Annotated in this window: 52 protein-coding genes and 1 pseudogene; 29 read left to right on the top strand and 24 right to left on the bottom strand. The window is 72.3% G+C overall.

Annotation, left to right across the window (positions count from 1 at the left end; translation table 11 throughout):
• From ACTWPW_RS43265 to ACTWPW_RS43245, 5 genes are all read right to left on the bottom strand, one after another.
• On the bottom strand, positions 1–213 hold a 213-nt coding region (locus ACTWPW_RS43265; RefSeq protein WP_443172122.1), incomplete at its 3' end, for a hypothetical protein.
• The gene (locus ACTWPW_RS43260; RefSeq protein WP_375112133.1) at positions 210–614 is read right to left on the bottom strand and encodes a YbaB/EbfC family nucleoid-associated protein; all 405 of its coding nucleotides are present in this window, start codon (positions 612–614) and stop codon (positions 210–212) included. The genes ACTWPW_RS43265 and ACTWPW_RS43260, both read right to left, overlap by 4 nt.
• An 89-nt stretch (positions 615–703) precedes the next feature.
• A complete protein-coding gene (locus tag ACTWPW_RS43255) occupies positions 704–1,111 on the bottom strand; it encodes a hypothetical protein (RefSeq protein ID WP_443172121.1) in 408 nt (135 codons plus the stop codon).
• Entirely contained in the window at positions 1,108–1,377 is a 270-nt protein-coding gene (locus tag ACTWPW_RS43250) for a hypothetical protein (RefSeq protein WP_443172120.1), read from the bottom strand. The genes ACTWPW_RS43255 and ACTWPW_RS43250 overlap by 4 nt, the downstream gene beginning before the upstream one ends.
• Positions 1,378–1,470: 93 nt before the next feature.
• Positions 1,471–1,995: an SseB family protein gene (locus ACTWPW_RS43245; RefSeq protein WP_443172119.1), complete on the bottom strand. Its 525-nt coding sequence runs from the start codon at positions 1,993–1,995 to the stop codon at positions 1,471–1,473.
• Between the two features lie 83 nt (positions 1,996–2,078).
• Between ACTWPW_RS43245 and ACTWPW_RS43240 the strand changes: the two genes are divergently transcribed.
• Together ACTWPW_RS43240 and ACTWPW_RS43235 are read left to right on the top strand one after the other, a co-directional pair.
• Positions 2,079–2,492: an STAS domain-containing protein gene (locus ACTWPW_RS43240; RefSeq protein ID WP_443172118.1), complete on the top strand. Its 414-nt coding sequence runs from the start codon at positions 2,079–2,081 to the stop codon at positions 2,490–2,492.
• Positions 2,493–2,566: 74 nt separating this feature from the next.
• Entirely contained in the window at positions 2,567–5,911 is a 3,345-nt protein-coding gene (locus ACTWPW_RS43235) for a SpoIIE family protein phosphatase (protein ID WP_443172117.1), read from the top strand.
• A 75-nt stretch (positions 5,912–5,986) separates the two neighbouring features.
• Here ACTWPW_RS43235 and ACTWPW_RS43230 read toward each other — a convergent pair whose 3' ends face one another.
• The 5 genes from ACTWPW_RS43230 to ACTWPW_RS43210 form a co-directional block, all read right to left on the bottom strand.
• Positions 5,987–6,655, bottom strand: a complete 669-nt coding sequence (locus ACTWPW_RS43230) for a PHP domain-containing protein (RefSeq protein ID WP_375112128.1) — start codon at positions 6,653–6,655, stop codon at positions 5,987–5,989.
• Complete coding sequence (locus ACTWPW_RS43225; RefSeq protein WP_375112127.1) at positions 6,652–8,130, bottom strand: MFS transporter; 1,479 nt, start codon at positions 8,128–8,130, stop codon at positions 6,652–6,654. The genes ACTWPW_RS43230 and ACTWPW_RS43225 overlap by 4 nt, the downstream gene beginning before the upstream one ends.
• Before the next feature lies 1 nt (position 8,131).
• A complete protein-coding gene (locus ACTWPW_RS43220) occupies positions 8,132–9,205 on the bottom strand; it encodes a Zn-dependent alcohol dehydrogenase (protein ID WP_443172116.1) in 1,074 nt (357 codons plus the stop codon).
• A 16-nt stretch (positions 9,206–9,221) separates the two neighbouring features.
• Positions 9,222–10,643, bottom strand: coding sequence for an aldehyde dehydrogenase family protein (locus ACTWPW_RS43215; protein WP_443172115.1), 1,422 nt, complete (start codon positions 10,641–10,643; stop codon positions 9,222–9,224).
• 90 nt (positions 10,644–10,733) lie between these two features.
• The gene (locus tag ACTWPW_RS43210) at positions 10,734–12,005 is read right to left on the bottom strand and encodes a cytochrome P450 (RefSeq protein ID WP_443172114.1); all 1,272 of its coding nucleotides are present in this window, start codon (positions 12,003–12,005) and stop codon (positions 10,734–10,736) included.
• A gap of 332 nt (positions 12,006–12,337) precedes the next feature.
• On the opposite strand from ACTWPW_RS43210, the gene ACTWPW_RS43205 reads away from it, so the two are divergent.
• Positions 12,338–13,459: a hypothetical protein gene (locus ACTWPW_RS43205; RefSeq protein ID WP_443172113.1), complete on the top strand. Its 1,122-nt coding sequence runs from the start codon at positions 12,338–12,340 to the stop codon at positions 13,457–13,459.
• 43 nt (positions 13,460–13,502) lie between these two features.
• Positions 13,503–13,745, top strand: a complete 243-nt coding sequence (locus ACTWPW_RS43200) for a hypothetical protein (protein WP_375112122.1) — start codon at positions 13,503–13,505, stop codon at positions 13,743–13,745.
• Here the strand turns inward: ACTWPW_RS43200 and ACTWPW_RS43195 are convergent.
• Positions 13,740–14,198, bottom strand: a complete 459-nt coding sequence (locus ACTWPW_RS43195; RefSeq protein ID WP_375112121.1) for a MarR family winged helix-turn-helix transcriptional regulator — start codon at positions 14,196–14,198, stop codon at positions 13,740–13,742. The genes ACTWPW_RS43200 and ACTWPW_RS43195 overlap by 6 nt on opposite strands.
• Before the next feature lie 135 nt (positions 14,199–14,333).
• Here ACTWPW_RS43195 and ACTWPW_RS43190 point away from each other — a divergent pair, with 135 nt between their 5' ends.
• The gene (locus ACTWPW_RS43190; protein ID WP_443172112.1) at positions 14,334–15,770 is read left to right on the top strand and encodes an MFS transporter; all 1,437 of its coding nucleotides are present in this window, start codon (positions 14,334–14,336) and stop codon (positions 15,768–15,770) included.
• Positions 15,771–15,802: 32 nt separating this feature from the next.
• Here ACTWPW_RS43190 and ACTWPW_RS43185 read toward each other — a convergent pair whose 3' ends face one another.
• On the bottom strand, positions 15,803–16,798 hold the full coding sequence (locus ACTWPW_RS43185) for a hydroxyacid dehydrogenase (protein WP_443172111.1): 996 nt from the start codon (positions 16,796–16,798) through the stop codon (positions 15,803–15,805).
• Positions 16,795–17,829: a LacI family DNA-binding transcriptional regulator gene (locus tag ACTWPW_RS43180; protein ID WP_443172110.1), complete on the bottom strand. Its 1,035-nt coding sequence runs from the start codon at positions 17,827–17,829 to the stop codon at positions 16,795–16,797. The genes ACTWPW_RS43185 and ACTWPW_RS43180 overlap by 4 nt, the downstream gene beginning before the upstream one ends.
• Positions 17,830–18,063: 234 nt before the next feature.
• On the opposite strand from ACTWPW_RS43180, the gene ACTWPW_RS43175 reads away from it, so the two are divergent.
• The 8 genes from ACTWPW_RS43175 (at position 18,064) to ACTWPW_RS43140 (ending at position 27,023) form a co-directional block, all read left to right on the top strand.
• Positions 18,064–19,353, top strand: coding sequence for an ABC transporter substrate-binding protein (locus ACTWPW_RS43175; RefSeq protein ID WP_443172109.1), 1,290 nt, complete (start codon positions 18,064–18,066; stop codon positions 19,351–19,353).
• Positions 19,350–20,348: a carbohydrate ABC transporter permease gene (locus tag ACTWPW_RS43170; protein ID WP_443172108.1), complete on the top strand. Its 999-nt coding sequence runs from the start codon at positions 19,350–19,352 to the stop codon at positions 20,346–20,348. The genes ACTWPW_RS43175 and ACTWPW_RS43170 overlap by 4 nt, the downstream gene beginning before the upstream one ends.
• A complete protein-coding gene (locus ACTWPW_RS43165) occupies positions 20,345–21,166 on the top strand; it encodes a carbohydrate ABC transporter permease (protein ID WP_375112116.1) in 822 nt (273 codons plus the stop codon). Before ACTWPW_RS43170 ends, ACTWPW_RS43165 begins: the two co-directional genes overlap by 4 nt.
• Before the next feature lie 27 nt (positions 21,167–21,193).
• The gene (locus tag ACTWPW_RS43160) at positions 21,194–22,618 is read left to right on the top strand and encodes an RICIN domain-containing protein (protein WP_443172107.1); all 1,425 of its coding nucleotides are present in this window, start codon (positions 21,194–21,196) and stop codon (positions 22,616–22,618) included.
• A gap of 69 nt (positions 22,619–22,687) precedes the next feature.
• Entirely contained in the window at positions 22,688–23,671 is a 984-nt protein-coding gene (locus ACTWPW_RS43155) for a hypothetical protein (protein ID WP_443172106.1), read from the top strand.
• Positions 23,672–23,742: 71 nt separating this feature from the next.
• Positions 23,743–24,669, top strand: coding sequence for a cucumopine synthase-related protein (locus ACTWPW_RS43150; RefSeq protein WP_364122420.1), 927 nt, complete (start codon positions 23,743–23,745; stop codon positions 24,667–24,669).
• Between the two features lie 8 nt (positions 24,670–24,677).
• Positions 24,678–25,796, top strand: a complete 1,119-nt coding sequence (locus tag ACTWPW_RS43145) for an NAD(P)/FAD-dependent oxidoreductase (protein WP_375112113.1) — start codon at positions 24,678–24,680, stop codon at positions 25,794–25,796.
• A 3-nt stretch (positions 25,797–25,799) separates the two neighbouring features.
• Positions 25,800–27,023 carry a cytochrome P450 family protein gene (locus ACTWPW_RS43140; RefSeq protein ID WP_443172105.1) on the top strand — a complete coding sequence of 408 codons (1,224 nt, stop codon included), beginning with the start codon at positions 25,800–25,802 and terminating at the stop codon, positions 27,021–27,023.
• A gap of 16 nt (positions 27,024–27,039) precedes the next feature.
• Here ACTWPW_RS43140 and ACTWPW_RS43135 read toward each other — a convergent pair whose 3' ends face one another.
• Both ACTWPW_RS43135 and ACTWPW_RS43130 read right to left on the bottom strand, forming a co-directional pair.
• Positions 27,040–27,939 carry an ABC transporter ATP-binding protein gene (locus ACTWPW_RS43135; protein WP_443172104.1) on the bottom strand — a complete coding sequence of 300 codons (900 nt, stop codon included), beginning with the start codon at positions 27,937–27,939 and terminating at the stop codon, positions 27,040–27,042.
• 17 nt (positions 27,940–27,956) lie between these two features.
• Positions 27,957–28,583 (bottom strand): TetR/AcrR family transcriptional regulator, encoded by a 627-nt coding sequence (locus tag ACTWPW_RS43130; RefSeq protein WP_375112110.1) that lies wholly within the window; start codon positions 28,581–28,583, stop codon positions 27,957–27,959.
• Positions 28,584–28,732: 149 nt separating this feature from the next.
• Here ACTWPW_RS43130 and manA point away from each other — a divergent pair, with 149 nt between their 5' ends.
• Positions 28,733–29,938 carry a mannose-6-phosphate isomerase, class I gene (gene manA / locus ACTWPW_RS43125; protein ID WP_443172103.1) on the top strand — a complete coding sequence of 402 codons (1,206 nt, stop codon included), beginning with the start codon at positions 28,733–28,735 and terminating at the stop codon, positions 29,936–29,938.
• Between the two features lie 14 nt (positions 29,939–29,952).
• Here manA and ACTWPW_RS43120 read toward each other — a convergent pair whose 3' ends face one another.
• On the bottom strand, positions 29,953–31,533 hold the full coding sequence (locus tag ACTWPW_RS43120; RefSeq protein ID WP_375112108.1) for an FAD-dependent oxidoreductase: 1,581 nt from the start codon (positions 31,531–31,533) through the stop codon (positions 29,953–29,955).
• Between the two features lie 95 nt (positions 31,534–31,628).
• Between ACTWPW_RS43120 and ACTWPW_RS43115 the strand changes: the two genes are divergently transcribed.
• Positions 31,629–32,207 (top strand): helix-turn-helix domain-containing protein, encoded by a 579-nt coding sequence (locus tag ACTWPW_RS43115; RefSeq protein ID WP_375112107.1) that lies wholly within the window; start codon positions 31,629–31,631, stop codon positions 32,205–32,207.
• A 9-nt stretch (positions 32,208–32,216) separates the two neighbouring features.
• Here ACTWPW_RS43115 and sigJ read toward each other — a convergent pair whose 3' ends face one another.
• From sigJ to ACTWPW_RS43100, 3 genes are all read right to left on the bottom strand, one after another.
• The gene (sigJ, locus tag ACTWPW_RS43110; RefSeq protein ID WP_443172102.1) at positions 32,217–33,104 is read right to left on the bottom strand and encodes an RNA polymerase sigma factor SigJ; all 888 of its coding nucleotides are present in this window, start codon (positions 33,102–33,104) and stop codon (positions 32,217–32,219) included.
• 96 nt (positions 33,105–33,200) lie between these two features.
• Positions 33,201–34,589 (bottom strand): amino acid permease, encoded by a 1,389-nt coding sequence (locus ACTWPW_RS43105; RefSeq protein WP_375112105.1) that lies wholly within the window; start codon positions 34,587–34,589, stop codon positions 33,201–33,203.
• Between the two features lie 57 nt (positions 34,590–34,646).
• On the bottom strand, positions 34,647–36,227 hold the full coding sequence (locus ACTWPW_RS43100; RefSeq protein ID WP_443172101.1) for an AMP-binding protein: 1,581 nt from the start codon (positions 36,225–36,227) through the stop codon (positions 34,647–34,649).
• A 97-nt stretch (positions 36,228–36,324) separates the two neighbouring features.
• On the opposite strand from ACTWPW_RS43100, the gene ACTWPW_RS43095 reads away from it, so the two are divergent.
• The 5 genes from ACTWPW_RS43095 (at position 36,325) to ACTWPW_RS43075 (ending at position 40,322) form a co-directional block, all read left to right on the top strand.
• Positions 36,325–37,059, top strand: coding sequence for an enoyl-CoA hydratase/isomerase family protein (locus tag ACTWPW_RS43095; RefSeq protein ID WP_443172100.1), 735 nt, complete (start codon positions 36,325–36,327; stop codon positions 37,057–37,059).
• A gap of 145 nt (positions 37,060–37,204) precedes the next feature.
• Entirely contained in the window at positions 37,205–37,765 is a 561-nt protein-coding gene (locus ACTWPW_RS43090; RefSeq protein ID WP_443172099.1) for a histidine phosphatase family protein, read from the top strand.
• Positions 37,766–37,803: 38 nt separating this feature from the next.
• The gene (locus ACTWPW_RS43085) at positions 37,804–38,121 is read left to right on the top strand and encodes a DUF3817 domain-containing protein (protein ID WP_375112101.1); all 318 of its coding nucleotides are present in this window, start codon (positions 37,804–37,806) and stop codon (positions 38,119–38,121) included.
• Positions 38,122–38,197: 76 nt separating this feature from the next.
• The gene (locus ACTWPW_RS43080) at positions 38,198–38,965 is read left to right on the top strand and encodes an alpha/beta hydrolase (RefSeq protein WP_443172098.1); all 768 of its coding nucleotides are present in this window, start codon (positions 38,198–38,200) and stop codon (positions 38,963–38,965) included.
• A gap of 124 nt (positions 38,966–39,089) precedes the next feature.
• On the top strand, positions 39,090–40,322 hold the full coding sequence (locus tag ACTWPW_RS43075; RefSeq protein ID WP_443172097.1) for an MFS transporter: 1,233 nt from the start codon (positions 39,090–39,092) through the stop codon (positions 40,320–40,322).
• Positions 40,323–40,347: 25 nt separating this feature from the next.
• On the opposite strand, the gene ACTWPW_RS43070 is transcribed toward ACTWPW_RS43075, so the two are convergent.
• Together ACTWPW_RS43070 and ACTWPW_RS43065 are read right to left on the bottom strand one after the other, a co-directional pair.
• The gene (locus tag ACTWPW_RS43070; RefSeq protein ID WP_443172096.1) at positions 40,348–41,280 is read right to left on the bottom strand and encodes a LysR family transcriptional regulator; all 933 of its coding nucleotides are present in this window, start codon (positions 41,278–41,280) and stop codon (positions 40,348–40,350) included.
• A 191-nt stretch (positions 41,281–41,471) separates the two neighbouring features.
• Entirely contained in the window at positions 41,472–42,632 is a 1,161-nt protein-coding gene (locus tag ACTWPW_RS43065) for a phospholipase D-like domain-containing protein (RefSeq protein WP_375112097.1), read from the bottom strand.
• Between the two features lie 254 nt (positions 42,633–42,886).
• Between ACTWPW_RS43065 and ACTWPW_RS43060 the strand changes: the two genes are divergently transcribed.
• The 5 genes from ACTWPW_RS43060 to ACTWPW_RS43040 all read left to right on the top strand — a co-directional run bounded on the left by ACTWPW_RS43060 (position 42,887) and on the right by ACTWPW_RS43040 (position 47,760).
• Positions 42,887–43,687 carry an SDR family oxidoreductase gene (locus tag ACTWPW_RS43060; RefSeq protein WP_443172095.1) on the top strand — a complete coding sequence of 267 codons (801 nt, stop codon included), beginning with the start codon at positions 42,887–42,889 and terminating at the stop codon, positions 43,685–43,687.
• A 21-nt stretch (positions 43,688–43,708) separates the two neighbouring features.
• The gene (locus ACTWPW_RS43055; RefSeq protein WP_443172094.1) at positions 43,709–44,158 is read left to right on the top strand and encodes a group II truncated hemoglobin; all 450 of its coding nucleotides are present in this window, start codon (positions 43,709–43,711) and stop codon (positions 44,156–44,158) included.
• Between the two features lie 118 nt (positions 44,159–44,276).
• On the top strand, positions 44,277–45,671 hold the full coding sequence (locus ACTWPW_RS43050; RefSeq protein WP_443172093.1) for a family 2B encapsulin nanocompartment shell protein: 1,395 nt from the start codon (positions 44,277–44,279) through the stop codon (positions 45,669–45,671).
• A gap of 27 nt (positions 45,672–45,698) precedes the next feature.
• Positions 45,699–46,865 (top strand): family 2 encapsulin nanocompartment cargo protein terpene cyclase, encoded by a 1,167-nt coding sequence (locus tag ACTWPW_RS43045; protein WP_443172092.1) that lies wholly within the window; start codon positions 45,699–45,701, stop codon positions 46,863–46,865.
• A gap of 37 nt (positions 46,866–46,902) precedes the next feature.
• Positions 46,903–47,760 (top strand): geranyl diphosphate 2-C-methyltransferase, encoded by an 858-nt coding sequence (locus tag ACTWPW_RS43040; protein ID WP_364132963.1) that lies wholly within the window; start codon positions 46,903–46,905, stop codon positions 47,758–47,760.
• A 129-nt stretch (positions 47,761–47,889) separates the two neighbouring features.
• Here the strand turns inward: ACTWPW_RS43040 and ACTWPW_RS43035 are convergent, their stop codons facing one another.
• A complete protein-coding gene (locus tag ACTWPW_RS43035) occupies positions 47,890–48,753 on the bottom strand; it encodes an MBL fold metallo-hydrolase (protein ID WP_443172091.1) in 864 nt (287 codons plus the stop codon).
• A gap of 358 nt (positions 48,754–49,111) precedes the next feature.
• Here ACTWPW_RS43035 and ACTWPW_RS43030 point away from each other — a divergent pair.
• Together ACTWPW_RS43030 and ACTWPW_RS43025 are read left to right on the top strand one after the other, a co-directional pair.
• Positions 49,112–49,662, top strand: a pseudogene (locus ACTWPW_RS43030) (GNAT family N-acetyltransferase).
• Positions 49,663–49,874: 212 nt separating this feature from the next.
• On the top strand, positions 49,875–50,648 hold the full coding sequence (locus ACTWPW_RS43025) for an SDR family oxidoreductase (RefSeq protein ID WP_443172090.1): 774 nt from the start codon (positions 49,875–49,877) through the stop codon (positions 50,646–50,648).
• 619 nt (positions 50,649–51,267) lie between these two features.
• Here ACTWPW_RS43025 and ACTWPW_RS43020 read toward each other — a convergent pair.
• Both ACTWPW_RS43020 and ACTWPW_RS43015 read right to left on the bottom strand, forming a co-directional pair.
• Complete coding sequence (locus ACTWPW_RS43020; RefSeq protein ID WP_443172089.1) at positions 51,268–51,852, bottom strand: GNAT family N-acetyltransferase; 585 nt, start codon at positions 51,850–51,852, stop codon at positions 51,268–51,270.
• Between the two features lie 2 nt (positions 51,853–51,854).
• Positions 51,855–52,643, bottom strand: a complete 789-nt coding sequence (locus tag ACTWPW_RS43015; RefSeq protein ID WP_443172088.1) for a GntR family transcriptional regulator — start codon at positions 52,641–52,643, stop codon at positions 51,855–51,857.
• Between the two features lie 191 nt (positions 52,644–52,834).
• Here ACTWPW_RS43015 and ACTWPW_RS43010 point away from each other — a divergent pair, with 191 nt between their 5' ends.
• Both ACTWPW_RS43010 and ACTWPW_RS43005 read left to right on the top strand, forming a co-directional pair.
• Entirely contained in the window at positions 52,835–52,990 is a 156-nt protein-coding gene (locus tag ACTWPW_RS43010; RefSeq protein WP_443172087.1) for a hypothetical protein, read from the top strand.
• A gap of 1,014 nt (positions 52,991–54,004) precedes the next feature.
• Positions 54,005–54,501, top strand: a 497-nt coding sequence (locus ACTWPW_RS43005) for a class I SAM-dependent methyltransferase (protein WP_443172086.1), incomplete at its 3' end; no start/stop codon positions are given.

Genomic DNA, 54,501 nt, shown 5'->3' with positions numbered 1-54,501 from the left:
GAGCATCTCCATGGGGCCGTTGTCGCGGAAGTGCGCCTGGCAGAAGGCGTCGCCCTCCGCTCCCGGGCCCCACGGAGCGGTCGCCAGGCACGCCTCGACCTCGGCGGTCAGCTGCGGCAGCGCCTTCTCCAGCTCCTCGGCCATCGTGGACCACTGGGAGATGCCCCGGTCGACCACGGGCCGGGCGATGTACGTGCCGTCCCACTCGTTCACCTGCCGCCTCCCATCTGGTCCGCCAGCCGGGCCAGGACCGTCTCGACGTCACCGTCGAGGTGCGCCTTGAACTGGTCGGGAGGGATCACCGGCTCGAAGATCTTCATGACGCGCTCCTGCGCCGTGGCGGCCGCGCGCCGCGCGGTCTCCGCGATCGTGTCGGCCAGGCCGCGGGCGTCGGGACGCCGGTAGATGCGCGGGTCGAGGTCGATCCGGACGAGCTCGCCGCGCGCGCCCACGGTCACCGAGACCAGGCCGTCGCGCGAGGTCTCGGTCGCCTGGACCGCCTTCGCCCTGGCGTGCAGTTCGAGGCCCTCGTCCTGCAACCGGGTGAACATCTCGCGCAGCTCGTCGGCGTACGCCCGCATCCCCGCCACGTCGGGCCGCTCCGGTGATCCCATAACCCCCTCGCGACGTTCGCGCCTGTTACGACACATCTGCCTAAAGAGTTAGTTTCTGTCACATGAACACCAGGAAACAAGGTCTTAACCTAAATGTGTTCTTCGCGGGAGGTGAGGAGCACGGCCTCCTCGCGCAGTTCGCCCGCCTCAGACCGGGGCACCCAGCGGCGGTAGACCCCCCGTTCGACCCGCTCCAGCCCCAGCTCGCGAGCGGTGACCGCGGACCCCCCGAGGTATTCCAGCAGCAGCCGCCCCTCCCGCTCGTCGTGCACCTGGAACGGCTCCCCGCGCCAGCGGCACACGACGGTCACGAAGTGCAGCGACTCGCACTCCGGCGCGGGGACGGTACGCACGTGGCAGCCGGGCTCGACCTCCTCGAAGCCCTCCACCGGCTCGGCGCTGCGCAGGCGTACCCACAGCTCCAGGGCGTGCGGCTCGGGGCTGGCCGGGTAGTCGACGCCGCGCCAGCGGGCCCGGTAGCCGTGCCAGGCCGTCATGACCGCGTCCCGATCAGCAGCCAGCGCCGCAGGTCGCCGTGGTAGATGGCCTTGCGGTGCTCGGTCCCCTCGACGGTGAGCTCCCAGATCTCGGAGCCGTGGGGCAGGCCCACGCCGTACACCTTGTACTCGCGGATGACGTTGTCGACGCTGGGCACCAGACCCATGCCCACGAACGGCGGCTCCTCGACCACCCAGCCCGCCACCGCCGCCCGGCCCTCCTCGTCCGTCCCGCCGTACGGGGTGCGGTAGAGGTCGAGGCCCACGGGACGCCAGCGCAGGATGTTCAGCGAGCCGCTGCCGGCCAGCAGGTCCGGCCGGCCGAGCGCGGCGGCGAGGACGGCCGGCGTGGCAATGTGCTAGACGTCCAGCGCGTGGTGGCAGTAGCCCGACACCCTCGGCTCGGCCGCGGCCAGCAGCTCCGGGATGTCGCCGGGCGCCAGCAGCTTCTGCACCACCGGCACGCCCGACCCGGGTTCGAGCAGCAGGTCCTGGGCCATCGTGGGCACCGCCAGCCGGGCCAGCGTCCCCGGCTCCAGCATGAAGGCCACCGGCAGCCCGGGATTGACCGCCAGCCCCCACCGGGGGTCCGGCCACCCGGCGGCCAGCTCGGCCATCGACCCGATCCGGCAGTGCGTGGCGGCGCCGCCGGTGGACAGCCGCATCGCCTCGACCGAGGTGTAGGCCAGCACCCAGGTGCGCCCGGCGTCGGCGGCGGTCGCCCAGGCGGGCGCCTCGCGCCCCTCGGCCGCGGCGGCGGTGATCGGCAGCGCGAGGTCGGCCTCGCGCAGCAGGCTCAGGCACAGCGCCCGCTGCCCGTCCCGGTACGCGGCCCACAGTCGCTCCTCGAAGGGACCGGCCGGTGGATGATCATCGGCAGTCATCCGCCCATTCTGTCCCCCCTTCCCGCCGGTACGGTCCAGCGAGGGGTTGCCCCTCACCCCCTTCCGGCCAACGATGGAGGTTGATGACCGGAGAAGGCGATTCCTCAGAGCGCTTCACCGTCTCGATCGGCCTGCACGAGAGCTTCATCGTGGCCCACGCGACTGGCGAGCTCGACCACCAGTGCGCGAACCTGCTGCACCGGCAGGTGAAGGACGCCTGGCAGGTGGCCCCCTACGCCGGACTGGTCCTGGACCTGAGCGGCCTGACCTTCTGCGACTCCATGGGGGCGGGGGTGCTGGTGCTGCTGCTGAACCAGAGCCGCGAGCAGGGCTCCCCGCTGGTCCTGTCGAGCGTTCCTGGGCGGCTGGACCGGATCCTGGCCGTCACCGGCCTGCGCGAGTTCTTCCTGATCGAGCCCTCGGTCGAAGCGGCCATCCAGGCGGCCGCCGCGGCCGTGACGGACGCGGCGGGAGAGGGCGACGCCCCGCGAACCTGAGTGCTACCGGATCTATCGACCGGAGCGTGCGCCGGTCACAATGGTCGTTCGATCCCTCGTCACCGGGAGGTGTGATGACCGCTGCCCCGCCTCCTGGCATGGACGCCCTCCTGGGCGAAGGCGGATCGATGGGGGCGCTCATGCGCCACCGGTGCTGGCAGGGCACGCCACTGGGGCCGATGGCCGACTGGCCGCAGAGCCTGCGGAGCTCGGTCGGCATCTGCCTGAGCTCGCGGTTTCCCATGATCATCTTCTGGGGGCCGGAGCTGGCCCAGCTCTACAACGACGCCTACGTCCCGATCCTCGGCAGCAAGCACCCGGCCGCGCTCGGCCAGCCGGCGGAGAAGTGCTGGCGCGAGATCTGGGACGTGATCGGGCCGATGTTGCGCCAGGTGCTCGACCGGGGGCAGGCCACGTACTCCGACGACCTGCTGCTCATCACCCAGCGGTTCGGCTTCCGCGAGGAGTGCTACTTCACCTTCTCCTACAGCCCCGTCCGGGACGAGTCGGGCGGCGTCGGCGGCGTCTTCTGCGCGGTCACCGAGACCACGGAGCGGGTGGTCGGCGAGCGGCGGCTGGCCATCCTGCGCGAGCTCGGCCAGCAGACGCTCGCGGCCACCTCCGCCGCCGAGGCGTGCGCGGACGCCGCCGCCGTCTTCGCGCGCAGCCTCGCCGAGGTGCCCTTCGCGCTGCTGTACCTGCTGGACGCCGGCGGCCGCACGGCCACCCTGGCCGGGGCCGCGGGCCTGCCGCCGGGCCACCCGCTGAGCCCGATCACGGTGGATCTCGACGGCCCCGCCTGCTGGCCGCTGGCGGCGGCGCTCGGCGGCCCGCAGGAGGTGCCGTGCCCGGCCGGCTTCGAGCCGGCCCGCCTGACCAGGGCGGGGTTCGACCCGCCCCACACGGCCATGATCTCACCGCTGCTGCAGGCGGGGGCCGAGCGCCCGGCGGGCTTCCTGGTGGCGGGGGTCAGCAGCGCGCGGCCGCTGGACGACGACTGCCGCACGTTCCTCGGCCTGGCCGCCAGCCACATCTCGGCGGCCCTGGCCAACGCCACCGCGTTCGAGGCCGAGCGGCGCCGCGCCGAGCAGCTGGCCGAGCTCGACCGGGCCAAGACGATGTTCTTCTCCAACGTGAGCCACGAGTTCCGCACGCCGCTCACGCTGATGCTCGGCCCCGCCGAGGACCTGCTCGCGGCACCGCTGCCGGACGCCGACCGCGAGCGGGTGCGGACCATCCACAACAACGCCCTGCGGTTGCTCAAGCTGGTCAACACCTTGCTGGCGTTCTCCCGCAGCGAGGCCGGGGCCATGCCGGCCGACCTGCGGCCCGCCGACCTGGCCGGGCTCACCGGCGAGCTGGCCAGCCTCTTCCAGGTGGCGGTCGAGCGCGGCGGGCTGGCGCTGGTCGTCGAGTGCGCGGCGCTGTCGCGGCCGGTGCTCCTCGACCGCGACATGTGGGAGAAGGTCATCCTCAACCTGCTGTCCAACGCGTTCAAGTTCACCCTGGAGGGCGAGATCAGGGTGCGGGTGGAGGAGGCGGGTGACCGGGCGCGGGTCACGGTCACCGACACCGGGGTCGGGATCGCGGCCGAGGAGCTGCCGCGGCTGTTCGACCGCTTCCACCGCGTGTCGGGCACGCGGGCCAGGAGCGGGGAGGGCAGCGGCATCGGGCTGGCGCTGACCCGCGAGCTCATCCACCGCCACGGCGGGACCATCGAGGTGGAGAGCACGCAGGGGAAGGGCTCCACCTTCACGGTGCTGCTCCCGTTCGCGCCCGACCCGGTGTGGGAGTCGACGGCGGCCGGTCCCGATCACGGGGTCCAGGCGACGGCCTACGTGCAGGAGGCGCTCGGCTGGACGCCGTCGTACCCGTCCTCGCCGGGCGAGCCCGCCCCCGAGGTGCTGATCGTCGATGACAACGCCGACATGCGCGCCCACCTCGTCCGGCTGCTGTCGCCGCACTGGCGGGTCTCGGCCGTCGCCGACGGGCGGGCCGCGCTGCGGGCCGTCGAGCTCGCGCCGCCCGAGCTGGTGCTCACCGACGTGATGATGCCGGGGCTCGACGGGTTCGAGCTGCTGCGCGCCCTGCGCGCGGACGAGCGTACGCAGACCGTCCCCGTCATCATGGTCTCGGCGCGGGCCGGGCAGGAGGCCACGATCGAGGGGCTGTCGGCGGGCGCGGACGACTACCTGATCAAGCCGTTCACCGCTGTCGAGCTCGTCGCCCGGGTCGGCGCGCACCTGCGGCTGTCCCGGCAGCGCAACCAGGTGGCGCGGCGTCTCCGGGAGCTGACCGAGATCACGGAACGGCTGCACGCCAGCCTCGATCCCGCCGAGATCGCCGGCACGGTGTGCGAGTGGCTCGTGCCCGACTACGCGGCCGGCTGCGCGATCTGGCTCCTCGACGAGGGCGGCGAGGGCGGCGCCGGGCCCTCCTCCGGCCGCGGCGTTCCCGTACCCCTGGCCCGGCGCGGCAGCGTGTCCGGCTCCGGCCTGGACGGGCCACCGGCCGGCCTCGGCGAGCACCGCTCTCCCCACCGGATCGCCGTGCCCCTGCGCGGCCCCGGCGACACGGCCGGCGTGATCGTCCTCGACTCGCCCACGCCCGTGGCCGACGACGCCTTCGAGCAGGGCTTCCTCACCGCGCTGGCCGACCGCGCCGCGCTGGCCCTGGAGAACGCCGCCGCCTACCGCAACGAGCGCCGGATCGCCCTGCACCTGCAGCGGTCGCTGCTCCCCCAGAAGCTGCCCGACGTCGACGGCGTCGAGCTGGCCGCCCGCTACGTGGCCGGCGCGGCCGGGCAGCTCGTCGGCGGGGACTGGTACGACGCGATCGCCCTGCCGGAGGGCCGGCTCGCCCTCGTGATCGGCGACGTCATGGGCAAGGGCGTGGAGGCCGCCGCCCTGATGGGCCGGTTACGCACCGCCATCCACGCCTACACCCTCGAGGGCCTGCTGCCCGCGCCGCTGCTGGAGCGGCTCAACGTCTTCCTGGACCGCGACGGGACCCGCCAGTTCACCACGCTGTGCTACGCCCTGCTCGACCCCGCCAGGCGGCATCTGGAGATCGCCAACGCCGGGCACCTGCCGCCGCTGGTGGTGCCCGCCTCCGGCCGCGCCCGGCTGCTGGAGGTCTTCCACGGGCTCGCGCTCGGCGTCGATCCCCGCTACACCTACCGCAGCCAGTCCTTCAGCGTCCCGCCGAACGGCACGCTGCTCTTCTACACCGACGGGCTCGTCGAGAACCCGGAGCAGCTGCTCGGGGAGCGGCTGCTGGAGCTGCGCCTGGCGGTCACCGGCAAGGACAACGGCGCGGAGAGCGTGTGCGCCCGCGTCATGCGCGCCATGGCGCCGGACGGGAGTGACGACGACATCGCCGTGCTCGCGGTACATGTGCCCGCCCGGCGGTCGCTGTAGCCCTGCACCCGGAGCGCTTCTTCGAGACCCTCGGCATCCCCACCGACGAGCTCACCCTGCCCGGCGACACCTGACTCACGAGCCCGGGGCGTAGCGGCGGGCGTGCGGGCGGTACTCGCCGTAGTGGTCCGCCCGGCGCAGCGCGTCCAGGAAGGAGCCGGGGCCGTCGAAGTCGGGCATCTCCAGGTAGGCGGCCCCGATCCCGGCCGGGTCGTGCGCGTCCGAGCCGACCGTGCCGGGCAGGTCGTGTGCCCGTGCCGTGCGCAGCGCCGCCCGGTTGTGCTCCGGATCGGCCGTCTTGGCGTTGAACACCTCGACCGCGTCGATCAGCCCGGCGGCGCACATCGCGTCGAGCTCGGCGCCGACGCCCGAGCGGAGCGGGTCGTACGGGTGCGGCGCGCACACGAGGCCGCCCTGCGCGCGGATCCGGCGGACGACCTCGCGGGCGGGCAGCACGTACGGCACCCGTTCGGTGAGGAACAGGCCGATCAGCTCGCCCGAGCCGGTGCGGATCTCCTCGCCGGGCACCACCCGGGCGCCGACCGCCCGCGACAGCCGCTCCGCCGTACCGGCCAGGTGGTGGTGGTCGGTGAGGCAGACGACGTCGATCCGGTGCGCCGCGACCCGCTCGGCCAGCTGGTCAAGGGTGGTGACGGCGTCACCCGAGGCGACGGTGTGCACGTGGCAGTCCACCCGGACCCACCCGCCCGGCACGGCCCGGCGCGGGTCCGGGGCGGCCGTCATCGGGTGCGCTCCTCGACCGGGTGCCCGTCCAGGGCCGGGGCCGGGCGGCGGGCGGCCCCGCGGCGGCCGCCGAACGAGGCGAGCACCGAGAGCACCGAGACGGCCGCCAGCACCCCCAGCGTGAGCCGGTAGCCGGCGATCAGCTCGCCGACGTTCCCGGGGGCGACGCGCGACAACGTCCCGGCGAACACCTCGGGCCGCAGCGCCGCCGGCAGCGGCCCCGTGATCAGCGACAGGGCCAGCGCGTTGCTCACCACGACGCCGGTGTTCTGCACCATGAGCCGCATGGCGTTGACGATGCCCACCCGGTGCGCGGGCAGGTCGTCCAGCAGGGACGTGGCGGTGGCGGGCATGAACATCCCGGCGCCCGCGCCGACCAGCACCATGCCCACGCAGACCGGCGCGTAGGTGACGTCGGCCGAGATCGTCACCAGCAGCACGACCAGCCCCGCGGTGCCGGCGACGTTGCCGAGCAGGGCCACGACGCGGGCGCCGAGCCAGGAGTGCAGCGCCCCCGCCGACATCGAGGCGACCATCATGGCGACCGACAGCGGCAGCACCTTCAGCCCGGCCGACACCGGATCCTCGCCGCGCACCGCCTGGTAGTAGAGCGCGACCAGCAGCACCACCGCCATCCTGCCGACCGTGCTGAGGAACGAGGCCAGCAGGTCCAGCCCGAACACCCGGTCGGCGAACAGCCGCACGTCCACCACCGGGTGCCGGCTGCGCCGCTCGACGACGACGAACACCGGGACGAGGGCGGCGAACACCGCCACCCCGCCCAGCACCACCGGGTCCGTCCAGCCGAGGTCGGCGGCCTGCGACAGCCCGAACAGCAGCCCGCCCAGCGACACCAGCACCAGGAGGTTGCCGGGCAGGTCAATGCCCCGCTCCCCCGCCGACGCGGCGGTGCGGCGCAGCGTGATCGCGCCCCAGACCAGGCAGACCACGCCGAGCGGCACGTTGTACCAGAAGACCCACTGCCAGCCGAAGCGGTGGGTGAGGAAGCCGCCCAGGGTGGGGCCGAAGAGCTGGGCGACCGAGAAGGAGGCCATGTAGATGCCCAGGCCGCGGCCGAGGTGCCGGCGCGGGAAGGCGTCGGTGAGCAGCGCGGCGCTGTTGGTCAGCAGCATCGCGCCGCCGGCCGCCTGGACCACGCGCAGGCCGACGACGTACCAGTCGCCCGGGGCGAAGCCCAGCAGCAGGCTGGCGCCGGTGTAGGTGGCCAGGCCCCACAGGTACATGGCGCGCCGGCCGTACATGTCGGCCAGCCGGCCGAACACCACCATCAGCACGGTGTTGGCCAGCATGAACGACAGCAGCATCCAGCTCGCGGCGGCGGCGCCGGAGCGGAAGTGCCGGACGACCTCGGGCAGCGCGACGTTGAGCGAACTGCTGCCGAGGGCGATCAGGATGCTGGCCAGGCTGACGACCGACAGCACCCGCCACGCGTAGCGCAGCCCGGGGTCGCCCATCTCAGAAGGTGACCAGGGACCGGATCACGTCGCCCGACCCCATCGCGGTGAACGCGTCGCCGACGTCGTCTAGGGTGATCCGCCTGGTGATGAGGCCGTCCAGGTCCAGCCGGCCGGCCCGCCACAGGCGCAGCAGGCGGGTGAAGTCGGTGCGTACGTCGCCGGAGCCGTACAGGCAGCCGAGCAGCCGCCGCTCGGTGGCGAACAGCTCGGCGGCGCTGAAGGAGACCAGGTCGTCGGCGCTGCCGGCGCCCACCACGACGGTGGTGCCGCCGCGGCGGGTCGCCTGCCAGGCCTGCCGGATGGTCGCCGAGCGGCCCACGACCTCGAAGGCGTGGTCGAACCCGCGCCCCTCGGTCAGCTCCTTGACGGCGTCGGCCAGCCCGTCCGGGGTGGTCGTGTGGGTGGCGCCGAAGCGCCGGGCCGTCTCCAGCTTGCCGGGGAAGGGGTCCACGGCCAGCACGGGGGCGGCCGCGGCCAGCCGGGCGCCCTGGATCACGTTGATCCCGACGCCGCCGCACCCGATCACCAGGACCGACTCGCCCGGCCGGACGCGGGCGGTGTTGACCACGGCGCCGACGCCGGTCAGCACCGCGCAGCCGACCACCGCGGCCACGTCGAACGGCACGTCGTCCGGGATCGGGATCGCCGCCCGCGCGTCGACCACCGTCTCCTCGGCGAAGCAGCCCACGCCGAGCGCGGCGTGCGCGGGCTCGCCGCCGAGGCCCAGCGTGGGCGCGCCGGACGTGGCCCGGGCGCTGACGCACAGGTTGGGCCGGCCGCCCAGGCAGAAGTAGCAGTCACCGCAGGGCGGGATCCAGGACAGGATGACGTGCGTGCCGACCGGCGGGCCGGTCGCGCCGGGGCCCAGCTCGACCACCTCGCCCGCGCCCTCGTGCCCCGGCACCAGGGGCAGGCGGGCGGGCAGCCTGCCCTCGCACATGGACAGGTCGGAGTGGCAGACGCCGGCCGCGCGCAGGCGCACGCGTACCTCTCCGGGGCCCGGCCGCCGCAGCGTCAGCTCCTCACTGACCTCGACGGGCTTGCCGATCTCGCGCAGGATGACGCCTCGCATGTGCTTCTTCCCCGGGTCAGAGCTGCACGGACGTGGTGGTGAGGAACTCCTCCAGGCCGAACCGGCCGTACTCGCGGCCGTACCCGGACTGTTTGTAGCCGCCGAAGGGGGCCAGGCCGTTGTGCGCGCCGTCGTTGATCCTGACCTGCCCGGCGCGCAGGCGCCGGGCGACGCGGAGGGCGCGTTCGGGGTCGGCGGCGCGGACGCCGGCGGCCAGCCCGTACGGGGTGCCGTTGGCGATCCGGACCGCCTCGTCCTCCCCGTCGTAGGGCAGGATGACCAGGACGGGGCCGAAGATCTCCTCCTGCGCGATCCGCGACTCCGGCGTGACGCCGGTCAGCACGGTGGGCCGCACGTAGAAGCCGCGCTCCAGGCCGTCGGGCGCGTCCGGGCCGCCGGTGAGGGTGGTGGCGCCGTCCTCGGCCGCCGCGCGCAGGAGCTCGCGCACCCGCTCCCGCTGCACGGCCGAGACCAGCGGGCCGAGCCGGGTGCCCGCCGCGCGCGGATCGCCCGGGGTGTATGTGCCCGCCTCCTCCGCAGCGATCCGCTCGGCCTCCGGTAGCCGCTCGCGCGGGACTAGCATCCTGGTAAGCGCCGAACACGTCTGGCCGGAGTTCAGGAAGCAGGCGCCCACGCCCTTGCGTACGGCGTCCTCGAAGGCGGCGTCGTCCAGGTCGTCGAGCAGCACGTTCGCCGACTTGCCGCCCAGCTCCAGCGCGGTGCGCTTGACCCCGGCGGCGGCCAGCTCGGCCACCCGCCGCCCGGCCCGGGTGGATCCGGTGAAGGAGACCATGTCCACCAGCGGGTGCCCGGCCAGCGCCTCTCCCGCCTCCGGCCCGGTGCCCGAGACCAGGTTGAACACGCCCGGCGGGAACCCGGCCTCGTGCATCACGTCGGCCAGCACGAACGCGTTCAGCGGCGTCACCTCGCTCGGCTTGAGCACCACCGTGCACCCCGCGGTCAGCGCCGGGGCGACCTTGGCGGCGATCTGGTGCAGCGGGTAGTTCCACGGGGTGATCGCGCCGACCACCCCGATCGGGTCCCGGTGGATCACCGAGCCGCCGAGGCGCTCCTCGAACCCGATCCCCGCCGCCACCTCGGGCATCGAGGCGAACGTCCGGATCGGCGCACCCACCTGGATGAGCTTGGTGAGGGGCAGCGGCATGCCGAGCTCGTCGACGATCATGCCGGTCAGCTCCTCGGCGCGTTCCCGCAGCCCGTCCGCCACGGTCGCGCACATCGCGGCGCGCTCGGCGGCGGGCCGGGCCGACCAGGCGGGCAGCGCGGCGGCGGCCGCCTCCACGGCCCGCGCCACGTCCTTGGCGCCGCTCCGGGGCACCTCGTCGAAGGCCTCTTCGGTGGCGGGGTTCACCACCGGTATCGCCGTACCGCCGCCGGCCGGCGCCCACTCACCATCGACATAGATCCGATGCGGCATGACCCACCTCAAGTAGGGGAGTTGAATTCTAGATTTGGATTCTAGAAGCCTCTCACCCAGCCGTCCAGGGCGGGCACATGCCCCTCGGGGTCAGCCGATGCGGAGGGGGAGCGTGCGGGGACCGCGTACCTGGCTGGCCGCCCACGTCACCGCCGCCGGGTCGGCCAGGCCGAACACCGGGACCCGCTCCAGCCACACCTCCAGCGCGATCCGCAGCTCCATCCGCGCCAGGTGGGAGCCCACGCAGCGGTGGATGCCCATCCCGAACGCCGCGTGCCGGTTCACCTCGCGATCGATCACCACCTCACCGGCCCGCTCGAACTGCTCCGGGTCCCGGTTCGCCGCCGGGAACGACAGCAGCACCCAGTCCTCGGCCTTCATGTCCACGCCGTTCCAGCGCATGTCCCGCTTCACCAGCCGCGCCATCGTGACCGGCGCGTACGCCCGCAGGAACTCCTCCATCGCCGTCGGCAGCAGCTCCGGCTCGGCCACCAGCCGCTCCCGGTCGGCCGGCGTCCTGGCCAGGTGCCAGAGCGAGGCGCCGATCGCGCTCCACGTCGTGTCGATGCCCGCGATGAGCAGCAGCGAGATCGTCCCCACCACGTGGGTCGGCTCGAGCTTGCGGCCGCCCAGCTCGGCGTTGATGAGGTAGGTCGTCAGGTCGTCGCGCGGGTTGGCGACGTGGTCGTGGATCTGCGCCAGCAGGTAGTTCGAGAGCCTGGTGAACCGTTCGATCCGCTCGTGCGGCTGCTCGTTGACGCTCTCCAGGGAGCTCTCGACGAACTCCCGGAACTGCTCCCCGTCCTCCGGCGGGAAGCCGAGCATGTCGGCGATCACCCGCGTGGGGATGTGCTGGGCGTACTCGCGGGCGGCGTCCACGACCTCCCGCCCCTCCAGCGCGTCGATCAGCTCGTGACAGAACGCCCTGGTGGCCGCCTCCTGCCTGGCCACCGCCGTCTTGGTGAAGGCCGGCAGCAGCAGCTTGCGCGCGTCGTGGTGGAACGGCGGGTCGGACGAGATCGGCGGCACCACGCCCACCGGGGCCAGCTCCTTCGGCGACCGGACGTTGCTCACGATGATCGAACGCGAGGAGAAGCGCTCGGTGTCGTACGCGATCGCCGCCACGTCCTCGTAGCGGGTCGGCAGCCACGCACCGCCGAACCGCTCGGTGCGCGCGACCGGGCACCGCTGCCGCAGCTCGTCCTGGATCGGATAGGGATCGGCCGCCCACGCAGGGTCGACATGGGAGAAGTCGGTCGCCCAGTCGGAGACCGGATCGGTGACGATCTCGCTGAGCGTCCCGGCCGGGCGGTTCCTGCGCGCCTCCTCGAGGCGCTCGCCGAAGCGGTCGTCCACCGTCATCGCACTGCTCCGCCCCGGACCTCGATCGCGATCTGTGCTCTCATCGCCCTCGTTCCCATCTGTGCTTGGGGCCGCGTATGACCGAATTAAAAATTCGTTCATTTACCTCGTCAAGGGCTCCCGAGGCCAGGCGCCCGAACCGCGCCTCGCCGGGTCGCGTGGGTTATTCTGGCGACGGCGTCCGTCCGCGCCCAACCTCCGGCGGCCCGCCCCAGCCGGGTCACCCACGGAGGCAAAGGGAGGCCCACCTCCCGGCCGGGGTCTCGTCGTCGTTTCGCGCGTCCGCCGCACCGGTCGCTGGGGGATCCGCGGGTGGGCCGCGGGAGATGACCATGACCAAGCAGGCCGACTTCAAACGGCGCGTGCGCGAGCGCATGGCCAAGACCGGCGAGTCGTACGCGACCGCTCGCAGCCACCTCCTCGCCGGACAGCGGCAACCGGCCCCCTCCGGGCCCGCCGGCGACTGGATGGCCGAGGCGCTGCACGTCAGCAATGGCGACGCCACCGATCTGCCCGGCACCGGGATCGCCCGGCGGGTGGTGTTCTGGCGCGACGTCCTGCACGAAGGCCCGGTGCCGGCGGTGGGGCCCGAGGAACTGCGCCGGATCCGGGCCGCCTTCATCATCGGGGCCGGCGCGGACGACCGGGGCGAGGCCACGGCGATGTTCGCCGAGCGTGACCGCACCCTGGAGGAGAACCGGGACGGCGAGTACGTGCTGTGGTTCGAGGCGGACCTGTACGACCAGCTGCAGATCATCCAGATCCTCGCCCGCCTCGCCGAGCTGCGCGTGCCCGCCGAGCGGATCACCCTGATCTGCATCGGCGAGCACCCCGGCATCGCCCGGTTCGGCGGTCTCGGTCAGCTGACCGCCGAGCAGCTGCGCGAGCTGCCCGCGACGAAAGCGTGTGCCCGCCTGACCCCCGCCGCGCTGGAGCTCGCCACCCGCGCCTGGGCCGCCTTCCGGGCGCCGACCCCCGCCGGTCTCGGCGCCATCGCCGCGGTCCGCTCACCCGAGCTGCGCTTCCTCGGCGAGGCGTTCGACCGGCTCAGCCGGGAGTACCCGGCCACCCGCGACGGGCTGTCGCTGACCGAACGGCGCGTGCTCGCCGCCGTCGCCGACGGCGCGCCCGACGCCGGGACCGCGTTCGTCCGCGCGGCGGCCCGGGAGACGCGCCCGTACCTCGGGGACGACTGGTGCTTCGCGATGATGGACCGGATGGCCCGCGCGCCCGTCCCGCTGCTGGACGCCGACCCGGCGGGCGAGCCGGTCGACCGCGCCACCCGCCTGCGCCTGACCGGCACCGGGGCCCGGGTGCTCGCCGGCCGGGCGGACCACGTCACGCTCAACGGCCTCGACCGGTGGATCGGCGGCGTCCACCTGCGGGGACGGCACGTGCGCTGGCGCTGGGACGACGGCACCGAAACCGTCGTCGGACCGGCCGACGGGGACTGACTGTTACCGTGGATCTTCATCAGCTGGCCGAAAGGTGCGCCCCATGGTGTTTCGTCCGCGGCAGTGGAGCCGTGCAGGACGCGTGGCCCTCCTGGCCTGGTCCTGCTGCGTGGCGTTCTTCTTCCTGCTCAGGCTGGCCGTTGACTACGTCACCGAGGGAACGGAGAAGGTCAACGCGGTCTATCTGACGATGCGTCCCTTGGCGAACATCGCGATCTGGTTCGTCGGGGCACTGGTCATCCGATTGCTGACGCGTCCGGGCAGGTCGGGCTCCGGGCGGTCATAGCCGCCCCGCGCCGCTCCCCTGCTGGGGTTTGCGCTCGGGGCGGGGCCAGGCGTGGCCGCGGAGGCGTTCGATGTCGGTGTTGAAGCGCCTGAGGTAGGCGGCGAAGGCCGCGACGTCCTCGGCCGTCCAGCCGGCCAGCACCTTCTCCAGGCCGTTGATGTTGCGCGCCCGCTCGTCGTCGAGGTGCTGCTCGCCCGCCTCAGTGAGCCGGAACTTGCGCGCGATCCCGCCCTCCGGGTCGGGGATGCGCTCGGCCAGCCCCGCGCGGAGAAGGGCGGAGGTGTGCCGGTTGAGGGTCGAGACGTCGAGGCCGAACGCCTCGCTGAGCTGCCCGATGGACATCATGCCCTCCATCCGGATGCGGCTCAGCAGGATGTACGCGCTGCGGTCGAGATGGCGATGCTGCCCGAGCAGCATGGTCTCGTACTCGATCAGGTGCGTGGGCTTGTCCATGCCGATCCTTCTCCCCCTTCGGGTGGGCGTCAGCCTATCCTCCGCCGCAATGTGCAACCCTCACAAAGCGTGCATGTAACACTCTATGTGTAGAGTGCACACCGCTTCCGGCGTCGAGAAAGAAGGGGGATCCGCGTGGAGGAGCCCATGTCCGGCACCCGCCCCAACGGGATCGTCACCGTGATGGCGGCGGCCGGCATCACGGCCGCGCTCACCCAGACCCTGGTCGTGCCCCTGATCGGCGAGCTGCCGACGCTGCTGCGCACCACCGCCTCCAACGCCTCCTGGGTGATCACGGCCACGCTGCTGGCCGGAGCCGTCACGACCCCGGTCATGGGCCGGTTAGGCGACCTGTACGGCAAGCGCCGCATGATGCTCGTCTGCGCGATCCCCCTCATCGTCGGCTGCGTCGTCTGCGCGCTGTCCGGATCCCTGGCCCCCATGCTCGTCGGACGGGGCCTGCAGGGCATGGGCATGGGCATGATCCCGCTGGGCATCAGCGCCCTGCGCGACGTGCTCCCGCCCGACCGGCTAGGCCCCTCGATCGCGCTCATGAGCTCGTCCATGGGCATCGGCGGCGCGCTCGGCCTGCCGCTCTCGGCCGCCGTCGCCGAGTACGCGAGCTGGCGGGCGCTGTTCTGGGGCACGGCCGCGCTGAGCCTGGTGGTGGCCGTGCTCATCTGGCTGCTGGTGCCGGTCACGCCCGCCGCCGCCAGGGGACGCGTCGATCTCCTCGGCGCGCTCGGCCTCGGCGCGGGCCTGGTGTGCCTGCTGCTGGGCGTGTCCAAGGGCGCCGACTGGGGCTGGTCGAGCGGCATCACGCTCGGGCTGCTGGCCGCCGCCGTGATCATCCTCCTGCTGTGGGGGTGGTGGGAGCTGCGGGTCCGTGATCCGCTGGTCGACCTGCGCGTCACCGCCCGGCCGCAGGTGCTGCTGACGAACGTGGCCTCGATCGTGGTCGGCTTCTCGATGTACGCCCAATCGCTGATCGTCATGCAGATCCTGCAGTTGCCCGCGGCCACCGGCTACGGCCTGGGCCAGTCGATGCTGGCCGCCGGGCTGTGGATGGCCCCCGCGGGCCTGATGATGATGCTCATCTCCCCGTTCGGCGCGCGGCTGTCGGCCGCCCGCGGCGCCAAGGTCACGCTGATCGTCGGCAGCCTCGTCATGGCCCTCGGGTACGGCTCCTCCATGGTCCTGCTCGGCTCCACCTGGGGGCTGCTCGTCGTGGGCTGCGTCTGCAGCGTCGGCGTCGCCTTCGCCTACGGCTCGATGCCCGCCCTCATCATGGGCGCGGTGCCCCGCTCCGAGACCGGCGCCGCCAACAGCTTCAACACGCTGATGCGCTCCATCGGCACCACCGTGTCGGCCGCGGTGGTCGGGCTGGTCCTGTCGCAGCTGACCATCGACTTCGGCGGCCATCCGCTGCCGTCCGAGGCGGGCTTCCGTACCGGCATGCTGATCGGCTGCGGCGCCGCGCTGCTGGCCGCGGCGATCACCCTGGCCCTCCCGTCCCGCCGCGCGGCCGAGCCCGCACCTGCGGGGGCACCCGCGCACGCCGTCAAACCCTGAACACCACCATGGGCGCGGGCCGGGGCGGCGCGTCAGGCGATCCGGTGCAGGTCCGCCACGCGTACCGTGCCCCGGAGCGGGCGCCCGCGGGCCAGCCGTTCCACCTCCCCCACCGCGAACTCCCCCAGCCGCCGCAGCTCCCTGCCCCGCGCCCCGCTGATGTGCGGGGTCACCAGGACGTTGGGCAGGGCGAGCAGCGGGTGACCGGGCGGGAGCGGCTCGGGGTCGGTCACGTCGAGGACGGCGCCGATCCGGCCGCCGGAGCAGTGCCGTACCAGGGCGCCGGTGTCGATCAGGGACCCGCGCGCGGTGTTGACGACGACGGCCCCGTCGCGCAGCAGCGACAGGTGGCGCTCGCCGAGCAGGCCGCGGGTCTCCGGCAGCTCCGGCGCGTGCACCGTGACCAGCTCGGCGGCCCGGCACAGCTCGTCCAGCGGCACCGCCCGCGCGCCCAGCCCGGCCGCCTCCTCCACGGTCGTGTACGGGTCGCTGAGCAGGATCCGCGCCCCGTGCCCGCGCAGGGCCCGCATCACCAGCCGGCCCACCCGCGAGGCCCCGATGACCCCGACCGTCGCCCCGGACAGGCCGCCCCGGTCGCCCGGGGTCGCCACGCCGGGCGGCGCGTCGCCCGACCACGCGCCCGCCGCGTACGCGCGGGCCCGGGGGATGGCCTGCTTGGCCGCCAGCACCAGCATGGCGAGCGTGAACTCGGCCACCGGCACCGCGTTGGCCTGCGCCGCCGAGGACACCGCGATGCCCCGGTCGAACACCGCCTCCGTCAGGTGCCCCTTGACGCTGCCCGCCGCGTGCACGACCGCCCGCAGCCGGGGCGCCGCGGCCAGGACGTCGGCGTCGATGCGCGGGCAGCCCCAGCCGGTGATCAGGATCTCCGCGTCGAGCGGCCCGTCGAAGGCGTCGATCACCCGCTCGTGCACCCGCGTCACCAGCGACAGCCTGCGGCGCAGGTCCAGCGGGAACAGCTCGGGCAGCAGCGGCGGCCGCATGGCGAAGGCCACGAGTGGAGTCATCGGGGTCCGAGGGGCCGGACCGAGTCGCGCACCACGATGTGGGTGCCCAGCGTCATGGGGCTGGTGGTGAGCCGGCCGAGCGCGAGGCGGACCGCGGCCCGGCCGAGCTCGTCGTGCGGCAGGTGCACGGTGGTCAGGCGCAGGTCCTCGGCCGGCGGCACGTCGTCGTAGCCGACGATCGACATGTCCTGGGGCACGCGCAGGCCGTGCTCGCGCAGGGATTGGATCGCTCCCGCGGCGAGCAGGTCGTTGCCGGCGAAGATGGCGGTGAAGTCGGGCGGCCCGGCGGCCAGGCGGCGGTTCATCGCGGCGTGGCCGGCGTCCATGGAGAACTCCGCCTGGACCTCCAGCGACGGGTCCGCGGGCACGCCGTGCTCGGCCAGCGCGCTGCGGTAACCCGCCACCCGGAAGTCGGAGGTGGTGTGGCCGGGCCGCAGGCCCAGGTACAGGATCCGGCGATGGCCCGCCGACAGCAGGTGGGCGGTCACGGCGTGCGCGCCGCCGGTGTTGTCGAAGCCGACGACCAGGGCCGGCACCCCCTCCCCCAGCGGCGGGCGGCCGCACAGGACCAGGCGGGAGCCGGCGGCGGCCAGGGCGTGCGCGTATTCGGTCATCCGCTTGCGGTATTCCTCGTCCACGATCACGCTGCCGACCAGGATGACGGCCTCGGCCCGCTGCTCGCGCAGGAGCTGCACGATCGACAGCTCGCGGCCGGGGTCGCCGCCGGTGGTGCAGATCAGCGACAGCCTGCCCTCCTGCGCGGCCTGCTCCTCCACGCCCTGGGCGATGTAGGCGTAGTACGGCACCGCGACGGTGTTGACGACGATCGCGATGGCGCCGGGCCGGGCCGCGGACAGGGCCCGGGCGTGGGCGTTGGGCACGTAGTCGAGCTCGCGTACGGCCCGCACGACCTTGTTGCGGGTGGCGGGCAGGACCGGGTAGTCGCCGGCCAGCACCCGGGAGACGGTGGCGACCGAGACGCCGGCCTGCCGGGCCACGTCCCTGATGGTGACGCGGGTGGGTCTCGTCATGCGGCCTCCCTCACCAGATCCTGCTCAGGAGGTAACCGGTTACCCGAGCAATGACCTGGACGCTAAAAGATCCCTCTTCTCCCGTCAACCCCGACCCCAGCACGATTGTAACGAAAAGTTAACAGCACATTGACGCCACGGGACAGTCGCGTCTAGCGTCCGGCTCACGACGTCTGAAGTAACCGGTTACCTGGCATCGGCACCGACTCACTCCCCCCACGAGAGGTGGCCCCGATGAACAGACCACTCACCCGGCGCGGACTGCTGAAGGGATCCGTGCTCTTCGTCGCAGGAGCCGCCGTCTCCGCGTGCTCCACCGGAGACCCGCTGGCCAAGGGCGGCGCCCCCGCCTCCGCCTCCGGAGCGGCGAAGATCACGCTGACGCACTGGTACCACGAGTACGGCGAGGAGGGCACGCAGCAGGCGGCCATGAAGTACGCCGCCGACTTCACCAAGGCCAACCCCGACATCGCGGTCAAGGTCTCCTGGATCCCCGGCGACTACGCCACCAAGTGGACCGCCGCCGTGCTGACCCCCGACGGCCCGGACGTCTACGAGGTCAACGACGTCAGCCCGAACATGGTCAAGGCCGGCCAGGTCACCCCGCTGGACGACGTGCTGGGCGCGGAGAAGGCCGACTACAACGCCAAGGTGCTGGAGCCGTACACGTGGGGCGGCCGGGTGTACGCGGTGCCCATGATCGTGGACCCGATGCTGGTGTTCTACCGCAAGTCCCTGTTCGCCAAGGCCGGCGTGAGCGTGCCGACCAGCTTCGCGGAGTTCTCGGCGGCGGCCAGGAAGCTCACGCAGGGCAAGCAGAAGGGCCTGTTCGTGGGCAACGACGGCGTCGGCCCGCTGGGCCAGATGGTGCCGTGGTCGAACGGCAACCTGCTGATCGACGACCGCAGGATCACCTACGACGACCCGAAGGTGGTCGAGGCGCTGACGGCGGTCAAGGACCTGTACGACGCCAAGGCCACGCTGCAGGGCTACTCCACCGACTGGTGGGACCCGGGCGCGCTGATCAACGGCGCGGCGGCCATGCAATGGGTCGGCATGTGGGCCGTGCCGGGCATGACCGAGGCGCTGGGCGACGACTTCGACGCCTTCGCGCTGCCGCCGTTCGGGCCGGGCGGCCAGGCCGTGGTCAACATGGGTGGCTGGGTGCAGGTGGTCAACGGCAAGAGCCGCAACCTGGAGGCGGCCAAGAAGTACGTGCGCTGGCTGTGGGTGGAGAACACCGCCGCGCAGACCGACTGGAGCCTGGCCTACGGCTTCCACATCCCGCCCCGCAACAGCGCCGCCGCCCAGGCCGACAAGCTGGGCACCGGCCCGGCCAAGACCGTCATGGACGCCGTGGCCGCCCACGGCATCAAGCAGCCGGCGCTGTGGACGGCCGAGGTGCGCCAGCCGTACACCGACGCCGTCACGGCGATCGTCAAGAAGGGCGCCGACGCCAAGAAGACGCTCGCGGAGGCGGCCAAGCGCTCCCAGGACATCCTGGACGAGGTGCCGGTGCTATGACGACGCCCTTGACGGCAGGGGCCGCGCCCGCCCGCCCCACCACCGGCCGGCCACCCCGCCGCGCCGCGGGGCGGCGGGCCGCCCGGTGGCCGGCCTGGCGCGCGTTCCTGCTGCTCACGCTGCCGATGGTGGCCGGGCTGTTCCTGTTCAAGTACGTGGCCATCGGCTGGGGCCTCCTGCTCAGCTTCAACGACGCCCGCGGCACGATCGCGCTGGGCAACTGGAACGGCCTGGACAACTACCGGCGGCTGCTGGGCGACCCCGCCTTCACCCGGTCTCTGGTGACGATCCTGGTGTTCACGCTGTTCATCGTGCCGGTGACGTTCGCGCTCGCGCTGGGCCTGGCGGTGCTGGTGAACCGGCTGCGCGGCGGCCGGGCGCTGTTCAGGACCACGTTCTTCATCCCGGCGGCGGTCTCGTACGTGGTGGGCGCGCTGGTGTGGAAGATGAGCCTGTTCAGCGGCACCCCGTCGGGCGTCGCCAACAGCCTGGCGTACCTGCTGGGCTACGAGGAGTCGATCGGCTGGGTCGCGACCGTGGACCCGCCGCTGTACTGGATCGTGCTGGTCACCGTGCGGCTGTGGCTGCAGACCGGCTTCTACATGATCCTGTTCCTGGCCGGGATCCAGCAGATCCCCGCCCAGCTCTACGAGGCGGCCAGGGTGGACGGCGCCGAGTCGGAGGCCCGGCTGTTCCGGCACATCACCTGGCCGATGTTGCGCAACACGTCGGTGGCGGTGACGCTGCTGCTGATCATCAACGCGTTCCAGGCGTTCGACGAGTTCTACAACATCCTGGCCTCCAACCTGTCGGGGCTGGGCGGCGCGGACGGCCGCACGCCGCTGATCTACCTGTTCCAGACGGCGCTCGGCGAGCAGAACTACGGCGCCGGGTCGGCCGGGGCGTTCGTCATCACCGTGCTGATCGTGGTGTTCACGCTGCTGCAGGGCCGCATCGCCGGGTTCGGCCGGACGGCCGAGGAGGAGGGGCGATGAGGGGACGGCGTCTGGGGTCGTACGCGGCCGTGATCGTCTTCGCGGTGCCGTTCCTGCTGCCGTTCTACCTGCTCCTGCGCAACGCGTTGATGAGCAGGCGGGAGCTCGGCTCGCTGGACTGGCACTGGTGGCCCGAGACGGTCAGCTTCCAGGGGTTCGCCGACGCGTTCGGCAACGAGGCGGTGCCGCTGGCGCACGCCCTGTGGAACTCGACGCTGATCGCGGCCATCTCCGCGCCGCTGTCCACGCTGCTGGCCTCGATGGCCGGGTACGCGCTGGCCCGCATCCCCGTGGCGGCCGCCCGCCCGGTGTTCTTCTTCATCATCGCCACGATGATGGTGCCGGGCGCGGCCACGTTCATCCCGACGTTCGTCGTGGTCGGCTCCATGGGCGGGGTCAACACGATGTGGGGCCTGATCGTCCCGGGGCTGTTCAGCGCGTTCGCCGTGCTGCTGTTCCGCGGCTTCTACCTGCGCTTCCCGCGCGAGCTGGAGGACGCCGGCCGGGTGGACGGCCTGGGCCACCTCGGCCTGTACGGGCGCCTGGCGCTGCCGAACTCCGGCGCGCTGTTCGCCTCGCTCGGCATCCTGTCCTTCATCGAGCACTGGAACGCCTTCCTGTGGCCGCTGGTCATCGGCCAGGACCCGGAGTTCTGGACGGTGCAGGTGGCGCTGTCGACCAACCTCAACCAGCAGGCGGTCAACCTGCCGGCGCTGTTCGCCGGCGCGCTGGTGGCCATCCTGCCCCTGGTCGCCCTCTTCCTCATCGCGCAGCGGTGGATCGTCAGGGGCGTCCTGCTCTCCGGCATCAAGGGCTGATCACCTCAGCAGAGAGGAGCACCCCCCATGTCCCGCACGCGCGCCTTATGCCTCCTGGCCGCGCTCTTCCTCGCGCTCCTGCCCGCCCTGCCCGCGCGGGCGGCGGCCCCCGTCACGGTGCCGGTCGGCGCCCAGTTCACCGACACCTCGGGCAACCTGCTGCACGCCCACGGCGGCGGCGTGCTCAAGGTGGGGTCGTACTACTACTGGTTCGGGGAGAACCGCAACGCCGACGGCACCTTCCGCTACGTCTCCGCCTACCGCTCCTCCGACCTGCGCACCTGGGAGTTCCGCAACCACGTGCTGACCCAGTCCAGCGCCGCCGAGCTGCAGGTCGCCAACATCGAGCGGCCCAAGGTCATCCACAACGCCGCCACCGGCCAGTTCGTCATGTGGATGCACAAGGAGAACGGCCGCGACTACGGCGAGGCGCGGGCGGCCGTGGCCGTGTCGAACACCGTGGACGGCGCCTACACCTACCTGCGCAGCTTCCGGCCGCTCGGCCACATGTCGCGCGACATCACCGCGTTCGTCGACACCGACGGCACCGGCTACATGATCTCGGCCGCCGACGAGAACTACGACCTGCACGTCTACCGGCTCAGCGCCGACTACACCGACGTGGCCACGCTGGCGCGCATGTGGGACGGCGACCACCGCGAGGCGCCGGCGATGTTCAAGCGCAACGGCGTGTACTTCCTGCTCACCTCCGGCGCCACCGGCTGGCAGCCCAACCAGGCCAAGTACGCCACCGCCACCAGCATCACAGGCACCTGGAGCGCGTGGCAGAACGCCGGCGACTCGCTGACGTTCGGCTCCCAGCCGGCGTACGTGCTGCCGGTGCAGGGCACCTCCGGCACGTCGTACCTGTACCTGGGCGACCGGTGGGCCGGGGCGTGGGGCGGGCCGGTCAACGACTCGCGCTACGTGTGGCTGCCGATCCAGTTCACCGGCAACACGGCCATGAGCCTGTCGTACGCGCGCCAGCTCACCGTCGACGCCGCCGCCGGCACGATCACCGCGACCGGCTCCGGCTACGACCGGCTGACCGTGCGGCACTCGGGCAAGTGCGCCGACGTGCGCAACGGCTCCACCGCCAACCTGGCCGCCGTCATCCAGTACACCTGCGGGAGCGGCACCAACCAGCAGTGGCGGATCCAGTCGATCAGCGGCGGCTACGTGCAGATCGTCGCCCGCCACTCCGGCAGGTGCCTGGACGTCGACGGCGTCAGCACCGCCGACGGCGCCGGGCTGCAGCAGTACGGCTGCGGCACGGGCACCAACCAGCAGTGGACCCTGCAGGACGCCGGCGGCGGCTACCTGCGGCTGGTGGCCAGGCACTCGGGCAAGTGCGCGGACCTGCCCAGCTCGTCCACCGCCAACGACGTGCAGTTCAAGCAGTATCCGTGCAACGCCGGGCAGAACCAGCAGTTCACCCGGACCCCGCTGTAGCGCGCCGGCCCGCCCGTACCGGGGGAAATTACCTCGCGGGCGGGCCGGGCCCCGGCTAGATTCGCTAGCGTGTCGGAACTCCGTGAGATCGCCTGCGACGAGTCCGGCGCGGAGGGCGAGAAGCTCGTCGGCGGCAACACCGACGTCTTCGCCCACGCCAGCGTGCTGATGACCGCCGCGGCCGCGGCCGACTGCATCGGCGAGCTGCGCGAGCGGGCGCCCACCCCGGCCGACGAATACTGCGCGGGCCACGTCCTGCGCGGCAAGCACCGGGCGGCGCTGCTGTGGCTGCTCGGGCCGCACGGCCCCGTGCTCGGCAACGTGCGGGTGTTCCTGACCGACAAGACCTTCTACGTCGCCGGCAAGATCGCCGGCCTGCTGGAGGAGGACCACGCGCCGCGCATCGGGCTCGACCCGCACGCCAGGGCCACCGCCGTCACGCTCTGCCGGGAGGGACCGCGGGCGTTCGGCGCCGAGCGGTGGACGGCCTTCCTCGACTCCTTCAACTACCTGCTGCGGGCCAAGAACGGCCAGGGGGTCACCACGTCGGTCGAGGAGACGTTCGGCCTGGTCGACGAGCTGCGCGGGGTCGGCGGGCCGGCGGGCGAGATCATGGAGTCGCTGTGGCGGGCCCGGCCGCGGGTGGCGACCTTCCGGGCGCGGCTGCTGTCCGACCCGTACGTCTTCCCCGCGCTCGACCCGCTCATCCCCGCCATCGTCCAGGCCGTCACCTCCTGGGGCGCGGGCGGCGGGCCCGTCTCGGTCGTGCACGACAGGCAGACCACGCTGACCGACGAGCGCGTGGCGCAGATGCGGGAGATCCTCGGCGGCCGCATGGCCGGGCTGCGGCTGGTCGACTCGTTCCTGGACGAGCGGGTGCAGGTCGCCGACGTGCTGGCCGGGGTGGCCAGGAAGATCGCCTCCGACGAGCTGAACGGGCGGGCCGACCCCGAGCTCAGCGCGCTGATCCGGCCGTACGTGGACGAATCCTCCATCTGGGGCGAAGAGCCCGCCCTGGCAGCCTCCGGCCCCGGTGAGGTCATGTCCCGGTAAACAGCGCGCCCCCATGACGATCACCACTGTGCGTACTTATAGAGTGACGTACCGTGAACGATACTAAGCGTGTGGAAATAGCCTGGCCCGAACTCGACATCACCGTGGCCGCCGAACTCGACCAGCGCAACCCCGCCCTGGCCCAGTGCCTGTGGGACGCGCTGCCCTACCGCAGCCTGCAAGGACACGCCCTGGTCGCCGGGTACCACCTGTACCACGTCGCCCCGGTGCACTCGTTGCTGCACACCGACGCCCAGTTCAAGGTGGACCGCCGCACGGTGCCCGACGGCACCCTGTTCTGCTCCCGGCTGCAGCACCTCGGCATCAAGTACGGCGAGCTGACCGAGCCCATGACCGCGACCCCGATCGGCCAGGTCCTCGAGGAGGACCTCGACGCGCTCACCCAGGCCGGCCGCGAGGTGTGGAACTCCGTCTACACCACCAAGCAGCCCGTCATCGCCGAGGTCCGCCGCGCCGGCGAGACCGGCGGCCACGAGCTGCCCCGCCTGCCCATCGGCGACCCCGAGCTCAACCAGCTCGTCGCCGAGGTGCACGCCGAGACCAAGCGCATCTGGCTCGACCCGCCGCAGGAGCTGCTCAACCTGCACGAGGGCCGCATCCCCTCGGGCGCCGGCAGCTACGAGACGGTGCTGACCACGCTGCTGTTCGTCAACGGCGAGACCCGCCCGCTCGGCTACAGCTGCTACGGCGGCCTCGTCCGCGCCGCCCTGGACGGCATGCCCATGCCGTGGCTGCGCCAGATGACCCGGCAGCTCGCCCACACTCCCGCCGAGTTCCTCGGCTACTGCGGGCTGGACCGGCTGTGGGACTTCACCCAGCGGCTGCTGTCGGGGCTGGAGCGGCTCAACAGCCACCAGGACTTCATCGCGATAATGGCCCACATGGCGCTCTACTGCAACTGCCTCGGCGGCTGGAACCTGCACCTGTTCCCGTGGCAGGCGGGCGAGCACCTGCGCAGGCTGCAGGTCCCAGTATGAGCAGCAGTATGAGCAGCAGCAGCGGTACGAGCGGGGCCGCGACCGGTTCCAGGGTGGTGGTGATCGGCGGCGGCGTCATCGGGCTGTCGATCGCCTTCCACCTGGCCGAGGCCGGGGTCGACGTGACCCTGCTGGAGCGCGGCACGCTCGGCTCCGGCGCCTCCCGCGCCACCGCCGACGTGGTGCGCTCGTACTTCGCCGGCAACCCGGTCAGCTCGGCCCTGGCCGTGCGCAGCCTCGACGCCTACCGGGCCTTTCCCAGCAGGCCGGGCACCGAGCTGCCGCTGCGGCAGGTCGGCTACCTGGTGCTGTTCACCGAGCCGGAGCAGGTGGCCGCGTTCGAGGCCGACCTGTCCGCCCAGCACGCCGCCGGGGTGGACGTCGGCCTCATCAGCGCCGAGGAGGCCAGGGAGCGCAACCCGCTCATCGGCGACCTCCCGCTGCTCGCGGCCGCGTACTCGCCCGACGCCTACATCTCCGACACCTCGGCCATCGTCACCGCCTACGCCCGCGCGGCCGAGCAGGCGGGGGCGGCGCTGCGCACCGGCTGCCCCGTCACCGCCATCGACCCGGAGGCCGGTCGCGTCCAGACCGCCGACGGGGAGATCTCCGCCGACGCCATCGTGTGCGCCGCCGGAGCCTGGTCGGCCTCGCTCGTCCGCTGCGCCGGCGTGGACCTGCCGCTGACCGAGCCGATCGAGCAGGAGCTGCTCACGACCGACCCGTTGCCGCCGGCCACGCCCGACATCCCGGTCACCCTGCACGCCGCCAGCGGCCTGCTGATCCGGCTGCGCGGCGACCGGCTGCTCATCGGCATGGGCTACCCGGGTCCCGACCGCGAGTCCTGGCGCCGCGACGTGGCGCAACGGCTCGCCGAGACGTACCCGAGCCTGGCCGGCGTCGCGCTGCACACCGCCGTGACCGGCCTGCGCGACGCCAGCCCCGACAAGACCGCCTTCATCGGCCACCAGCCCGGACCGCCCGCCTTCCTGTACGCGACCGGCTTCTCCGGCCACGGCCTGTGCAACGCGCCCGCCGCCGGCGAGCTGGTCCGCGACCTCTACCTCGACCAGGACCCCGGCATGGACGTGACCGCGCTGGCACTCAGCCCACGACGGACGGGATGAACCATGACCGACGACAACCGCTTCGTCATCGACCCGGCCACCAGCGACCTGCACGCCGACAACGAGCTGCTGCGCAAGGCCGGCGCGCTCGTGCCCGTGACCGCGGAGGGCGTGTCCGCCTGGGCCGCCACCCAGTACGCGACCCTGCTGACCGTCCTGACCCATCCGGACATGTCCAGGGAGCTGCACCACTGGAACGCGCGGCACACCATGCCCCCGGGCACGGCCATCGACCGCATCGTCACCGACACGTCCATGCTCAACGCCGAGGGTGAGCGCCACCGCCGGCTCCGCATGCCGCTGACCGCCGCGTTCTCGCAGCGCCGGCTGAACGGCCTGCGCCCGCGCATCGAGGAGCTCACCGCCCGGCTGATCGACCGGCTGGCCGCGATGCCGCCCGGCGAGCCGGTGGACCTGCGCCTGGAGTTCGCCTACCCGCTGCCGCGCGAGGTCATCTCCGAGCTGATCGGCATCCCGCCCGCCCACCAGGACGAGCTGCACCGCCTCACCGACGCCGTGGCCCAGGTCGGCGGCCTGGAGGACTCGCCCGACCTGCGCAAGGAGCTGCGCGAGCTGCTCGACCAGATCATCGACGAGCGCCGCGGGAGCCCCGGCGAGGACCTCATCACCGACCTGTTCGAGCTGCACGAGCGGGACGGCGGGCGGCTGTCGGAGGACGAGCTGTTCGCCACCATCGAGCTGCTGTTCATCGCCGGCCACGTGACGACCGTCAACCTGATCACCAACGGCATCGGCGCGCTGCTCAGCCAGCCGGGCCAGCTCGACCTGCTGCGTTCGGGGCAGTGCCCCTACAGCGCGGCGGTGGAGGAGACGCTGCGCTGGGACTCGCCGATCGCGTACTTCCCGATGCGCTACGCCGTACGCGACGTCGAGATCGACGGCGTGCACCTTTCCAGCGGCGAGCCCGTGCTGGCCTGCTTCGCCTCCGCCGGGCGCGACCCCGGCCAGTACGGCGACGACGCCGACCGATTCGACCTCACCCGCGAGCAGAACACGCACCTGGCGTTCGGCCACGGGCCGCACTTCTGCCTCGGCGCGCCGCTGGCCCGGCTGGAGGGCGAGATCGCGCTGCGGGCTCTGTTCGAGGCGTTCCCGGACATGAGGTTGGCCAGGCCGCTGGAGGAGCTGCCGCCGCTGGACACCCTGCTGGGCAACAGCACCCGTACGATGCCCGTCCTGCTCGGCCCGCGCTCGTCGCCCCGTTAACCGCCGTCAGCCGCCGTCAGCCGGCGCTGCGCTCGTAGTGGCGCAGGAACAGCTCCTCCAGCGTCGGCGGCCGGCTGACCAGGCCGCGCACGCCCGCGTCCGCGAGCCGGCGCAGCACCGGGTCCAGGGCCGCCGTGTCCACCGTGAACCGCACCCGCCCGCCGTCCGCGCTCAGGTCGTGCACGCCCGGCAGGTCCGCCAGCCGGGCGGCGGGCACGGGTGCGGCCAGCTCGGCCTCGATCGAGGTGCGGGTCAGGTGCCGCAGCTCGGCCAGCGTGCCCGTCTCCACCGTCCGGCCGTCACGGATGATCGTCACCCGGTCGCACAGGGCCTCCACCTCGGCCAGGATGTGGCTCGACAGCAGCACCGTACGGTCGCCGCGGCGCCGCTCCTCCCTGACGCAGTCCCTGAACACCTCCTCCATCAGCGGGTCGAGGCCGGAGGTCGGCTCGTCCAGGATCAGCAGCTCCACGTCGGAGGCCAGCGCCGCGACCAGCGCCACCTTCTGCCGGTTGCCCTTGGAGTAGGCCCGCCCCTTCTTGCGCGGGTCCAGGTCGAACCGCTCCAGCAGCTCGGCCCTGCGCCGCCGGTCCAGGCCGCCGCGCAGCCGCCCGAGCAGGTCGATGGCCTCGCCGCCGGACAGGTCCGGCCACAGCGTCACGTCGCCGGGAACGTAGGCCAGGCGGCCGTGCAACTCGCTCGCCTGCGTCCACGGGTCGCCGCCCAGCAGCCGCGCGCTGCCCGCGTCGGCCCGCACCAGGCCCAGCAGGACCCGGACGGTGGTGCTCTTGCCGGCGCCGTTCGGGCCGAGGAAGCCGTGCACCTCGCCCGCGCGCACGGTGAGGTCGAGCCCGTCCAGCGCCCTGGTCCGCCCGAACGACTTCGTCAGCCCGGAGACGGTGATGGCGTCGATCATGGTGGTGCTCCTCCAGTTCATGAGTTCCGCCCCCGGTCGAGGGCGGCCCGGGCCTCGGCGGCCTCCTCCAGGCTCAGCACGGGGTGGGAGTAGACGTCCAGCAGCACCCGCAGCAGCTTGTCCTGGCCCTCCGGGGTGTCCAGCCCCATGCCCAGACTCCGCTCGATGTGCTGCGCCAGGACCGACGGCGACAGCGCCATCGCGGCGAACACCGCGGCGCGCGACCGCGCGTCGACGTCGGGGGGCTCCGGCCGGCTCTTGTCCGTCTCGGTCAGCCACTGCTCGCCGATCCGCACCATCTCGTCGAAGAACGGCGCCGCCCACCCCTCCGCCAGCGCCCGCGCCAGGTAACGCTGGTAGGGCCCCATGGCGGTGACGGGGTTGAGGCCGCCGCCCATCGACCGGGTCGCGGCCGCCTCGTGCAACCCGTGCATCGTCTTCATCAGGTATTCGTCGCACGCCTCGCGCAACGCCTGCTTGGAGCCGAAATGGTGGCGCACCAGGCCCAGCGACACGCCCGCGGTCTCCGCGATCCCGCGGATCGTGGCCCGCTCGAAGCCGTGCTCGCCGAAGTGCCGCAGCGCCGCGTCACGGATCCGGGCACGAGCCGTCAGGTCCTCGGGATCCGGTACGGTCGTCGTCACCTCACCCCTCCTGTTCAACCGTATAGCCAACTATTCGTGCGAAAAGCAGGCTATACCTGCGTATAGCACGATGTCCAACCTGACGCCCCGGCTACGCGCACGCGCCCGCCGCGTTCTACGCTCCAGGGACGACGATTGGAGCCAACGCCGTGCCACAGCCCGACCTGTCACCGGCCACCCGGCCGGCGGCCGCCGCGCCCATGCGCCTGGCCACCACCATCCGCCCCTACGACTGGGGCTCGGTCACCGCACTGCCCCGGCTGTTCGGCACGGAGCCGACCGGGGAACCGCAGGCCGAACTCTGGATGGGCGCCCACCCCGGCGCCCCCTCGTCCGCCGGCGGCATCCCGCTGAACGAGCTCATCGCCCGCGACCCCGCCGCCACCCTCGGCGAGCCCGTCGCCGCCCGGTTCGGCCCCCAGCTCCCCTATTTGTTCAAGGTCCTGGCCATCGAGCGCCCGCTCTCCCTCCAGGTGCATCCCACGACCGAGCAGGCCGAGGCCGGATACGCCGACGAGACGGCCCGCGGGATCCCGCTGGACGACTTCGCCCGTACGTACAAGGACGCCTCCCACAAGCCCGAGATGGTCTGCGCGATCACCCCCTTCCACGGGCTCTGCGGCTTCCGCGCGCCCGCCGCCACCGCGGACCTGCTCGACCGGCTCGCGCTGCCCGGCCTGCGGCCCTGGATCGGCACGCTCAGGACGGAGGAGCCCGCGCACGCTGTCCGCACGGTGTTCGCCGCGATGCTCGACGACGCCGCGCGGCCCCTGCGCGAGGAGGTGGAGCGGGCCCTGCTCGCCACCTCCGACGACGACCTCGCCGTCCACGGCGCCATCGCCCGCGCCTACCCGGGCGACCCCGGCCTGGTGGCCGCCCTCCTGCTGCACCACGTCAACCTGCGCCCCGGCCAGGCCCTCTACCTCGGCGCCGGCGTCCCGCACGCCTACCTCGGCGGCATCGGCGTCGAGATCATGGCCAACTCCGACAACGTGCTGCGCTGCGGGCTCACCTCCAAGCACGTGGACGTGCCCGAGCTCATGCGCGTCGTGGACTTCGCGCCGTCCGACCCGTTCCTGGTCGAGCCGGTCGCGGACGGCTCCGGCACGTACGACTACCGGCCGCCCGCCCCCGAGTTCGCCCTCACCCGCCACGAGCTGACCGGGGAGGGCCCGCGCTCGCTGCCCGGCGGCGTGCCGCAGATCGTGCTCTGCGTCGACGGCGAGGCGCACCTCGGGGACGACCTGACGCTGCGACCGGGGCAGTCCGCGTTCATCCCCGCGGCCGTCGCCTCGACGCCGCTCTTGGGGAAGGGCACCGCCTATTGCGCCCAGCCGGGCGCCTTTACAATGTAGATCTGTTCGAGGCCCTACCGCAGGCGCCGGATCATGAGCACGTTGTCCGTGCGGGTGCCCGGCCGCCCGTCGGGCGCGTTCTGGGCGCGCTCGTGCTCCTCGCTGCGCAGCACCTCCCACTCCCCCTCCGCCGGCTCCAGCGAGTCGAACACCTCCTGCGGCGTCGGGAAGTGCACGCCGGGCATGGGGTCGTGCTCCCACGACGGCCAGCCCGCGTGCCCCGCGACCAGCAGCACCCCGCCCGGCGCGACGGCCGACGCGGCGGTGCGCAGGATCTTCTCGCGCGGCATGTCCCCCGGAGAGTGCAGGAAGCAGGCGGAGACGAGGTCGTAGGAGCCCTCGGGGAACGACACGCCGAGGTCGTGCCGCTGCCAGTCGATCCGGTCCGCCACGCCCGCCTCCTCGGCGAGCCGGGCGGCCCGGCCGAGGGCGACGCCGGAGATGTCGGCGCCGGTCACCCGCCAGCCCCGGGCGGCCAGCCAGACCGCGTCGCCGCCCTCTCCGCAGCCCAGGTCCAGCGCCCGTCCCGGCGGCAGGGCGGAGACCTCGCGGGCGAGCACGGCGTTGGGGTCGCCGCTGAACATGCGCTCGCGCTGCCCGTAGCGGGCGTCCCAGAAGTCCTCCTCGGAGACCGGCCCGTCGGCAGCGGCGGCCCCCGCGGCGGCCACGGCGGCCTCCTGCATGATCAGGTCGAGGTTGATGGCGGCGCCGGCCCGCACGCCCGCCGCCGCCGAGCCGATGACCTGGTCGAACGGGTTGGTCACGTTGCCCGCCGCCCACACGCCCGGCACGCCGGTCTTCCCCATGGGGTCCACGGGGATGTGGGTGCCGATGACCTCGCCGCCCATCTCCTGATCGGCCGGCTCCAGGCCGATGCCCTTGAGCATCTCCGTCCGGGCGGTCAGGCGGGCGGCCACGGCGACGGCCCGGCAGGGGATCTCCCGGCCGTCGGCCAGCCGCATGCCGGTGAGCCGGTCGCCGTCCAGCACGAGCTCGGTCACCTCGCCCGTGACCACTTTCACGCCCCTGGCGGCGAGCTGCCTGCGCGTCTCCTCCGCGGGTTCGGGCGCGGTGTGCAGGAAGAGCGTCACGTCGTCGCTCCACTGCCGCCACATCAGGGCCTGGTGCGCGGCGATCGCGCCGGTGGCCAGGATGCCGATGGCCTGGTCGCGTACCTCCCAGCCGTGGCAGTACGGGCAGTGCAGCACCTCCCGGCCCCACCGCTCGGCCAGCCCCCGCACCGGCGGCAGCTCGTCGACCAGCCCGGTGGTCACCAGCAGCCGGTCCGCCTCGGTCGCGGAGCCGTCCGCCAGGACGACTCGGAAGCGCCCGTCGGCGAGCCGCTCCACCTCCGTGACGGTGCCCGTCACGATCTGCCCGCCGTACGCGGCCACCTCCGCGCGGCCGGTGGCCAGCAGCTCCTGCGGCGGCACGCCCTCGCGCCCGAGGTAGACGTGGACACCCTCCGCCGGCGCGTTGCGCGGCTGCCCCGAGTCGACCACCAGCACCTTGCGCCGTGCCCGGCCCAGCGTGAGCGCCCCGCTCAGCCCGGCGGCCCCGCCACCGATCACCACCACGTCGTATGTCGCGTCCATGTCGCGGCTCCCATCCTTCGTCAGGTACCGCGTCACTGTCGGCGACAGCCCGACAATTTGACAAATTTCCTTGCCGAAATGGCAATCTAGGGCGCATGGAACTCGATGACGTGCTGCAATCGGTGGGCCCGCGGCTGCGGGCGCTGCGGCAGGAGCGGGGCACGACGCTGGCGCAGCTCTCCAAGAGCACCGGCATCTCGGTCAGCACCCTGTCGCGGCTGGAGTCGGGCGGGCGCAAGCCCACCCTGGAGCTGCTGCTCCTGCTGGCCAGGGCCCACCAGGTCCAGCTCGACGAGCTGATCGACGCCCCCGTGACCGGCGACCCGCGCGTGCACATGCGGCCGACCAAGCGCTTCGGCATGACCTACATCCCGCTGAGCCGCCGGCCCGGCGGCATGCAGGCGTTCAAGCAGATCTACCCGCCGCACTGGCCGGGCTACGAACCGGAGCAGCAGGTCCACGAGGGCTACGAATGGCTGTACGTGCTGTCGGGCCGGCTGCGCCTGCTGCTCGGCAAGCACGAGGTGTTCCTGGAGGCGAGCGAGGTGGCCGAGTTCGACACGCGGACGCCGCACGCGTTCATCAACCCGGACGACGAGCCCTGCGAGGTGCTGGCCCTGTTCGGGCCGCAGGGCGAGCGCATGCACGTACGCGCCCGCCCCGCCGCCAAGTGACCCGGGGCCTCAGCCGGTGAGGTCGGTCAGGTCGAGCCGGGCCAGGCGCTCCGGGTCGGCCAGGATGTCGATGGCCACGATGAGCCCGTTGGAGATCGTGAAGCTCATGACCGCCGACGGCTTGCCGTTCACCATGTTGATCACCCCGGCCATGCCGTTGACCAGCGCGTGATAGCCGGTGGACGGCGACTGGCTGCGGAAGGCCAGCGCCTGGCCGGCCACGTTCGCCGCGCCGCGGATCTCGGTCCAGCCGCCCGCGAGCACCGCGCCCTGGTCGGCCCGCAGCACCACGTCGGGGTCGAGCACGGCCACCAGCGCGCCGAAGTCGCCCTGGTGCGCGGCCGCGATGAACGCCTCGACGACCTTCCGCTGCCGGGACAGGTCGGGGTCGGGCACCGGCGCCGCGCCGCGCACCCGCCGCCGGGCCCGGCTGGCGAGCTGCCTGGCAGCGGCCGGTGAGCGGCCCACGAGCGGCGCGATCTCCTCGAACGGCACCGCGAACATGTCGTGCAGCACGAACGCCAGCCGCTCGGTCGGCGTGAGCGACTCCAGCACCACCAGCAGCGCCAGCCCCACCGAGTCGGCCACCAGCGCCGCCTGCTCCGGGTCGGCGGCGCCTTCACGGGTGACCACGGGGTCGGGCAGGTGCGTGGCCAGCGGCTCCTCGCGGCGGGAGGTGCGGGTGCGCAGCATGTCGAGGCACACCCGGCCGACGACCGTGGTGAGCCAGCCGCCCAGGTTGTTCACGCCGTCGGCGTCGGCCCGGCTGAGCCGCAGCCACGCCTCCTGCACCGCGTCCTCGGCCTCGCTGAGCGAGCCCAGCATCCGGTAGGCCACCGCCTTCAGGTGTCCCCGGTGCTCCTCGAAGCGGCCGGCCAGGAAATCGTGTTCGTTCATCGTGCCCCAACCCTGATTGTCGCAGTCCATCACTGCACTGACGTATCCGGGCGAGCCGATGTGACGGGCCGACGTGACGGGCCGACGAGAGGCCGTTCACTCCAGCGCTGAGTGCCGCTTGGAGTAGGCGAAGTAGACGACCAGCCCGATCAGGAACCAGACGGCGAAGCGCAACCACGTCACCGGGTCGAGGAAGGTGATCAGCCAGATCGAGAAGACCACCCCGACGGCCGGGACCACCGGCATCCAGGGCGTGCGGAACGAGCGGGGCAGGTCGGGCTGCTGGTAGCGCAGCACGATCACCGCCACGCACACGACCACGAACGCCAGCAGGATCCCGATGTTCGTCAGCTCGGCCGCCTCCCGGATAGGCAGGAACCCGGCGATCAGCGCCGACGCGGCGCCCACGATCCAGGTGACCCGCGAGGGCACCCGCCGCACCGGGTGCAGCTTGGCGAACCACGCCGGCAGCAGCCCGTCACGGCTCATGGAGAACCAGACCCGGGTGACGCCCAGCATGAACGTGAACATGACGGTGAGGATCCCCACGATGGCCCCCACCGCGATGACCGTCGCCAGCCCCGACAGCCCCACCGAGGCGAAGGCCGAGGAGAAGCCGCTCTCCGGGTCGATCTCCCGGTAGTTCTGCATGCCGGTGAGGACGAGCGTGGCCAGCACGTACAGGATCATGGAGATGACCAGCGAGTAGATGATCGCCCTGGGCATGTGCCGCTGCGCGTCCCGCGACTCCTCCGCCGCGGTGCTCATCGCGTCGTAGCCGAACACCGCGAAGAACACCGTCGCCGCGCCCGTGATCGCCCCGCCGAGCCCGAACGGGAAGAACGGCGTGTAGTTGGCGGTGTTGATGTGGAAGAAGCCAACCACGATCACCAGCAGCACGACCGCGACCTTGATGGCCACCACGAACGTCTCGAACCTGGCGGCGGCCCGGATGCCGAGGTTCAGCAGGTAGGCGATGATCAGGCAGAGCACCACCGCGAACAGGTCCACCACGCGCCCCTCGCCGGTGCCGGGCGCGCCGAGCATCCACGCGGGCAGCGTCAGGCCGAGCTGCTGGACGAGGAAGCCGAAATAGCCGGAGATGCCGATGGCCACCACCGCGACGATCGCGGTGTACTCCAGCAGCAGGTCCCACCCGATGAACCAGCCGACGATCTCGCCCAGGACCGCGTAGCCGTAGGTGTAGGCGGAGCCGGCCTTCGGGATGAGGCCGGCGAACTCGGCGTACGACAGCGCCGCGGCGGCGCTGGCCACCCCGGCGATGAGGAACGACACGAGCACCGCCGGCCCGGCGGTCTCGTTGGCGACCGCGCCCGCCAGGGCGAAGATGCCCGCCCCGATGATGCCGCCCACCCCGATGGCGGTGAGCTGCCACAGCCCGAGCGACCTGGACAGCTCGCCCTCGTGCTCGGTGGCGATCTGCTCCACCGGCTTGCGCCTGAACACGCCTCGCGAAGTGACCATGACGCCCCCACTGCCGATGTCTACTCCGTGGGTGCGACCTTCCCTCCTGGCCGCCTCCTAACCCGGATGCCCAGGTGAGGCGGCCCTTTCCCGGAGCACGTTCTTCTGGATCTTCCCGGTCGAGGTCTTCGGCAGCTCCCCGAAGAACACCGCCTTGGGCGCCTTGAAGTGCGCCAGCCGGGCGCGTACGTGCTCGATGAGCTCGGTCTCGGTGGCGGCCGAGCCGGCGGCCAGGCTCACGTACGCGACGGGCTCCTCGCCCCAGTGCGGGTGCGGCCGGGCGACGACCGCGGCCTCCTCCACGGCCGGATGGCTGACCAGCGCGTTCTCCACCTCGACCGAGGCGATGTTCTCGCCGCCGGAGATGATCACGTCCTTGGCGCGGTCGACGACCTGCACGTAGCCGTCCGGGTGCACCACCCCCAGGTCGCCGGTGCGGAACCAGCCGTCGGGGGCGGCCTTCTCCGTGGCGGCCGGGTCGCGGTGGTAGCCCACCATCACGTCGTTGCCGCGTACCGCGATCTCGCCGACCGTGGCGGCGTCGGCCGGCACGTCGCCGCCGTCCTCGGCGACGACCCGGATCCGCTGGGCGATCACGTTGCCCACGCCCTGGCGGGCGGTCAGGGCGGCCGACTCCTCGACGTCCAGGCCGCGCCACTCGGGCTGGGGCTGGCAGATCACGGCGGGGCCGTAGGTCTCGGTGAGCCCGTACAGGTGGATCACGTCGATCCCGGCCTGCAGGGCCCGGCCCAGCAGCGCGGGGCTCGGCGGCGCGCCGCCCACGCAGGCGAGCAGCCGCGGGTCGAGGGCGGCGGTGGGGGCGTCGCGATGGGCCAGCAACGACGTCAGCACGGTCGGCGCGCCGCACAGGTGGGTGACGCGGTGGGCGCGGATCAGCCGCCACGCCTCGCCGGGCTCCACCCTGGGCAGGCAGACGTGCCGGGCGCCGGCCAGCGTCACCGCCCAGGGGAAGCACCACCCGTGGCAGTGGAACATCGGCAGCGTCCACAGGTAGCTGCTCGCGGCCTCCAGCCTGGTGTGCAGCGCCATGGCCAGCGCCTGGAGGTAGGCGCCCCGGTGGTGGTAGACGACCCCCTTGGGGCGTCCCGTCGTGCCGCTCGTGTAGTTGATCGACAGCGGCGACAGCTCGTCCGCCACGGGCACCAGCAGCGGCTCGGCGGCGGCCACCAGCGCCTCGTACCCGGTGGCGGGCACCAGCCGCGGCGCGGCCCCGCTCCCGCGCGCCGCCTCCTGGGCGAGCTCGGCCAGGTCGTCGTCGTGCAGCAGCACCGACACCTCGGCGTGGCCGAGGATGTAGGCCAGCTCGCCGGCGGACAGGCGGATGTTCATCGGCACCAGCACCGCGCCGGCCGCCGGCACGCCGAAGGTGGCCTCCAGCAGCAGGTGCCCGTTGGCGGCCAGCACCGCGACCCGGTCCCCCGGCCGCACCCCGGCCGCGGCCAGCGCGCCGGCCAGCCGCCGCGCGCGCTCCCACAGCTCGGCGTACGTGAGCGACAGCTCGCCGTCCACGACCGCGAGCCGGGGCCCGAACACGGCCGCCGACCGGGCGAGGAAGCTCGTGGGCGTCAGGGGCTCGTACGACAGGCCGGGCAGCTGGTGTACGTGGTTCGCACTCATGTGCGGTTCATCACCCCTATCGTGGTGGATCACCTTCAGGCCATATTGGTGCGTGACAGGGCGTTCGAGCCAGAGGCGCGTACGGAAGGCTTGCCGGATGATCGAGACGGCCGACCACGACGGCATCGCCGTCCTGACCCTGAACCACGGGCCGGTGAACGCGCTGGACCTGGAGCTCCTCACCGCCGTCCCCGAGACCCTGGCCGCCGTCGCCGACGCCGGCGCCGTCGTGCTGACCGGCGGCGGGCGGTCGTTCTCGGCCGGCGTGGACCTGAAGCGGATCGTCGAGGGCGGGCCGCGCTATGTCGGGGAGTTCCTGCCGGCTCTGAGCGTCGCGGCGCTGGCCCTGTTCGAGCATCCGAAGCCCGTCGTCGCCGCCGTGAACGGGCACGCCCTGGCGGGCGGGTGCGTGCTGGCGGCGGCCTGCGACCTGCGGCTGATGTCGGGTGGCACCATCGGCCTCACCGAACTGGCCGCTGGCGTGCCCTTCCCCACGGTGCCGCTGGAGATCATGCGCCACGCCGTCGGCCCGGCGCTGGACGCGCTGGTGCTCGGGGCCGGGCGGCTGACTCCCGGCCAGGCCCGCTCGATCGGCCTGGTGCACGAGATCGCCGAGCCCGGCCTGCTGCTCGCCGCGGCGCTGCGGCACGCGGAGGGACTCCGCGCCGCGCCGCCCGACGTGTACGCCCTCGCCAAGCACCAGCTCCACCGGCCCGCCCGCGAGCGCATCGACGCCGCGCGGGCCTCGGACGATCCGCTGGTGCGGGAGATCTGGAGCTCCGAGCGCACGTTCGCGACCCTGCGCGGCTACCTCGCCTCCCTGCGCCGCTGAGCCAGCCGTGCGCCGCTGGGCCCGCCCTGCCCCGCTTTGCCCCCACCCCCGGCCGGATCCGGGGGACGTCCGTCCCGCGTTCGCCGCCGACAGCCTGAGACGCGACTGGACCGGAAGATCCGACGACCCAGGAGAGCCGACGGCGGTGGAGATCGTTTACGAGACGCACTCGATCAGCGACCACAACGAGTCGGGCATCGCGAGCGGCTGGCTGCCCGGCGAGCTGTCGGAGCGGGGCCGCGCGCTCGCCGCTGAGCTCGGCGAGCGCCGCCGCCACGACGGTCTGGCCGCCGTCTTCAGCTCCGATCTGCGCCGCGCCGTACAGACCGCGGAGATCGCCTTCGGCGGCTCGGGCATCCCTCTCCTGCGCGACCGGCGGCTGCGCGAGTGCCACTACGGCGAGCTCGACGGCATGCCCGTGAGCCTCCTGGAGGCGCGCCGCGGCCGGCACATCGACGAGCCCTGGCCCGGCGGTCAGAGCTACCAGGACGTGGTGAGGCAGACGAGCGACTTCCTCATCGAGCTCGCGGCCACGTGGGACGGCGGGAAGGTGCTGCTGATCGCGCATTCGGCCAACCGCTGGGCCCTCCAGCACCTCCTGCACGGCGTGCCGCTCGGCGACCTGGTCGACGCGCCGTTCGACTGGCGGCCGGGCTGGACCTTCCACCTGCCGGACGGCTGGACGGGCCCCGGCCGGCCCGCGTGACACACCCGTGTCCTCTACAGGCTGTAGAGTAACGCGCGGTGTCGAGGAAAGGGTGGAGCGTGCTGCGCTGGTTCCGGGTCGTGGCGGTGGCCGAGGCTTGCTCGTGGGCGGGTCTGCTGGTCGGGATGTTCTTCAAGTACGTGGCCGCGACCGGCGAGCTCGGGGTGAAGGTGTTCGGCCCGATCCACGGGGCGCTGTTCGTGCTCTACGTGGCCGGGGTGCTGCTCTCGGCGCGGGAGGCGGGCTGGAGCCGGGGCGCGGTGGTGCTCGGCCTGGCGTGCGCGGTGCCGCCGTTCACCTCGCTGTGGTTCGAGCGCCGGATGGCGGCGCGCACGGCGGCCGGGCAGCTCGCCTGACCCGCTCGCCCGCCCTACTCGCCCGGATAGGCGCCCTCGCTAACATCCGTCGTCGAACGAGACGAAAGGCGCCCGAATGAGCGAGCACCCCCTGTGGCCCACGACCGGTGCGGCCACCATCACCGCCTTCCCCGTACGGAGCGAGCGCCCGGCCCCGGCCGTCGTGGTGCTCCCCGGCGGCGCCTACCAGCACCTGGCCGGCCACGAGGGCGCCCCGGTGGCGCGGTGGCTCAACTCGCTGGGCATCGCGGCGTTCGTCGCGCACTACCGGGTCGCGCCGCACCGCCATCCGCTCCCCCTCCTCGACGCGGCCAGGGCCGTGCGCTGGGTACGGCACCACGCCGCCGCCAACGGCGTGGACCCGGCCAGGGTCGGGGTGCTCGGGTTCTCGGCGGGCGGGCATCTGGCCGGGCTGCTCGCCACCGAGACGGGCCCCATGCTGACGGAGGGGCCGCACGACGCGATCGACGAGGCCGACCCCCGCCCGGGGCTCGCCGTGCTCTGCTATCCCGTCACCGCGCTCACCGGCCCGGCCGCCCACCAGGGATCCGCCGCGAACCTGGTCGGCGGGGACGCGCCCGAGTCCGTACGCGCCCGGCTCTCCCTCGCCCACCGCGCCGGCCCCGCCACGCCGCCCACGTTCCTGTGGCACACCGCCGACGACGAGGCGGTCCCCGTCGAGAACACCCTGCGACTCGCGCAGGCGCTCGCCCGCCACGGCGTGCTCCAGGAGGTGCACGTCTATCCCAGCGGCCGGCACGGGCTCGGGCTGGCCGCGCCGGACCCCGTCGTCGGCGACTGGACCCGGCGCTGCGCCGCCTTCCTGCGCGGCCGGGGATGGTGAGCAAGCCGCGAGACGGCATTATGCGGTAATCACATAATGCCATGCGGAACCCTTATTTGACCGCGCCGGAACCCGCTCGCCAGCATCGGGGAAAAGCGATCCGCGAACAGAGGGCGGTCATTTCATGGGGGCATTCAACCGTTATCGCGAGGCGCTGCGAATTCCCGGGATCGCCCGGGTCGTGGCCGCCGCGTTCCTGTGCCGCCTGCTGGCCGGGATGGTCAGCCTGGCACTCCTCCTGGCCGCCGTCGAGGCCGGCGGCGGGTACGCGAGCGCGGGCGCGGTCACGGCGGCGTACGCGGTCGCGCTCACCATCGCCGCGCCCGTCTGGGGCAGGCGGGCCGACCGGCTCGGGCTCAGCCGATCTCTCGTCACGGGTGTGGCGCTGCAGCTCCTGGCGTTCGCCGCCTTCGTCGCGGCCGTGCTGCTCCTGCCCGAGCCGCCGCTGCTGGTGGCCGCCGCGTTCCTGGTGGGCTCGGTCAACCCGCCGTCCGGCGCGGTCACCGGCACCGTGTTCACCACGTACGTGACGGGCGCGCAGGCCCGCAGGACCCTGCTGGCGCTGAACGGGCTGATGACCGAGGGCGTCTTCATCGTGGGCCCCATGCTGGTGGGCGCGCTGGTCGCGGTGCTGTCCCCGCTGGCGGCCGTGGTGGCGACGGCCGTGGTCTCGACCGTGGGGGCGCTGTGGCTGGCCACCGCCCCCGCCGTCCGCACCACCGGCCACGCGCGCTCCCCCGTACCGGCCGGCGAGTCCCCGCAGCCGTCCGGGCACCGTTTCGGGTGGCCGGCGGGACAGGCCGGCATCCTGGCCGTGGTCGCGCTGGCCGCCGCCGGGATCGGCGCCGTGAACGTGACCGCCGTCGCCCACGCCACGCAGATCGGCGCCAGCGCGGGCCTGCTGCTCGGCCTGATGGCCGTCGGCGGCGTGCTGAGCAGCTTCCTGTACGGCGGCCTGCGGCTCCCCGGGACGCTGCCCACCCAGCTCACGACCGTCCTGACCCTGTACGGCGCCTCCATCCTGCTGCTCGGCCTGGACCTCGGCCTGGTCGCCACGCTGGCCACGCTGTTCGTCATCGGCTTCGCCAACGGCCCGGCCGACGCCATGGAGTCCGAGATCGTGGCGGATCGCGCCGCCGAGGGCTCCCGTACGCAGGCGTTCGGCTGGCTGGTCTCGGCCAACTGGATCGGCTTCGCGGCGGGCACCTCCCTGACCGGCTACGTCATCGAGCGGGCCGGCACCCCGGGCCCCGGCGCGATCGTCGGCGCGGCCGCCTCCGTCCTGGCCGCCGCCGTGGCGCTGATCCGCCCCGGAACCACCGCCCGCGCGGCAACCCCCGAACCGCACATCCCCTGAGCGGCCCCACACCGGCGGAGGGCGTTCAGCCGGGCACGTGTTCGGCCGCCACCTCGGCGAACAGGCGCGTGAGTGCCGCCAGGCCCGGCACCTGCTCCGCGCTCTCGGCGGTCACCAGGTGGAGCCGCCGGCGCAGGTCCACGTCGTGCAGCCGGGTGAGCACGATGTCGGCGCGCACGTCGCGCCTGGCCAGCGACGGCACCAGCGTGATCCCGGCACCGGCCGCGACCAGCCCCTGCTTGCCCGTCCAGTCGTCGCAGTGGAAGCGCACGGCGGGCTCGTAGCCGGCGCTCTCCCGGAAGAGCCGGGCGAGGGGGCCCAGGCAGTCGGGGTGGCTGCCCTCGATCCAGCTCTCGCCGCCCAGGTCGGCGAGCGTGAGCCCGGGCCCGGCCAGGCGGTGGCCGCGCGGCAGGGCCACGAGCAGCTCGTCCTCGACGAGGAACCCCAGCTCCAGCCCGTCGAGGTCGCGGCCGTCCACGTCCCACTGCGTGACCAGCGCCAGGTGCAGCCGGCCCGACCGTACGTCGTCCACGTGCTGCTCGGGCACAGTGACGGGCAGCATGACCGGCGGCATGACCGGCGGCACGGGCATCTCGCGGGTGGGGCCGGCCCCGCGGTAGCGGCGGAAGACCTCGGGGACGAGCGAGACGTTGGCGCTGCTGAACGAGCCGAGCATGATGGGCCCGGGATCGTCCGGGCGCAGCGCCGCGAGCTGCCCGGCCGCCACGGCCAGCCGGTCGAGCACCGCCCGCGCGTGCCGCGCGAGCAGCTCCCCGGCGGGGGTGAGCTCCACGCCCGCCCCGGTACGCCGCACCAGCGGCAGGCCCGCCTGCCGTTCGAGCAGCGCGATGTGCCGGGAGACGGCGGGCTGCGTGTAGGAGAGCGCGGCGGCGGCCAGCGTCATCGACCCGTGGTCGGCGACGGCGACCAGCACGCGCAGCTTGGTGATGTCGAACACGGTGGCAATCTTATGGCCCGGTCATTTCGCGAATCGGGAAAGCGTGTCGAAATCCCGGCCGCCGGAATATCCGGTAAGGCGACGGGCCGTCATGATTGACCGCACGTTTGAAAAGGCGGCCATAAAAGCGTTCTGCTGATGGCGGCGGTGGCCCGGATCGTCCTGGCCGGCGTCCTCCGGGCCACCGCCTTTCAGGCGGCGGTGGCGGCGGCGCGCATGCGGTCGAAGTTGGCCACGTACTGCCGGTAGACGTCCTGGTCGTTCAGCCGCAGCAGCGTCTCGTCGTTGCGGCGCAGCGACGTCTCGTTGTAGTTGTGGCTGCCGGTGAAGACCCAGCGCGCGTCGCGGTCGCCGTCGTAGGAGCCCTCGATCAGCAGGTATTTGGAGTGGACGCGGCCGGGCAGGGCGCTGCCGGAGCCCAGGGCGCGCAGTTCGAGGCGAGGCTGCGCCGCCAGGACGGCCTTCACCTCGTCGTCCATGATCCCGTAGACGATCTGGACCGCGCAGCCGTCGCCCGCCAGGTCGCGCAGCCGCTCGGCGATGGCGATCCGGTAGGTGTCCCACTCGGACATGCCGAGCCTGATCGTCGTGCCGCCCTGGCAGGAGACCTTGTCCAGGTGGTCGACGATCGGGTCGCCGCTCGCCTTGGGGAAGAAGTGCGCGCGCACGCCGCGCGTCTGGACGACGCGGTAGTAGTCCAGGTTCTTCCGCTCGGCGGCCAGGTCGGCGAAGTAGGCGTCGTACGCGGCGTACAGGCGCCTGTTGCCGGGCAGGACGACGGCGTTGTTCCAGTACGTGGTGGAGTTCAGGTCGGTGAGGTTGGCCGACGACTGCACGACCACGTCGGAGGCCCGCCCGGCCCGCGAGAACAGGTAGAACTTGTTGTGCTGCCCCTTGTTCCCGACGCAGGCAGCGGTGCCGCCCGACATCGGCCCGGTGCACACGTGCACCCAGGAGTCGCCGGCGACGTCGGTGCCGAGCCCGGCCGCGAGCTGGGCGGCCACGGCCGCGCCCCGCTGGTCGCCGTCCAGCACGACGCGCACCTTGACGCCGCGCCGGTGAGCCTCGATCAGTGCGGCGGCGAACTCGGTGCCGGCCGTGCCGGACATGACGAAGTGCGCGACCTGGATGCTCGCCCCGGCGGGCGTCTGCCGGACGAGGCCGCAGAGAGTGCGCACGATGGCGGCCGGATCCCCGCCCACCGGCTCGCTGAACACCGCGCCGGTCGCCACGGGGGCGGTGGGTGCGTCAGCGCAGGCGGACGCCTGGGCGGCGGCCGTACCGGTGCCGGCGATCGCGGCGGTGGCCAGGACGGCGCCCGCCGCCAGGGCGGACAGGGACTTGCTCGGCATGCGGCACTCCTCGAACGTTGCGGCCAGCCTTGATCGGTGGTTATGGACTGGTCCGATAAAGATCGTGAAGGAGGCGTCCGCGATCATGATGACGTCTCGCCGACGGCGCGCTGAACGATCGGCGAACATCACCCGGCCCCGGCCGCACCCGTGACAGCGCTGTTTCAAGCGGTCACCGGGGGAAGGTGACGGCTTCAATCGGTCACCGGGGTCAGGTGACGGCGCACGGGAAGCTCGGGCACGCGAGGGGGACCATGAACGACGGATACGACCGGGTGGCGATCGTCACCGGGGCCGACTCCGGCATCGGCAAGGCCACCGCCGTGGCGCTGGCCGAGCAGGGGTTCGACGTCGGGATCACGTACCACACCGACCAGGAGGGGGCGGAGGAGACGGCTCGCCTCGTCCGCGGGCTGGGCCGGGCTCCGGCGGTCCGGGGGCACGACCTGACCGACCCCGTACGGGCCGCGGCCGTGGTGGACGAGCTGGCCGAGGAGCTGGGCGGGCTCGGCGTGCTGGTCAACAACGCGGGCACGGGCAGCCACGAGCCGCTGCTGGAGATGGGCTACGAGCGCTGGCGGTCGGTGCTGGCCGTGGATCTCGACGGCCCGTTCCTGTGCGCGCAGCGGGCGGCCCGGCGCATGGTCGCGGCCGGCCGGGGCGGCCGCGTGGTGAACGTCACCAGCGTCCACGAGGAGTACCCGAAGGTGGGCTCGGGGCCGTACTGCGCGGCCAAGGGCGGGCTGCGCCTGCTCAGCCGGGTCCTGGCGCTGGAGCTGGCCGACCACGGCATCACCGTCAACACGGTGGCGCCGGGCGAGATCGCCACCCCGATGACCGGGCAGGAGGACGTGCCGCCGCAGACGGGCAGCCGGCCCGGCAACCCCATCCCCAGGCCGGGCGACGCCCGCGAGGTGGCCGCCGTGGTGGCCTTCCTCGCCGGGCCCACGGCGTCGTACGTCACGGGGGCGACGGTGTTCGTCGACGGCGGCATGACCCTGATGGGGCCGCAGGGCGCCTCCGCCCTCGGCACCGGCGACTGGCGCGCGATCTAGACCGATGGCAGGGTCGGGGGCATGACCCGGCCCTCGATGTACGAGTACGCGGGCGGCGAGCCGGCCTTCCTGGCGCTCGCCGCCGCCCACCACCGGCGCTGCCTGCTCGACCCCGTGCTGAACCACCCGTTCTCCCGGGGGACGCGTCCCGACCACGTGCGGCGGCTGGCCGGCTACTGGGGCGAGGTGTTCGGCGGTCCCGACCGCTACTCGCGGGCCTCCGACGGCCATTCCGGGATGCTGGAGCTGCACGCGGGCAACGGCATGGAGGAGGACCTGGGCGAGCGTTTCCTGGCCTGTTTCCTGGGGGCGATCGACGACGCCGGGCTGCCCGCGGACCCGGAGCTGCGGGCGAGCCTGCGCGCGTACATGGAGTGGGCCGTCCGGGAGGTGCTGGCCTACTCGCCGCGTGACGCCGAGGTGCCCGCCGGGCTGCCCGTGCCGCGCTGGTCCTGGCAGGGCCACGTATAACCGCAGTGGTAGGTCACCCTTCCGGGGCCGCCAGGATTCCTGTCTGCCAGGAGACTCTACGCACAGTATCCATTTAATTACTTTTAGTAGCGACTGCCTGCCGACCTCCGGAGGAAAGATGCCCGCGGAGCCGACGGAATCCCGGCTGAGCCTGGACACCCGGGCCGCTCGTAACCTGGCCACCACCACCAAGACCCGCCCGCAGATGCAGGCCATCACCTCCCGCTGGCTGCTGCGCATGCTGCCCTGGGTCGACGTGCGGGGCGGGACGTACCGGGTCAACCGCCGGCTGACGCACCGGCCCGGGCGGGGGCGCGTCGGCGTGGCGCGTCACGGGGCGGGCGACGTACGGATCGTCCCGGAGACGCTGACGGAGATCCCCGCGCTGCGCGGCTTCGCGGACGCCGAGGTGCTGGCGGCGCTCGCCGGCACGTTCACCGCACGCGAGCTGCGGCCGGGCGAGATCGTCGCCGAGGCGGGCCGGCCCGTCAACGGGACCTGCGTCATCGCCCACGGCCGCGTCGAGCGCCTGGCCACCGGCAGGTACGGCCACCCCCAGTTCCTCGGCGTCATCGCCGACGGCGACCAGTTCGGCGACGAGGCGTTCGGCGGGCAGGACCCGCGCTGGCCGTGCACCTACCGGACCGCCACCGCCTGCACGATCCTGGTGTCGCCGCGTAACGCGTTCGAGCGGATCTCCGAGCAGTCCCCCGCGCTGCGCGAGCACATCGGCCGCTACCTGGACACCCTGCGCAGGCCGGTCAACCGCCGCGGCGAGGCGGCGGTGGACATCGCGGCCGGGCACTCCGGCGAGCCGGTCATCGGCGGCACGTTCGTGGACTACGACCTGGAGCCGCGCGAATACGAGCTCAGCGTCGCCCAGACCGTCCTGCGCGTCCACACCCGCGTGGCCGACCTCTACAACGACCCGATGAGCCAGATCGAGCAGCAGCTCCGCCTGACCATCCACGAGCTGCGCGAGCGCGAGGAGTGGGAGCTGCTCAACAACCGCGAGTTCGGGCTGCTCCACAACACCGACTACGGCCAGCGCATCTACCCCTGGTCCGGCCCGCCGACCCCAGACGACCTCGACGAGCTGATCAGCATGCGCCGCAAGACGCGGCTGCTGCTGGCCCACCCCAAGGCGATCGCGGCGTTCTTCCGCGAGTGCAACAAGCGCGGCCTGGTCGTGGGCAGCACCGAGGTGAACGGCCACGAGGTGCCGGCCTGGCGGGGCATCCCGATCTTCCCCTGCGGCAAGATCCCCGTCTCGGAGGATCGCACCACCTCGATCCTGGCCCTCCGTACGGGTGAGGACGATCAGGGCGTCGTCGGCCTCCACCAGACGGGCATCCCGGAGGAGTACGAGCCCGGCCTCAACGTGCGGTTCATGGGCATCAACCCGCAGGCCGTGATGTCGTACCTGGTCAGCGCCTACTACTCGGTGGCGATCCTGGTGCCCGACGCGATCGGGATCCTGGAGGACGTCGACGTCGCCGCCCCGCGCTCCTGACCGGCCGATCCTAGGAAGAGGCGCGCCATGCCAGACTTTTCGCCCTTTGATGTCGCCGCCGCGGTGCCGGCCGGTCCGACGGGCCTGGGCTCGTACACGCTGAGCCTCCGCTCGGCGCTCCTGCCGTCCCATCCCCGGTTCGAGGAGGGGGACGGGCACGAGGACGGCGGCCGGCTCCCGTCGGCGGCCGGCGGGAGCCTCGCCCCGCTGGCCTACCACGAGCGCGAATGGGGGGACGGGACGTACCCGCCGCTCTACTGCCCCGAGACGGCCCGGGTGGACGACGCGCTCGGTGCCGAGGTCGACCGGCGGCTGGTGGCGTGGGCGGAGCGGATCGGGTTGCACGAGGGGCGGATAGAGGAGTTCGCCGCCACCGGGTTCGGGCGGCTGGCCATGCTCGCCCACGCCGACACCGACGACCCCGACCAGCTGCTGATCGCGGCGCAGATGAACGCCGCGTGGTGGGCGGCCGACGACTACTACGCCGACGAGACCGACCTCGGCGCCACGCCGACGGAGCTGCCGCCCCGGCTCGCGCTGGTGACCTCGGCCATGGACCCGCCGCCCGACGCGGGCGACTACACCGCTCAGCTGGAGGAGCAGATCCGGGGCGACCCCGTCCTGGTCTCGCTGCGCTCGGCCAGGAGCCACGTGTCCCGCCACGCCACCCCGTCGCAGATCATGCGGATCTGCAACATCACCAGCCAGATGTACGTGAGCTGGGCGGCCTACGCCGCCTGGCGGTACCTGGAGACGCCCCCGCCCGTCTGGCGCTACCTGGCCGCCCGCCAGCACGACAGCTTCTACACCTCCATGACGCTCATCGACATCGTCGGCGGCTACGAGCTGCCCGCCAACCTCTTCGCCGAGCGGCGCTTCCACACCGCGCTCATGCAGGCCGGCACCGCCAGCGTCCTGGTCAACGACCTGCACTCGGCGGCCAAGGAGGCGGCCGACGAGCTGCCCGACTCCAACGTGATCCTGCTCATGGCCGCCGAGGAGGGCTGCTCGACCCGCGAGGCCACCGAGCGCACCGTCCACCTGCACAACGCATTCGTCCGCGGCTTCGAGCAGAGCCAGCGGGCACTGGCCGCCGTGCCCTCCCCCGAGCTCAAGCGCTACCTGCGCGGCGCGCAGGCGTGGATGGGCGGGTGCCTCGAATGGCACGGCAGCACCACCCGATACCAGTCCTGACCACGAACCGACCGCACCTGTAGGAAAGGAACCCGCGGTGACCGTTACCCCGAATGCCGTCCCCGTACTGAGCAGCCTCTACCAGCAGTCTGTCGCCGACTATTGGAACGCCGAGGAGAACCCCGTCAACCTGCGGCTGGGGGAGGTGGACGGCCTCTACCACCACCACTACGGCATCGGCGAGGTGAACTGGTCCGTCCTGGACGCGCCCGCCGAGTCCAGGGAGAAACGCGTCGTCCAGGAGCTGCACCGGCTGGAGTCCGCGCAGGCGGAGGCGCTCCTCGCGCACCTCGGCCCGCTGGGCCCCGACCACCGGGTCATGGACGCCGGCTCGGGCCGCGGCGGCTCCAGCATCCTGGCGAACATGCGCTTCGGGTGCCAGGTGGACGGCGTGTCGATCTCCGAGTCCCAGGTGGCCTTCGCCAACCAGCAGGCCAAGGAGCGGGGGGTGGACGACCGGGTGCGCTTCCACTTCCGCAACATGCTCGACACCGGCTTCCCGACCGGGGCCTTCCAGGCGATCTGGAACAACGAGAGCACGATGTACGTCGAGCTGTCCCTGCTGTTCTCCGAGCACGCCCGGCTGCTGCGGCGGGGCGGCCGCTACGTGTGCATCACCGGCTGCTACAACGACGCCTACGGCCTGCCGTCCCGCGCCATCAGCCAGATCAACGCCCACTACATCTGCGACATCCACTCCCGTAGCACGTACTTCAAGGAGATGGCGGCCAACCGCCTCGTCCCGGTCAGCGTGGTGGACCTGACGGCCGCCACGATCCCGTACTGGGAGCTGCGCGCCAGGACCCACCTGGCCACCGGCATCGAGGAGGCCTTCCTCGACGCCTACAAGAGCGGCAGCTTCCAGTACCTGCTGATCGCCGCCGACCGCGTCTGACGGTCTCCTCCTCGCGCATCGTCCTCGGCCCGGCAGCCGCCGGTCCGGCCATCCTCTCAGCGGGACGAGGACGATCAGGAGCCCCCGTACGCCCGGGCCAGACCCGCTGCGCGAACATCCTGTGGATCTTCAGTACGGGAGCGGCCGCCACGCGAAGCCGTCCCCGCGCCGCTCGACCAGGCCGAGCCCCGGGAACGGCATGTGGTAGGCGTGGACGGGGAGCCGCTCGTCGGCCGCCCACTCCAGGATCCGGCGGCGGCTGGCCACCGACCGCGCGGCGTCGTGGTCCCACGGCGTGCGCCAGGCGGGACGGGCCAGCTGGAGCGGGTCGTAGAAGGTGTCGCCGACGCACAGCAGCCGCTCGCCGCGGGAGCGCAGCAGGATCGCCGTGTGCCCCGGGGTGTGGCCGGCGGCCTCGACGGTGTGGACGTGGGGCAGGATCTCGACGCCGTACTCGACGGGGCGCAGCCGCTCGCCGAAGAGCCTGATCGCCTCCAGCGCCGGGCGGCGCTGCTCCTCGGGGAGCGCCGTGGTGAGGTCCGACCAGAACGCCACCTCGGCGGCGTGCGCGAACGCGACCGCCTCGGGGAACGTCGGCTCACCCGACCAGACGGCGCCCCGGATGTGGTCCTCGTGGAGGTGCGTGAACACGACGGCGACCGGCCCGGACGCGGGGAACCCGGCCTCGGCCAGCCCGTCGCCGAGGCGGCCGACCAGGGGCGTGATGCCCGGGCCGTAGCCGAGGAACCTCCTGCCCAGCCCGGTGTCGATCACCGCCGGACCGGCCGGCGTCTCCACGCACACGCAGTTGTACCCGCACGTCAACGTCGTCCTGCCGGCCCCTTCCCGGGCCACGGCGTCGCTCAGCTCGGCCTCGGGCACCCCGGAACCGGGGGTGAAGAACTCGGCCAGCGGGGGCTCCCAGGGCGGCTCCGGCTGGCCGTCGCTGATCACCGCACAGGACAGATCGCCGACGGAGAAGCGATGAATCACCTGCCACCCACCTCCACGCCCCGACCCTACCGCCGGCCGTCCCACGGACACCGCCCGGAGCGCGGGGACGTGGCGGCGCGCCGACGAGCAGCGAGCACGATCGCCGCAGCGCACCGCTTCGGCGTGCGTTCCTCACCGCCACCGGCGGCTCCCCCCTGACCGGCACCTGACCGTCACGCGCATGCGCACCGCCGAAGGGTGACAGCGCCGGCACCGTGGACGAAGGCCGGCAGCGGACGAGGGAGCTCCGCGCCGATGACGTGCGGAAAAGGCCGGGCCGGGCCGACACCACGGCACCGTGACCCGCCATGAGAGGATCCTTCGCGATATATCCAGACTTTGACCGTGGAGTGTGATGATGTACGCGATCTCCCTCGGCGACGACGGCGCTGAGCTGCGCCCGCTGGAGCCGTGGCTGGCCGGGGAGTTCCTGGCCAACATCGACCGGGGGCGGGAGTTCATCGGGCAGCACATCGCGCTCCCCGACGTGGTGACCGACTTCGAGTCCAGCCGCGCGTTCCTCCAGGCGTACGCGGAGAGGGCGGCGGCCGACAAGGGCGCATCCACGGCATCTGGACGGGCGGCGAGCTGGTCGGCGGGGTCCTCTTCCGTACGATGGACGTCCAGCTGGGCGTCGCCGAGGCGGGCTGCTGGCTGGAGCCGTCGGCCGTGGGCAAGGGCCTCGTCACCAGGGCGATCCGGGTGATCATCGACTGGGCCATCGAGGAGCGCGGCATCCACCGCATCGAGTGGCACGCCTCGTCGGCGAACGAGCCCAGCATCGCCGTGGCCCGGCGGCTCGGGATGACTAAGGACGGCGTGCTGCGGGAGAGCTACCCGTACCGGGGGAAGCGGCTGGACATGGAGGTCTGGTCGGTGCTCGCGCCCGAGTGGCGGGCCGCCAAGTAGGCGTGCCGGCCCGAAGGGCACCCGCGTGGCGGGCCGCCAGGTGGGCGTACCCGCCCGAGGGGCACCCGCGTGGTTGGTGAGCCGCCAGGTAGGCGTGCCCCCGAGGGGCACCCGCGTGGCGAGCGCCAGACCCCGTCGGAGGCGCCCGGCTGGCGGCGGGCCACCGGAAATCGGTTGCCGGGCAAGGCTCGTATCCCCGATGATCTGGCCTTGTGACGACCAGGACCCCCGATGAGAGCCGCCCGCTCGCCCTGGTGACCGGGGTCGGCCGCACCGTCGGGATCGGCGCGGGCATCGCCCGGCGGCTCGCCTCCTCCGGGTGGGACGTCGCCTTCACGTTCTGGGCTCCGTACGATCAGCGCATGGCCTGGGGCCCCGAACCCGGCGCCGCCGACGCCATCGCCGCGGACCTCGCCGAACTCGGCGCCGCCACCGCGGCCGTCGAGGCCGACCTCTCCGACCCCGACGCGCCCACGCTCGTCCTCGACGAGGTCGAACGCCGCCTCGGCGGCGTCACGGCCCTGGTGATGTGTCACTGCGAGTCGGTCGCCTCCGGCCTGCTCGACACCTCCGTCGAGAGCTTCGACCGCCATTTCGCGGTCAACGCGCGTGCCACCTGGCTGCTGATCCGCGAGTACGGCCGGCGCTTCACCGGCGCTCCCGGCACCGGCCGGATCGTCGCCCTCACCAGCGACCACACCGTCGGCAACCTGCCCTACGGGGCCAGCAAGGGCGCCCTGGACCGGATCACCCTCGCCGCCGCACACGAGCTGTCCCACCTCGGCGTCACCGCCAACGTCATCAACCCCGGACCGGTGGACACCGGCTGGATGTCCGGCGAGATACGCGAACAGGCGATCAGCCACACGCCCCTGGGCCGCCTCGGCACTCCCCAGGACACCGCACACCTGGTGGACTTCCTCTGCTCGCCCCAGGGCCAGTGGATCAACGGGCAACTGCTGATGAGCAACGGCGGCCTCGCCTGACCTCCACCCTCCTCGGCCCCGCACAGCCCGCAGCCGCCCTCCTACGTACAGCAGGAGCCAAAATGCAACTTCCCACCGTTACATTCGGGGTAATCGTGCTAGGGGGCATGAATGAGCGCGCGGCGGATGCGGAAAGGCCCTCGAGCGAAGCGCTCGAGGGGATCGCTACACGGAGCCTCCTCGCCTAGTCAGCGCTGTTAATCACGCTACCGTCGAGGTCGGATCGCCAGGGAATCGGACCCGCAGAATGGAGTGTGACTGTCTTCCGTCACGCTCTTGCCATTCTGGTCACCAGCGATATCAACCCATGCCCGGTGAGCGAGAAGCCGCGAATACTGAAGGATGGTGCGCTGCCAAGCTTGTCCAGCCTTGGAGGTGAACGGCCGTAGTCGCTTGTGTTTTTGCAGATCCAGCCATTTGATGAGCGTTGACGCGTCGAGGAAGGTTGCAACGTCGAGCGGTAGAGCGCTCTGTAGTACTGCAGCCACCCCAACCGCACACGGTCTAGTGCCACGAGCACAACCAGCGCGTCGCGCATCGGGCTGGCAGCGGTCGGGAGGATCCCGGACTCCGCCACAGCCACAGCCACGGCCACCGGCATGTGGTGAACGCATCTGGCTCAGAATGGAAGAGCCCGGAACGGGCCGGACTCACGCTGGAACAGAGCTCCAGACCTACTCGACGGTACGCATTCCGTCCGGAGATGGACGAATCCCTGATTCTTGTAGTAGTCGTGGAGCGCCCCATTGCTGCGCCAAGCGTCCAAGCGCAGCCATTTCTTGCCGCCTTCCCATGCCAAGCGTGAGGCCCCGTCGAGCAGAGCGGCCCCTATGCCGTGTCCCGCGATGTCTCGCCGGACTATCATGCGGTGTACGTACAGCGCCGAGCTCGGTTCATCCTGTTCGCGCCAGAAGACGGGGTCGGCTCTCTCGTCTAGCGTGATCGTGGCAATGAATGCGGCGCCCACGCTGACTAGGTGACAGCAGCCGTCATCGATGGATCGGGCAATGTTGCTGAGGACCTTCTCGCGCCGCTCCTCAGCCTCCCCCTCGCCGGGCTGCCATTGGTCGAGCCCCTTGGCCGCCAACCAGTTCTGAGCATGCTCGTAGAGCGCAACCACGACGTCGAGCTCATGCTTGTCAGCCGGCCGCATATTAAAGCCATCGACAGCGAGCGCGTGAGGATCGGAAAGCAGAATCGTCATCACTATCGATCCTCGTCGCTACCGTTGTTGGACTTGGTCCGTTCGTACACGATCACGTGCCGATCACCGGGGAGAACGTTAACCACGACCCGAACCGGCACGCCTTCATCGGTGAGGCCAGTGCAGATGTGGCAGGCAATGGGCGTGCCCGGCGGGAGATCAAGGCGCCTGGCCTCGTCCGGCGTGGGCATGCGGATGTAGATTTCGTCCAGAGCGCGGGTCTGCGGGTAGCCGATCTCGCTCAGCACTTGGTTAACACCGCGCGCCACGTCCTCGGGACGCATGATCTCGGTGTCCTTGACCAGATTCAGCCGGTAGTAGCTGTCGTTGGTATGGAAAGGCTCATCGTCCAGATAACGGGTCCGCTTCCGTACCACCACGAGCTCGTCTGGGGCGAGATTGAGCCGCTTGCGGACTTCTGCGGGCGGAGCTTCGATGGCGACATCGATCGTCTGCCGAGGCGACCGTCCCTCGGTCGAATGCTCCATGAGGAAACGGTCCATCTCCGGTGAAGCCGGCTGTTCGCGAAACTCTGCCTGCGGCCGGTAGAACATGGGACGCCGGTCTCGTACGAAGTAGCCGCGTGGAGGGCGCGGAACCACGAGCCCCTCGTTGACGAGCGCTGTCATAGCTTGCCGGATTGTGTTGCGGGCCACACCGTATCGCTCGGTGAGCTCGACCTCGGTCGGAAGTTGCTCACCCGCCGAGAAGGTGCCGTCGACCACCTGAGCGCGGAGCTCATCGGCGATCTGCTGCCAGATCGGCTGTCGGCCCTGCCTGGCGATCGACATTCGAATCCCCCTCGAGCTTTGTATATACAGTACAGACATAGCCTTGACTTTGTCTACACAGCACTTCAGAATGCTCATTGTATAGACAGTACAGATCGTGGGTACCGACCAGCCAAACACCTCGACACTGGGCATCCTCAGGCAGACCGTTCACAAGATGGCTCTCGGAGCACGATCGGAGAGGGAGAAACGTGTCCGACGAACGCGGCTTCCAGCCTGAAGATCAGGAGCATCAGCGCAAGGTGGCGAGGTATCACCTGATCTTGGCCTCCTCCACCACAGGCCTGCTGCTTCTCAACACAGTCGAGTTAGCGCTGCGGCTCGTGGGCTGGACAGGCCTCGCCTAGCACCGCGCAAGCATAGAAAGGGACCGTGCCAATCTCACATCTTCGGCCAGCCACGCAGACAGCTGGCCGAAGATACCTTGTCAAGATTTTCGAGCTCGGTGCGCCGCCCGCTTAGGAAGAACCGCTGCCCCTGGCCGCTCGGCGTGCATCGGGAGAACTGGGCGGGCATCATCACTCCGGTGAAGATGGGAGCCACCGTCGCCGTGGAATTCGCCACGACATACGGGCAGCACCGCGTTCCCGAAGCGGTCGACGAGCCGATCCGCGCTCCCCGAAGGTTGCGAGCGCCGATCGGCTCGGGTTGCCAGTCGCCCTCGCGAGGCGCGCGCCTGAGCCGGGAGACGTTTCTCGCGGACCTCACCGCAGATCACACGCTTCACCCGCTCCATCGCATCCAAGCAGTGGAGGAACTCCGCTTGGTCGACGAAACAACCGGGGGCAATGCTCTCCGTTGACAGGCTTGCCGATGAGGGGGAGTTTCCCAAGCGCTCGAGAACTCTCCCACCGTTCGCTCAGTGCCCTCCCCATCGGCGTGCTCGGGCAGGGCACTGGATCGCCCTGCTTCGGTAGAGACCCAGCGCGATGCATGATCAGGCCCGTAGGACTGGCTTCCCGATGACATAGCTGCTCTCCCACCTGGGCTGGAGACATGCACGGAATGATCTTAAACAGTCCTCACGTCGCGTCGACTATTTGCCCGGCTCAAGGCGCCTAAGTAGACGGAGCAGCCTCCACGTCCGCATCGGCCACCCCCGCGACTGGCACCACCCTCGCATAGACCGTCCCTGTGGCGGGGGACCATCCCCCTCATGGGCCGCCCAATCGAGCGTCACCGCCTCTGTCGCCCCCCAAAGCACCCTCCCCGGGGACGACTCCCATAGACCCCGCTCATCCCACACTCCTTGTGGACTGGTACGAGCGACCGAAGCTACCGCCTCCTCCTGAGACGCCTGTATCGGCGCGGAACGGTACTGCGGCGTTGACGAGTGGGCAGGTGCCCACTATGGTGGGCGCATGCCCACTTCATGGCCTTCAGAGAACGAGCCGCATCGGCACCGGCAGGTGGCCGAGTCGTTCGGCACGGACGCCGACCGCTACGACCGGGCCCGGCCCCGCTACCCCGACGCCCTCATCGAGCGGATCGTCGCCGCCAGCCCCGGGCCCGACGTGCTCGACGTCGGGTGCGGCACTGGCATCGCCGCCCGCCAGTTCCAGGCCGCCGGCTGCCGGGTGCTCGGGGTCGAGCCCGACGCGCGGATGGTCGAGGTGGCCAGGCGGCAGGGGCTGGAGGTCGACGTGGCGACGTTCGAGGACTGGGATCCGGCCGGCCGGTCGTTCGACACGGCCATCGCCGCGACGGCCTGGCACTGGGTCGACCCGGTCGCCGGAGCGGCCAAGGCCGCCCAGGCGCTGCGGCCCGGCGGCCGGTTCGCGGCGTTCTGGAACGCCTTCGAATTTCCGCCCGCCCTGGGGGAGGTCACCGCGGAGGTCTGCCGGCGGGTGATCCCGGA

It is taken from the genome of Nonomuraea sp. KM90 (genome assembly GCF_052246675.1).
Lineage (GTDB): Bacteria > Actinomycetota > Actinomycetes > Streptosporangiales > Streptosporangiaceae > Nonomuraea.
Note: the sequence above shows the minus strand (reverse complement) of the source record. Positions and strands in the feature narration are given on the sequence as shown.

Excerpts from the sequence above, each read along its gene's own strand:
- ACTWPW_RS43260 (WP_375112133.1), bottom strand. The coding sequence starts at position 614 with ATGGGATCACCGGAGCGGCCCGACGTGGCGGGGATGCGGGCGTACGCC.
- ACTWPW_RS43255 (WP_443172121.1), bottom strand. The coding sequence starts at position 1,111 with ATGACGGCCTGGCACGGCTACCGGGCCCGCTGGCGCGGCGTCGACTAC.
- ACTWPW_RS43245 (WP_443172119.1), bottom strand. The coding sequence starts at position 1,995 with ATGACTGCCGATGATCATCCACCGGCCGGTCCCTTCGAGGAGCGACTG.
- ACTWPW_RS43240 (WP_443172118.1), top strand. The coding sequence starts at position 2,079 with ATGACCGGAGAAGGCGATTCCTCAGAGCGCTTCACCGTCTCGATCGGC.
- ACTWPW_RS43235 (WP_443172117.1), top strand. The coding sequence starts at position 2,567 with ATGACCGCTGCCCCGCCTCCTGGCATGGACGCCCTCCTGGGCGAAGGC.
- ACTWPW_RS43230 (WP_375112128.1), bottom strand. The coding sequence starts at position 6,655 with ATGACGGCCGCCCCGGACCCGCGCCGGGCCGTGCCGGGCGGGTGGGTC.
- ACTWPW_RS43225 (WP_375112127.1), bottom strand. The coding sequence starts at position 8,130 with ATGGGCGACCCCGGGCTGCGCTACGCGTGGCGGGTGCTGTCGGTCGTC.
- ACTWPW_RS43220 (WP_443172116.1), bottom strand. The coding sequence starts at position 9,205 with ATGCGAGGCGTCATCCTGCGCGAGATCGGCAAGCCCGTCGAGGTCAGT.
- ACTWPW_RS43215 (WP_443172115.1), bottom strand. The coding sequence starts at position 10,643 with ATGCCGCATCGGATCTATGTCGATGGTGAGTGGGCGCCGGCCGGCGGC.
- ACTWPW_RS43210 (WP_443172114.1), bottom strand. The coding sequence starts at position 12,005 with ATGACGGTGGACGACCGCTTCGGCGAGCGCCTCGAGGAGGCGCGCAGG.
- ACTWPW_RS43205 (WP_443172113.1), top strand. The coding sequence starts at position 12,338 with ATGACCAAGCAGGCCGACTTCAAACGGCGCGTGCGCGAGCGCATGGCC.
- ACTWPW_RS43200 (WP_375112122.1), top strand. The coding sequence starts at position 13,503 with ATGGTGTTTCGTCCGCGGCAGTGGAGCCGTGCAGGACGCGTGGCCCTC.
- ACTWPW_RS43195 (WP_375112121.1), bottom strand. The coding sequence starts at position 14,198 with ATGGACAAGCCCACGCACCTGATCGAGTACGAGACCATGCTGCTCGGG.
- ACTWPW_RS43185 (WP_443172111.1), bottom strand. The coding sequence starts at position 16,798 with ATGACTCCACTCGTGGCCTTCGCCATGCGGCCGCCGCTGCTGCCCGAG.
- ACTWPW_RS43180 (WP_443172110.1), bottom strand. The coding sequence starts at position 17,829 with ATGACGAGACCCACCCGCGTCACCATCAGGGACGTGGCCCGGCAGGCC.
- ACTWPW_RS43175 (WP_443172109.1), top strand. The coding sequence starts at position 18,064 with ATGAACAGACCACTCACCCGGCGCGGACTGCTGAAGGGATCCGTGCTC.
- ACTWPW_RS43170 (WP_443172108.1), top strand. The coding sequence starts at position 19,350 with ATGACGACGCCCTTGACGGCAGGGGCCGCGCCCGCCCGCCCCACCACC.
- ACTWPW_RS43165 (WP_375112116.1), top strand. The coding sequence starts at position 20,345 with ATGAGGGGACGGCGTCTGGGGTCGTACGCGGCCGTGATCGTCTTCGCG.
- ACTWPW_RS43160 (WP_443172107.1), top strand. The coding sequence starts at position 21,194 with ATGTCCCGCACGCGCGCCTTATGCCTCCTGGCCGCGCTCTTCCTCGCG.
- ACTWPW_RS43145 (WP_375112113.1), top strand. The coding sequence starts at position 24,678 with ATGAGCAGCAGCAGCGGTACGAGCGGGGCCGCGACCGGTTCCAGGGTG.
- ACTWPW_RS43140 (WP_443172105.1), top strand. The coding sequence starts at position 25,800 with ATGACCGACGACAACCGCTTCGTCATCGACCCGGCCACCAGCGACCTG.
- ACTWPW_RS43135 (WP_443172104.1), bottom strand. The coding sequence starts at position 27,939 with ATGATCGACGCCATCACCGTCTCCGGGCTGACGAAGTCGTTCGGGCGG.
- ACTWPW_RS43120 (WP_375112108.1), bottom strand. The coding sequence starts at position 31,533 with ATGGACGCGACATACGACGTGGTGGTGATCGGTGGCGGGGCCGCCGGG.
- ACTWPW_RS43115 (WP_375112107.1), top strand. The coding sequence starts at position 31,629 with ATGGAACTCGATGACGTGCTGCAATCGGTGGGCCCGCGGCTGCGGGCG.
- sigJ (WP_443172102.1), bottom strand. The coding sequence starts at position 33,104 with ATGAACGAACACGATTTCCTGGCCGGCCGCTTCGAGGAGCACCGGGGA.
- ACTWPW_RS43105 (WP_375112105.1), bottom strand. The coding sequence starts at position 34,589 with ATGGTCACTTCGCGAGGCGTGTTCAGGCGCAAGCCGGTGGAGCAGATC.
- ACTWPW_RS43100 (WP_443172101.1), bottom strand. The coding sequence starts at position 36,227 with ATGAGTGCGAACCACGTACACCAGCTGCCCGGCCTGTCGTACGAGCCC.
- ACTWPW_RS43095 (WP_443172100.1), top strand. The coding sequence starts at position 36,325 with ATGATCGAGACGGCCGACCACGACGGCATCGCCGTCCTGACCCTGAAC.
- ACTWPW_RS43080 (WP_443172098.1), top strand. The coding sequence starts at position 38,198 with ATGAGCGAGCACCCCCTGTGGCCCACGACCGGTGCGGCCACCATCACC.
- ACTWPW_RS43075 (WP_443172097.1), top strand. The coding sequence starts at position 39,090 with ATGGGGGCATTCAACCGTTATCGCGAGGCGCTGCGAATTCCCGGGATC.
- ACTWPW_RS43065 (WP_375112097.1), bottom strand. The coding sequence starts at position 42,632 with ATGCCGAGCAAGTCCCTGTCCGCCCTGGCGGCGGGCGCCGTCCTGGCC.
- ACTWPW_RS43060 (WP_443172095.1), top strand. The coding sequence starts at position 42,887 with ATGAACGACGGATACGACCGGGTGGCGATCGTCACCGGGGCCGACTCC.
- ACTWPW_RS43055 (WP_443172094.1), top strand. The coding sequence starts at position 43,709 with ATGACCCGGCCCTCGATGTACGAGTACGCGGGCGGCGAGCCGGCCTTC.
- ACTWPW_RS43050 (WP_443172093.1), top strand. The coding sequence starts at position 44,277 with ATGCCCGCGGAGCCGACGGAATCCCGGCTGAGCCTGGACACCCGGGCC.
- ACTWPW_RS43045 (WP_443172092.1), top strand. The coding sequence starts at position 45,699 with ATGCCAGACTTTTCGCCCTTTGATGTCGCCGCCGCGGTGCCGGCCGGT.
- ACTWPW_RS43020 (WP_443172089.1), bottom strand. The coding sequence starts at position 51,852 with ATGACGATTCTGCTTTCCGATCCTCACGCGCTCGCTGTCGATGGCTTT.
- ACTWPW_RS43015 (WP_443172088.1), bottom strand. The coding sequence starts at position 52,643 with ATGTCGATCGCCAGGCAGGGCCGACAGCCGATCTGGCAGCAGATCGCC.